Below are 52,275 nucleotides of genomic sequence, written 5' to 3'. Positions count from 1 at the left end.
GGCCGCGCCCACGCTGTCGCGCCGCGCGCGCCGGCGAGGCGCACGGTCGCGGCGGGGAGCGCGCATGCTGCGAGGAGCCCACGGCATCGCTTCGACTGCGTTCAAAATAGCGCCTCGGCGGGAGGCATCCAAGACACAGTTGCGCGCCGGACCGACTGCGAATTGCACCCTCACATGCGCGCACGCACGGGGGACAAGGAGTACAGACGGGCGCGCACGCGGCGACGCGGGCGCGCGCGGCATGTGCAGCGTGCGATGACTGGAGGCACGGGGGAGGGAAACGCGAACGGATCGCGGTGCGACATCGGCGCGCAGGGTGCCGGTCGGCGGCAAACGGACGGTGATGCGGGTGGGCCTGCCGCGCGCGCATCGCAGCCGATGCGTGCGTGGTGGCCGAACGAGAGGTCCAGTTGCACGGTACGGGCCGGACATGGCGCCAACCGTGGCGAACCGCGATCAGTCGGACAGTTTCATCGCGAGCCGCTGGCGGGCGATCTGCTTCACGTCCGTCGACAGTGCCGCATTCGGCAGACCATTGGCCCAGACGGAGAACGAATCCTCGATCAGGTTGCGCGTGTCGGGCGGCAACTCGGCCAGCATCAGCGACACGACGGTAAACAGCACGGCGGTGTCGCTGGCCTCGCTGCCCGCGTTCGCATCGACCGTTTTCTTCAGGCTGTCGACCGACGCTTGCAGTGCCTGCAATGCATCATTCGTATCGCTCATGACATTCTCCATGCAAGATGGGTTCGATCGGCGACGAACATGCGGCCGGTCGCGCGCGACGCCCGGGCGGGCATCGCGCGCAGGCAACCTGGATCAGGCCGCGGTGCTGGCCTGCGGCGCCACGGCCACCGATGCTTCGCTCGTCAGCATCAGGAACGTGAAGGTTTCGCGCAGGTACAGGCGGACGGCCTTGTCGCTATGGCTCGTGTAGCCGATCGATACGTCTTCCCCGAGGTGCAACTCGTAATCGCCGCCGCGCATCGACAGCACGCAGCCGCCGCTGAGCGCCGGCGCCCAGATGATCTCGCCGCTGACGATCCGCTTGATGTGGCCGAGAACCGGATACCCCTGGTCGCGCGCCTCGCTGAGCGCGGTATACGCGTCCGAGCCGAGCACCACCGAGTACGGGCCGTCGACGCCCGCGAGCCGCAGCGCTTCGAGCGCGTCGCTGATCGCGTCCGGGTACGCGCTGACGTCCGCCGGCAGCGTGAGCTTGCGGTTCGACGTGCCTTCGCGGATGCCGACGATGCTGGCGGCCGGGTAGCCGTCGAAAATCGCGTTGTCCTCGGCGAACGCGAGCCGCTGCGCGGCGTCCTTCGCCGGTTGCCAGTCGGCGTCGCGCGCGCCGCGCTCGACGCTGTCGATCGCATCGCGGCTCAGTTCGAACGGCACCGTCAGCTCGACGATCGTGCGGACTTCGCGCAGCCGCGCGTTCACCTGCTCGCGCGGCGCGGCGACCTCCACCAGGTGCCCGGTGCCGACGGCCGACAGCTCGGGGCCCGCGGGGCCGTCGACGTCGACGACGCGGCGGCCGGCCACCGAGCGTTTGAAGGTGCGCGCCACTTCCTCCTCGATTTGTTCCCAGGCGGACGACGAGATCGGGGCGAGTTCGCGGTGCAGGTTATTCATAGGCTTGGGTTCCTTTCAGCGAGCCGATTTTCAGCGAGCCGTCGCGCTGCGGCGCGGACGACGAGGATTCCGGTTGCGCGGCGTCGGCGGCCGGCGCCGCGCGATCGGCGAGCGCTTCGAGCAGGTCGGCCGACGGCACGAAGAACAGCGAGCCGGTGACCGCGCGGCTGTAGTCGAGCAGGCGGTCGTAGTTGCCGGGCGGGCGGCCGACGAACATATTCTCGAGCATCTGCTCGATCGGCGCCGGCGAGCGCGCATAGCCGATGAAATAGGTGCCGAATTCACCGGCGCCCGGACGCCCGAACGGCATGTTGTCGCGCAGGATCTTCACTTCCTGGCCGTTCTCGTCGAGCGTGGTCAGCGAGCTGTGCGACGACGACGGCTTCACGTCCGGCGCGAGCTCGATGTCGGACAGCTTGGTGCGGCCGATGATGCGCTCCTGCGTCTCGACCGCGAGCGCGTTCCAGCCGGCCATGTCGTGCAGGTACTTCTGCACGATCACGTAGCTGCCGCCCGCGAATTCGGCATCTTCATCGCCGATCACCGTGAAGTCGACCGCTTCGCGGCCTTCGGGGTTCTCGGTGCCGTCGACAAAGCCGATCATCGCGCGCTGGTCGAAATTGCGGAAGCCGTGCACCTCGTCGACGACCGTGACGGCGCTGCCGAGCGCGCCGAGCAGTTGCGTCGCGAGTTCGACGCACAGGTCCATCGCTTCGGCGCGGATGTGCAGCAGGATGTCGCCCGGCGTCGCGACCGCGACGCGCTGCCCGGCGCCGAATTCGCGGAACGGATGCAGCGACGCGGGGCGCGGGTCGCCGAACAGCGTATCCCACGCGTCGGCGCCGAAGCCGCACACGCAGGTCAGGTTGCCGCCGGGCACGCGCTTGCCGACCGAGCGCACGAGCGCGGCGATGTCGCCGCACCATGAACGGATCGTGTCGGCGCGATCGGCGCCGGGATTGATCGTTGCCACGAGGAAGATCGCGCTGCGCGTGATCGGGCTGTGAACGGCCTGGGAGAGCGGGGGAGGTGTCTGCATCGCGGCCTGCCGGTCAGTCATGTCGGGGCGGACGGGCCGCGGCTGCCGCGGCGCGCGAAGGCGAACGGTTGGACTGTGTCATGCGACTGTTCTCTTTGTGACATGCGGATGAAGGACGTTGCGCGGGCATCGCGCAACGGGCCGCAGCGGCGGCGGCCGGCCGCCCGGCGCGTGACTTGCCCGCACCGCGCAACGTCGTCGAGCATGCAATCTAGCAGCTTCGGCGGGTCTTTGGAACACGTATCGTCAATCTGTCATTCGAATGGGTCAAACGGGGCCGGAATTTGCGCGGCGGCCGCGCAGCTGTACTCCTGGCATGCGCGGCGCTGTGCTCTTGAGCGTGCGTGCAGCGTGCAGTAGATTAGGTTCCGCTGCGCCGCCGACGAGGAGCGTCACCATGAACCTGCTGGAAGCGATGCGTGTTTATGTCGCGGTGGTCGAGCATGGCGGCCTGTCCGGCACCGCTCACGCATCATCACACCGACCGTCAACTTGAATACGTCCACCGTTTCCTGTTCTCCGTCCGAGCGCATCCGTCGCCGCTTCGGCCATTTCCTTCACGCGGCCGAGCTGGCCGGGCTGATCGTGATCGGGCTCGCGACCGCGTTCGCGATGACGCAGGAAGCCTGGAAGGTCGTGCTCGCGGGCGAGGTGTCGCTGACCGACCTGCTGCTCATGTTCCTGTATCTGGAAGTGCTCGCGATGAACGTGCGCTACCTGCGGCTCGGCCGGTTGCCCGTGCGGTTTCCGCTGTTCATTGCGATGACGTCGCTCGCGCGCGACCTGATCCTGCGCGGCGCGACCGACAGCCCCGAGCGGATGCTGATGACGACGTTCGGGATCGTGCTGCTCGCGGTGGGCGTGCTGATCCTGAGCTTCGGCCAGCATCGTTTTCCGGCCGACGTCGACGATGTCGAGGAGGATGCGCATGTGGGGGGCCGGTGACGCGCGAACGATATGCACCATGTTTCTACAGCAGGGGCTGGATGAGCACGCATTCCGTCGCAACGAAGCAGGCGATCGATTTGCAGCACGCGTCGTCGGACGCGTATCGGCAGGCGCGCGACGCGCGTGACGCCGATCCGGCGCGCACACGTGCGCCGTCCGTCGTCGCGATGCAGCAGGCGGCCGCGCATGCGTATGTCGAGGCAGCCCGCGCACGTGTCGAAGCCACAGGCATCTGAATGAACACCGGGTTGCCGGCGCGCCGCGCGATGTGTGCCGGCAGCATATGCGCATCCACACGAGAGAGGTGTCGAATGACCAAGCAACTGATCGTCGCCGTGTTCGGCAGCGTCGACACGGCCCGTCAGGCCGCGAACGATTTCGAGGCGCTGTCCGAGAAGAATGAAGGATTCCACATCGAGAACGGCGTCGTCGTCGAAAAGGACGCGGCCGGCAAGCTCGCGGTGCTCGCCGCCGAATCGCGGCCGTTCAAGGGCGGCGTGATCGGCGCGATCGCGGGCGGCCTGCTCGGGATCCTCGCCGGGCCGCTCGGCGTGGTCACGGGCATGGCGGCCGGCGCGGGTGCCGGCATCCTCGCGGACGCGGCCGGCAACGCGCTGCTCGACGGCACGTTCGTCGAGACGGTGGCCGCGCGGCTCGTGCCCGGCAGCGTCGCGATCATTCTCGAGGCGAAGGAAGCCACGCCGTTCTCGGTCGACAACGTCGTGACGGGATTCGGCGGCAAGGTCTTCCGCCAGGCGCTCGGCTGAGCGCCGCCTTCCAACCGCTTCGGGAGAACAGCATGCGCATCGATCAATCGTACCGGCGCTTCGACATCGCGGCGACGCTGTCGCCGCTGCCCGGCAACCGCGCGATCGCGACTGTCGACGTGACGACCGAGGATCCGGCCCGCATCGCCGATCTCGGCACCGGCTACTTCCTGCAGATCCGCAAGTGGGTCGAGTCGAACGACGTCGAGCAGCTGACGGTGGTGTTCGACGAGTGCAAGGTCGCGATCGACCACTACGCGGACAACGTCGACGACGCGTGAGTCCACGCGGGCCCGCGCATCGCCGAGCCGTGCGCGCGTCGGTGATGGGAGAACCTCCGGTGACGGAATGAAGACGGAACGGCACGCGAATTGCGCGGGCCGCGCGGAACTACGATTACACGGCGGCTGCGTGTTGCGCCGCAACGTCGATGACGTTCCACGCCGGTCATGGATCGCGTACAAGCTACAGTCGGTGTTTGCGTGCGCCGCGGGGCGTTTGTACCTGTTCTTTTCATGAAGGACGCCGATAATGGGATCGTTACCTGACTCTGCGGGAGCGATGTCATGTCCGGAAGCGATTCCTCGTCTTCACACCCTGATCTCGCGCTGGGCATCGCGCTCGACGACATCGCCGACGGCGCGATGATCGAGGGCCATGTCGGCGACGCAGCGGTGCTGCTCGTGCGCCGCGCCGACGAACTGTTTGCCGTGGGCGCGCAATGCACGCACTACGGCGCGCCGCTGGCCGACGGCCTGCTGGTCGGCGACACGATCCGCTGCCCGTGGCACCACGCGGCGTTCTGCCTGCGTACCGGCGCGCGGCTGCGCGCGCCGGCGCTCGACGGGCTGCCGTGCTGGCGCGTCGAACGCCGCGACGGTCGCGCAATCGTGCTCGATGCGCGGCCGGCCGCCGCGCCGCCGGCGCTGAATGCGGCCGGGTTGCCCGCATCGGTGGTGATCGTCGGCGGCGGCGCCGCTGCGATCGCGGCCGCCGTGACGCTGCGGCAGGAAGGTTATCCGCATCCCGTCACGCTGCTGAGCGCCGACCGCGATCCGCCGTACGACCGGCCGAATTTGTCGAAGGACTATCTCGCGGGCACGGCCGACGCCGACTGGCTGCCGCTGCGCGCGCCGTCGTTCTATACCGACCATCGAATCGACGTGCGGTGCGGCACGCGGGTCGCGCGGATCGATCCCGCGCAGCATGCGGTCGAGCTGGCCGACGGCGGCCGCGTCGGATACGGCGCGCTGCTGCTTGCAACGGGCGCCGAACCGAACCGGCTGACCGTGCCCGGTGCGGATCTGCCGCACGTGTGTGTGCTTCGCTCGCGCGCCGACGGCGACGCGCTGATCGGCAAGCTGAAAACGGCGCGCCGTTGCGTCGTGGTCGGCGCGAGCTTCATCGGGCTCGAAGCGGCCGCTGCGTTGCGCACGCGCGGGCTCGACGTGCATGTCGTCGCGCCCGATGCGCAACCGATGGCGCACGTGCTCGGCGAAGCGCTCGGCGACGCGATCAAGGCGCTGCACGAATCGCATGGTGTCGTGTTCCATCTCGGCACGACGCTCGCTCAAATCGCACCGGACAGCGTGACGCTGTCGACCGGCGACGTGCTGCCGGCCGATGTCGTGGTGGTCGGCATCGGCGTTCATCCGAACGTTGCGCTCGCGCAGGACGCGGGGCTTGCGGTCGAGCGCGGCGTGACGGTCGACCGCTTCCTGCAGACGAGCGCGCCCGGCGTCTACGCGGCCGGCGACATCGCACGCTGGCCCGATCCGCTGACGGGCGAGCACATTCGCGTCGAGCACTGGGTCGTCGCCGAGCGGCAGGGCAGCGTCGCGGCGCGCAACATGCTCGGGCAGCAGCAGCCGTTCGACGCGGTGCCGTTCTTCTGGAGCCAGCATTACGACATGACGGTCAACTATGTCGGGCATGCGGAGCAATGGGATCGCGTCGAGATCGACGGCGACCTCGGCGCGCACGACTGCTCGATCGCATACTGGCGCGGCGACACGCGGCTCGCGATCGTGACGATCGGCCGCGATCTCGACAGCCTGAAGGCGGAAGCGGCATTGGAGCGGCAGATTGCAGCCGTGTGACAGCGGCCCGGCCAGCTCGGGTGCCGGCAGGTCGACGGGCGCGCCGTCGCGGAAGATCCGCACCTGCGCGACCCGCGCGCCGTTTGCGTTGCGCGTCGCTTCGACGCGAATCTCGTGATCCGCGAAGGTGTCGGTTGCGTGCATCGGTCGGGGCCCTCCGTCGGTCGTGAACGCGGATCCGGCGGTGCTGCGTCGTACGACACGCAGTCGTGCGTTCGCGCGTGACGGCCGTCACGCAGCGCCTGATGGGAATGATTCTCGCGGCGATCGCGATGCAGATGATCGTCGCGAGCCTGAAGGCCGCGTCCGCGCTGCCGCATTGAAGGCGACGCCCGACTCGACGCAAACCCGCCGCTGTTTGACCTGACGCTAGCGCCGTTGCGCGGGCGCGCGCCTTGCTCGATCAGTTCGACGGTCACGTTCGCCGTCCCGCTTTCGACAACGAGGGCCGCACATGAAAGCCGTCATGTTTCTCGGCATCGGCGACATTCGCATCGATACGGTGCCCGACCCGGATATCGCCGATATGGCCGATGCGGTCGCGCGCGAACCGGGCCGGATGAAGGTGCAGCTCGAACCCTGACGTATGTGAACCGGAACGAGGAGCGATGCGATGGACGATCGATACGACAACTGCATGGCCGCGTGCGACGCGTGTGCGCATGCGTGCGATGCGTGTTTGGCCGCGTGCCTCGCGGAACCCGACGGGCACGCGCTGGCGGCCTGCATCGCGCTCGATATCGAATGCGCGCAGCTGTGCCGCTTCGCGTCGGGCGCGATGGCGCGCCGCAGTGTGCTCGTGCCGAGCGTGTGCGCACTGTGTGCGCAGGCGTGCGACCTGTGCGCGACCGAATGCCTGCTGCATGCGCACGATCATTGCCGCAACTGCGCGCTCGCGTGCGAAACGTGCGCGGCGATGTGCCGCGCGATGGCATGAGCATGCGCCGCCGCGCTCACTGATTCGGTGCGCCCGGCGGCGGGGCTGCGCTCGCGCTGGTGGTGGCGATGGTGGCGGCGCCTGCGTCACCGGGGTTCGGCGCCGCAGCGCCGTTCACCGCGCTGCGCTCGTGCTCGGGCAGCAGCGCGAGACGGTTGTACAGCGTCTTGAGGCTGATGCCGAGCGCTTTCGCGGTGCGCGGCTTGTCGCCGTTGAAATGCCGCAGCGACGCGGCGATGAAGCGCTGCTGCGTGTGCGCGAGCGTCGTGCCGATATGCAGCGTCATCGCGTTGTGGCGCACTTCCTCGTGCGGCGGCTGGCGGCGCGGCAGTTGCAGGTCGATCTGCTCGTCCGCGAGGATGAACGCACGCTCGAGCGCATTGCGCAGTTCGCGCACGTTGCCGGGCCACGTATACGCGCGCAGCGCCTTCATCGCCTGCATCGACAGGCGCTTTCTCGTGCGGTGCCGCGCGTTCAGCCGCTCGACGATCTGCAGTGCAATATCGCCGACATCGTCCTCGCGCTGCCTGAGCGGGGGCACATGCAGCGCGATCATCGCGATTCGGTAGAACAGGTCTTCGCGCAGGCGCCCGCTGCGCACGGCCTCGACGGGATCGTGATGCGTGGCCGCGACGATCCGCACGTCGAGCGGAATCGATTCGTGGCCGCCGACGCGCACGATCGTGTTCGATTCGAGCGTGCGTAGCAGCTTGACCTGCAGCTCGCCCGGCATTTCCGCGATCTCGTCGAGGAACAGCGTGCCGCCGCACGCGGCCTCGAACATGCCCACATGCTGCGCGACCGCGCCGGTGAAGCTGCCTTTTTCGTGACCGAACAGATGCGATTCCGCGATGTCGGGCGCGATCGCCCCGCAGTTGACGGGGACGAACGGCCCGCGCCGCCGCGGGCTCAGGTCGTGCAGGAGACGCGCGACGATATCCTTGCCGGCGCCGCTTTCCCCGACGATCAGCACGCTGGCGTGCGTGGTCGCGACGCGCGACACCTTCAGTAAAAGGGCCTGGATCGTACGCGAGCGACCGAAGAGTCGCTCGCTGTCATCGCCGGTTTTCGCCATGGCGCGATATCGAATCAGGAAGATTTGACCGAATATTGTCGAGGTCTGATGAAAAAACGACGTGGCATGCGTCGTTTTCCTGTACGGAGCTTACCTTTTATACAAACGGCGCGACATTGAATCTGGCAATGCGAGCCGCCGCGGCAGATAGATTTATTCGATGAGCGACGAATGCGCGACCGGGGTCTTCTATACTTCGAAGCAGCGTTTTTCATTGCAGGACGGCCGGTCCGCTCATTGGTATGCAGTGCGGAAGGTGTTGCCGTGTGCCGGCCGCGCGTGCTGCGCCGCACATCCGTCGCGGTTCCGGCCAGTGCCCGCGCCGGGCCGCCTCACAAGGAGCCTCGATGCCCTATGTCCTGATCGTCGAAGACGATGCCGATACGCGCACGATGCTCGCGACACTCGCACGCACGCAGCAGCTCGCATGCGATACGGCCGCGACGCTCGAAGAAGCGCGCACGCTCGTCACGACGCATACCCCCGATCTCGTGCTGTGCGATCTCGTGCTGCCGGACGGCAACGGCATGGATCTGTTCGACGCATTGCCGAAACGCTCGCACTGCGAAATGGTGTTGACCACCGGCCACGCGAGCCTCGAAACCGCGATCGACGCATTGCGACGCGGCGCGACCGACTATCTCGTGAAGCCGCTGAACATGCAGCGGCTGAACAGCATCTTTGCGCGCGTGCCGCGCACGACCGCGCTGCACGAAGAGATTGCCGAGCTGCGCTCGGAGCTGAAGCGCCTCGGGCGTTTCGGCCGCATGCTCGGCAGCTCGCCCGCGATGCAGGCCGTCTACGATGCGATCGGCCGCGTCGCGCGCACCGAGGCTTCGGTGCTGCTGACGGGCGAATCGGGCACCGGCAAGGAACTGGCCGCGCAGACGGTGCACGACCTGAGCCTGCGCCGCCGCGGCCCGTTTCTCGCGGTGAACTGCGGCGCGATCGCCGCGAACCTGGTCGAGAGCGAGATGTTCGGCCACGACCGCGGCAGCTTCACCGGCGCCGAGCGCCAGCACAAGGGCTTCTTCGAACGCGCGGACGGCGGCACGCTGTTTCTTGACGAGATCACCGAGATGCCGGTCGAATCGCAGGTCAAGCTGCTGCGCGTGCTGGAGACGGGGCGGCTTACGCGGCTCGGCTCGACGCGCGAGATCGACGTCGACGTGCGCATCGTCGCCGCGACGAACCGCGATCCGGAGGCCGCGATGGCGGACGGCAAGCTGCGGCCCGACCTGTTTCACCGGATCAACGTGTTTCCGATTCCATTGCCGCCGCTGCGCGAGCGCGGCGACGACATCCCGATGCTCGCCGACGCGTTCCTGCAGCATTTCAACGAAGAGAGCGGCCGGCATCTGCGCTTCGCGCCGGCCGCGCGCGAAGCGCTGAAGACCCACGAATGGCCCGGCAACGTGCGCGAACTGCGCAACTTCGTGCAGCGCGCGAGCATTTTCAGCGATGCGGACGTGATCGAGACGCTGCCGCCGCCGATCATGGAAGAGCTGTCGAACATGGTCGATTCGCACGAGGATCGCGTGACCGTGCCGTTCGGCACGCCGCTCGAGGAAGTCGACCGGCGGCTGATCCTCGGCACGATCGCGCAATGCGGCGGCGTGAAGGCGCAAGCGGCCGAAGTGCTCGACGTCAGCCTGAAGACGATCTACAACCGGCTCGCGCAACTGGAAGACGAAGCGGACAAGCCGGATTCCTGATGCCGCCGCGATCGCGCTCGTGCACCCGTTCCCGCGTGGCGTCACGCATCGTCGTCGCGCGGCAGGAGCGTATCCGATGATCGACTTTTCGCGCATGCGCGCCGGGAATTACGCAACGGCCGTGATGCTGGTCGCGATCGCGACCGTGCTGCAGGCGCTCGCGATCCGCTTCGGCGGCGTGAACCTGCCGTTCGTCCTCTACTACCCGCTGCTCGCGGGCGCCGCGTGGGCCACCTCGTTCCTGTTCGGGATGGTGGCGACCGTGATTAGCGGCATGCTCGTGTGGACGCTGTTCCTGTCCGATCCGGCTGCCTATACGGAGCCGCTGCCCGAGCGGCTCGTCCGGCTCGGGACGCTCGTGCTGATCGGTGCGCTCGTCTGCGCGATTGCGTCGATGCTGCGGCACGCGCGACTCACGAACGAATACGCGCGCCGGCGCGAAGCGGCCAGGCATCGGCGGCTCGAAACCGTGTTGCAGGCGCTGCCGCATGGTGTGATCGCAACCGATACGAACGGACGGCTCACGTACATGAACGCGGCCGCGGCTGCACTCGTCGGCTGCGCACCAGCCGATGCGACGGGCCGCGCCGCGCGCGACGTGCTGCGGGTGTTCGATCGCGCCGGCCGCCGCGTGCCGGCGACGCCGCTCGATCGCGCGCTCGGCGGCGCGGGCGTCGTGTCCGACCAGCACTGGCTGCATGCGGACGGTCGCGAGCCGGTGCCGATCGTCGAGGTCGCGTCGCCGATCGCCGATGTCGACGGCAACATCGACGGCGCGGTGCTGCTGTTGCGCGATGCCGGCGCGGATCGTTCGCGCGTCGACGCGTCGCGGCTGCAGCGCGCGGTGGTCGACGCATCGCCGGACGCGATCGTCGGCGTCGATGCCGGCGGCCGCATCGTCAGCTGGAACCCGGCCGCGCAGCGCCTGTTCGGCTATGACGAAGGCGACGCGCTCGGGCGCGCGTTCGAATCGCTGGTCGCGATGCGCTGGCTGAAACGCAGGCCGTTCGCCGAATCGTTCGACGATATGCGCGAAGCGGTTGGGCCGATCGACCTGCTGTGCGTGCGACGCGATGGCCGGCGCTTTCGTGCGACGGCGGCGGCGGGCCCGGTGAGCGGCGACGCGCGTGCGTGCGTCGCGCTGTCGCTGACATTGCGCGAAACCGGCGCGCAGCGCCTGCGCGACCTGCGCACGCTGCGCTCGCTGCAGCGCGCGCGCCATGCGCGCGACCAGGCCGATACGTCGAACCGCCTGAAGGACGAGCTGCTTGCGACGGTATCGCACGAATTGCGCACGCCGCTGAACGTGATCTACGGCTGGGTCGAGGTGCTGCGCAACGCGGGCGACGACGCGCTGCAGCAGCAGGCGATCGACGCGATCGACCGCAGCGCTCGCTCGCTCACGCGGATGGTCGGCGACATCCTCGACGCATCGTCGCTCGCGACCGGCAAGCTGCAGCTCGACGCGATGCCGGTGGATGTCGTGCGGCTGTTCTCCGACTCGGTCGGCGCGTTCCAGACGGCCGCGTCGTCGGCCGGTATCGTGCTCGAGTTCGAATGCACGGCGGCCACCTGCATCGTGTCGGGCGATGCCGAGCGGCTGCGGCAGATGCTGTCGAATCTCGTGTCGAACGCGCTCAAGTTCACGCCGAGCGGCGGCGCCGTGACGGTCGCGCTGGCGCGCGTCGATACGCGCGTGGTGCTGACCGTGTCCGACACCGGGCAGGGTATCGCGGCGGAGTTCGCGCCGTTCGTGTTCGACATGTTCCGCCGTGCGGACGATTCGCCCGCGTCGTCGCGGCGCGGCCTCGGGCTCGGCCTGTCGATCGTGCGGCATATCGTCGAACTGCACGGCGGCAGCGTGGCCGTCGAGAGCGCGGGCCGCAATCGCGGCGCGACGTTTACGGTGACGCTGCCGGCCGGCTGGCAGCCGATGGGCGCGATGGCCTGGGGGATCGCGCAGGCGGATGGCCGTCACGAGCCGCTCGTGCTGGATGCGCAGCGCATCCTGATCGTCGACGACGATGCAACGACGCGCGCGAGCCTGACCGCCGCGCTGACCACGTTCGGCGCGACTGTCGCGATCGCATCGTCGGGCCGGGAAGCGCTCGCGGTGGCCGCCGACATGCGGCCGACCGTCGTGCTGTCCGATCTCGCGATGCCGGACGGCGACGGATTCTGGCTGCTCGATGCGTTGCGGCGCAGCGCGATGAACGGCGGCGGCGGGCTGTCCGACCTGCGCGTGCTGGCCGTGACCGCGCACGCGGGCCTCGCCGACGAACGCCGCGCGCTCGAAGCCGGGTTCGAAGGTTATCTGTGCAAGCCCGTCGACGTGCGCGAACTGGCGCGCAAGATTGCGCAGGTAACGAAGCGCACCGGCTGACGCCGCGCATGCGTAGCGCGCCGTCGTGCCGGGGTTCCGCGGGTATCTCCTTTCCCGCGCCGGTGCGCGTTCGCCGATCGATGCGATTCCCTCATGATGTCGCCCGATGCGGGCAGTCGCGTCGACGCGCGCCCGTTACCCACCCGTTAAGTGCCCGTTACCCGCCCGTTACCCATCGCCCGGCAATCGTCATGCCCGGCAGATGCGCGCCGAAAAAATTACAACGCATTGGATGAAAGCACCTCCACCAGGCGCCACGCGCGTGCATGCGGCGCCGGCGCCGCGGCACGCGCCTTGCGCGGGTGACACGTGCCCGCCGGCCATGCCGGCCCGACGAAAGGAGGTCACGATGAAGATATTCCCGCTGCAAGCCCGGTCACCGCGATCGGGTCGTCATCCCGCAAAGCGCATCGGCATGGCCGTCGCGATCGCCGCGGCCACGGCCTGCGCAATGGTCGCGCCGAACGTGCTCGCCGCCGGCGACGACAGCGCCGCGTCGTCGTCGTCGCATTCGACGACCGGCATGAAGATCCGCGACGCGACGATCACGACCAAGGTGAAGGCCGAACTCATCGGCACGAGCGGCCTGACGGCCGGCGACATCCATGTGAAGACGCGGCGCGGCATCGTGACGCTCACCGGCAGCGTGCCCGACGAGCAGCAGCGTACGCAGGCCGTCGGCGTCGTGAAGCAGCTCGACGGCGTGCGGAGCGTGCGCGATCAGCTGACCATCCGGCCCAAGTGACGTCGGCGCCGTAACAGGAGTCCAGTCATGAACTGCATGCTCAAACCGGTCGGCGAGCAGACGATCGTGATTACCGGCGCGACGAGCGGCATCGGCCTCGTCACCGCGCGCAAGGCGGCACGGCGCGGCGCGAAGCTCGTGCTGTTCGCACGCAACCAGGAGGCGCTGAACACGTTGTGCGATGAAATCCGCCAGCACGGCGGCCTCGCGGTGCCGGTCGCCGGCGACGTCGGCAACATCGAGGATCTGCAGCGCGCGGCCGCGGCCGCAGTCGATACATATGGTGGTTTCGATACGTGGATCAACAACGCGGGCGTGTCGATCTTCGGCACGGCGGCCGCCGTGCCGCTCGAGGATCAGCGGCGGCTGTTCGATACCAACTACTGGGGCGTCGTGCACGGGTCGCTCGTCGCGGCCGACCATTTCCGGCGCAAGAGCGATTTCCACGGCGGCGCGATCATCAACATGGGCAGCGAGGCGTCCGACGCGCCGGTGCCGCTGCAAAGCGCCTACGTCGCGTCGAAGCACGCGGTGAAGGGCTTCACCGATTCGCTGCGGCTCGAGATGGAAGCGGACCACCTGCCCGTATCCGTCACGCTGATCAAGCCGGCCGCGATCGATACGATGTTCGTGATCCACGCGAAGAACTACATGAACGTCGAAGCGAAGCTGCCGCCGCCGATCTACGACCCCACTCTCGTCGCCGACGCGATCCTGATCGCGGCCGCGCACGCGCGCCGCACGCTGTTCGTCGGCGGCGCCGCGAAATTCGCGTCGGCGAGCGCATACCACGCGCCGCACCTGTTCGATCGCGTCGCGGCCACGCTGTTCTCGCGCGGCCAGCGCACGGTGCGGCCCGCGCGGCCGCGCGACGACAACGCGCTGTACGAGTCGCGTCACGCGCTGCACGAGCGCGAAGGCATGGACGGGCCGGTGCTGCGCGGTTGCGCGTACAACACGGTGGTGCAGCGGCCGAAGGTCGCGGGTGCGGTCGCGCTGGGCGCGGCGCTCGTGGTCGCCGCGCTCGCGCGTTCGCGACGCGCTTCCACGTGAGCCAAGCCCGGCATTTTTCCGAAGGAGGCTTCGATGACATCCCGATTGCACACGGGCCACGAACTCAGCCGCTCGCGTTCGCACGAAGGCGAGCGCGCGGTGCAGGACCGCGACAAGGGCGGCCACCAGACCGGGCACGGCAAGGCGCCGGGCCCGGTCGACATCCGGAAGACGCTGAAGGGGCTCGACTATCCGGCGAGCAAGGCGGACGTCGTCCAGTGCGCGGAGCGCGCGCATGCGGACCGCGGCGTGATCGACCTGCTCACGCGCATTCCCGATCGCGAATACGGCACGCCGGCGTCCGTGTCGAAGGAACTCGGGCGGCTGATGTAAGCGCCGCCATGTCGCGCCGCCCACGCGGCGCACCGTCACGAGGAGCACGAACATGGCGATGATCGTCGCAGGCCGCTTCACGACGTTCGACGAAGCGGAAGGCGGGGCGCGCTACCTGTACGAACGCGCGTTCGGTCCCGACGACGTGTCGATCTTCTTCCTGAACCCGGGCGGCCAGCATGCGCGCTTTCCGATCGGCGGCGACGTATATGCCGACTCGGCGGCTAAGCCGGGCGGCCGCGGCGCGATGATCGGCGCGATGCGCGGGTTGCTGATCGGTGTCGTCGCGGGGCTGGCCGCTTACGCACTCGGCGTGCGCGAGTGGTTCGTGCCGGCCGCCGGCGCGCTGGCCGGCGCGTATCTCGGCGCGCTCGGCGGCGCGCTCGGCCGGATGCGCGGCGAGCGCGTCGAAGGCAAGGGCGCGCTCGCGCACAGCGACACCGGCGTGATCCTGGCCGCGCGCGTGACGCCCGATACCGCGAACACGGCGGAGGACGTGCTGCGCGCGACCGGCGCGATGTCGATCGAGCGCGTCGAAGGCGACTGGCAGGACGGCGAATGGCACGACTTCGATCCGGTGCGCCGGCCGGACGCCGCCGCGTCGGGGAGCAGGACGAACTGATCGGCTGCAACGCGCCGCTCGCGTCCGGTCGTGCGAGGGCACGCGAGGGCGGGACGGGCCGGACATCGCGCCCGAACGGCGGTTCGATCGGCGGCGGCTGGCGGTTGTCCGTCCCGGCCGCCCCAAGCAAGGAGAAGACGGATGAAGCACTTCAACTGGACGATCGCAGCACTCGCCGCGCTCGCGCTCGCTGTCCCGGGCCTCGTGCATGCGCAGATGCCGGGCGGGCCGCCCGCGTCGAATTCGCGCGCGCCGGGCGGCGTGATCGACCCGTCGTCGGGCGCGGGCGATGCGCGGATCGCGAAGGCGCCGCAGGGCGGCGACGCGGAATTCATCGACAAGGCCGCGATCGCCGGCAAGGCCGAGGTGCAGGCGAGCCAGCTTGCGCTGAAGCAGGCGCAGTCGCCGGACGTGCGCGCGTTCGCGCAGCGCATGGTGGCCGATCACGGCAAGGCGAACGCGCGGCTGAACGAGATTGCCGCGCGCAAGGGCATGAAACCGCAGGCCGATCAGATCGCGGACCCGGACGTCGAGGCGCTGCGCGGCAAGAGCGGCCACGATTTCGACGTCGCGTACGTCGCGGCGGCCGGCCCCGATGCGCACCGCAAGGCCGTCGCGCTGTTCGAAGGCGAGGCGCGAGACGGCGGGGACGCCGAACTGCGCGCGTTTGCGAGCGCCGCGCTGCCGACGCTCAGGCATCACCTGAGCCTGGCGCAGGCGCTCGAGCGCAAGGTGGGCGCGCAATGACGCGTGCCCGTTCAACCCCGGGCCGCATGTGCGGCCCGTATCCTGGAGACGTTCATGGCACACCGGCAACAGAAGCACGAAGGCATCCGCGAACTGCTTTGTCAGGCGTATGAAACCGAGCTTGGCGGCGCGAAGATCTACGAGGCTGCGCTGCAGTGCGCGACCGACGAGGATTTGCACAAGGAATGGGAGAAGTACCACCGCGAGACGCTCCATCATCAGGAGGTGCTGCGCAAGGTGTTCGATACGCTCGGCATGGATCCCGACGCGCAGTCGCCCGGGCGCAGCGCGGTGGCGGCCACCGGGAAGTCGCTCGTCCACGTGATCGAGCAGGCGCGCAAGCAGGCCGATCCGGCCGTCGCGCAGATCGTCGCGGCCGAATGCGTGGTGCTCGCCGAGACCAAGGACCACCTGAACTGGGAGCTGATCGGCTATGCGGCCGACCAGTTGTCGGGCGATGCCGCGAAGGTGCTGAAGGGCGCGCACGACGAGGTCGAGGCCGACGAGGATCACCACCTGTACCACACGCGCGGCTGGGCACGCGAGATGTGGATCGAGTCGATGGGCTTCAAGGCCGTGCTGCCGCCGCCGGAGGAGGTGAAGAAGGTCGAATCGGCGGCCGATGCGGCGCGTGCCGAACGCTCGCGCGGCAAGATGATGTAACGGGAGCGGCAGCCGGGCAGCGGCGGATTGCCGGCGGACCGGCTGCCATCACGTGCCATCACGTTGTGGGCGCAACGATTAGCCGGAGCCGGATCACGTCGGCATGCCGACGACCATCCACGGCATGTTGAAGCCGAACTGGCTGCCCGCCGGTGCGTAGACGGCGACGTTGCTCGGGTCGGCGTCGGATGCGCCCGCGAGCAGGCCCGGGCCGAGCCGCCGGTACCACGGCTTCGCGGCCGCAGGCCGCGGCGCGGGCCGCTCATCCGGCGTCTCCCGATGCGCCCGGCCGGCCGCCGTTGCTGCCGTCGTTGCCATTTTGGTCGCCGTGGCCTTGGCCGTCGCCGTGGCCGCGCGCGAGGCGCGACGCGGTACGCAACGCATCGACGAGCGTCAGGTATGCGTGTTCGCGAGAGTCGGCGCCGCGCGTACGCAGCACATACGACGGATGGCAGGTTGCGACGACAAGCCGACCTTCGGCGGTCCGCACCGGCGCGCGCGTGGGCTCGAGCGTCGCGTCGTTGTCCTGCAGCACCGCGCGCAGCGCGGTACCGCCGAGCGCGACGATCACGCGCGGGCGCACCGCGTCGAGCTCGCGTTCGAGCCAGTAGCGGCACGCGGCGACCTCGCGTTGCGCGGGCGTCTTGTGCAGGCGCCGCTTGCCGCGCGGCTCCCATTTGAAGTGCTTGACCGCATTCGTCAGGTAGACGTGCGCGCGCTCGATTCCGGCCTCGTCGAGCGCGCGGTCGAGCATGCGGCCGGCCGCGCCGACGAACGGCAAACCCTTGCGGTCCTCCTGATCGCCCGGCTGCTCGCCGACCAGCATGATCGTAGCGTCGACGGGCCCGGCGCCCGGAACCGGTTGCGTCGCGTGTTCCCACAGCGCGCAGCGTCGGCACGCGTCGAGCGTCGCCGGCGCGTCGTCTCCGCGGGCGGCGAGGGCCGGACGAGCGGCTGCCTGGCGCGTCATGCGGCGCCTCTTGCGCGGGCTCGCGCGCCGCATGCGGCTGCCTGCGCGAACCGGCGCGCCGGCCTGCACGCGGCAAGCGACGCGCTCGCGTGGCCTGGCTGGAAAATCGACATCCCGCGCATCGATGGCTCCCGTATCGACGATACGGAACATGGAGCAACCGGCATGCCGCATGCAGTCGACATGGGCGCGCAGCTTACGGCCTGCCTGCATCCGCTGACGGGGAGAGACGCGATGCAACCCATCCCCGGCGACGATCCGGCCGCCGTCGACGTGCCGCACCATACGAGCGCGACGGCGATCGCCGCCGGGCATTGCGCGCGTTCTCCGTCGTGATCGATGCGCTGCGGCACAGCGCGTAGCGGGCGCAGGAGCCGGGCATCTCCGGGCTGGGTGAGCTTGCCTGAATCATGCACAATACCCGGCATCTGAAATGCGGAGGCGTGGCCCGTGGGAATCAACTTCGATTTGACCGACTTGCAGGCGTTTCGCGCGGTGGTGGAGCTGGGAAGCTTCCGAAAGGCCGCCGACGCGATCAGCATTTCGCAGCCCGCGCTGAGTCGCCGGATCGACAAACTCGAGGAAGCGCTCGGCGTGCGGTTGTTCGAGCGCACCACCCGCAGCGTCACGCTGACCACCGTCGGGCGCGTGTTCGCGCCGAGCGCCGAGCAACTGCTGGACGATCTCGACGTCGCGCTGCTCGGCATCCGTGACGTTTCGTCGAGCCGCCTCGGTCATGTGACGATTGCATGCGTGCCGTCGGTGGCCTACTACTTCCTGCCGAACGTGATCGCGAGCTATCATCGCCGCTTTCCGCGCATCAGGGTCAAGCTGCTGGATGCGAGCGCGAACGAGGTGCTGGGCGCGGTCATCAGCGGCGAGGCCGATTTCGGCGTGAGTTTCATGGGCAGCCAGGAGCCGGAGATCGAGTTCAAGCTGCTGCTGCAGGAACGGTTTGTTGCCGCGTGCCGGCGCGACCATCCGCTCGCGCGCAAGAAGCGCGTGACCTGGAACGAGCTTTACGAGTACGAGTATGTGTCGGTGGACAAGACTTCCGGCAACCGCCTGCTGCTCGACCAGGCATTGACGACCGTCGCGCCGCGGGCGCCGAGCGTGTGCGAGACGCGCCACGTGACGACCCTGCTCGGGTTGATCGAAGCCGGGCTCGGCGTCGCCGCGGTACCGTCGATGGCGATGCCCGGACACGACCATCCCGTGCTCACGAGCGTGCCCCTCGTCGAACCGGTGGTCAAGCGCCGGGTGGGCATCGTGAAACGGCGCGGCCGCGCGCTGACGCCGGCCGCGGAGGAGTTTCACCGGGCGATCGTCGATGCGAAACGCGCCGGCGCCGCAAGCAGCGATGCATCGAAGTGACGAAGATCAAGAACACAAACAGGACATCGGGGAACACCGCATCGTGAGGCTGGCAAGACCGCTCCGTTCGCTCTACGTGCAGGTTCTGCTGGCGATGGTGCTCGGCGTGAGCGTCGGCCACTTCTGGCCGTCGGCGGGCTCGCTGCTCAAGCCGCTCAGCGATGCATTCGTCGGCCTCGTGCGGATGATGATCGCGCCGATCGTGTTTTGCACGATCGTCTCCGGCATCACGTCGCTGGCGAACGGCAAGGCCATCGGGCGCACGATCGTGCGCGCGCTGGTGCTGTTCTATCTGCTGACCGCCGCCGCACTCGCATTCGGGCTCGTCACCGCGTTCGTGCTGCGGCCCGGCGCCGGCATGCATGTCGACGTGCGCCATCTCGATTCGAGCATCCTCGCGCAATATGTACGGCATGCGCAACCGCACGGGCTCGTCGAGTTCGCGTTGAGCGTGATCCCCGATACGATGCTCGGCGCGTTCCAGAAGGGCGAGGTGCTGCCGGTGCTGCTGCTGTCGCTGCTGTTCGGCTTTTCGCTGAATGCGTATCCGCAGGCCGGTCGGCCCGTGCTGGCGCTGATCGACGGCGTCGCGCAGATCGTCTTTCGCGTGCTCGCGATGATCATGCGGCTCGCTCCGCTCGGCGCATTCGGCGCGATGGCGTTCACGGTGGGCCGCTTCGGCATCGGCTCGGTCGGCTCGCTCGCGAGGCTGATGGCGTCGTTCTACGTGGCCTGCGTGCTGTTCGTCGCGCTGGTGCTTGCGCCGCTCGCACGACTGCACGGTTTCGCGTTGTGGCGGCTGTTGCGCTACCTGCGCGAGGAATTGCTCATCGTCCTCGCGACCTCGTCCACGGAGCCGGTGTTGCCGCGGCTGATCGTCAAGCTGGAGTCGCTGGGGTGCGACAAGGGCGTCGTGGGCCTCGTGCTGCCGGCCGGCTACTCGTTCAACCTGGACGGCACGGCGATCTACCTGACGCTCGCGGCATTGTTCATCGCGCAGGCGTGCGACGTGCCGCTTTCCGCGCCGCAAATCGCGGCGATGCTCGCCGTCATGCTGCTTACGTCGAAGGGGGCGGCCGGCGTGTCCGGCAGCGGGCTCGTCGCGCTCGTCGCGACGCTCGCCGTGATGCCCGACCTGCCGGTTGCCGGGGTCGCGCTGCTGGTCGGCATCGATCGCTTCATGTCCGAGGCGCGCGCGCTGACGAGCGTGATCAGCAATGCGTGCGCGGTGATCTTCGTTTCGTCGTGGGAAGGGGAGTGCGATCGTGAGCGGCTCGCGCGGATGCTGAGCGCGGCCGAGCCGGCGAACCTGAACTGCGCCGATGATGCCGCGGACAACGCCGGGCGCGACGGGAAGGCTGTCTGACGCACGCCTTCCCGTGGTTCGTGCTTACTGTGCGGAGACGGAATCCAGTCCGGTCGACTTCACTTCCGGCTGCACGTCGGGCGACGCGAGATAGTCGAGGAGTGCCTTCGCTTCCGTTGGATGTTGCGCGCCGACGGGGATGCCGGCGGCGAAGCGTGTGACCGACTGCAGCGATTCGGGAATCTTGCCGACGAAGGTCGCGCCATGGACGGGCAGCAGTTCGCTCACCTGCTGGAAGCCGATTTCGTAGTCGCCGTTCGCGACCACGGACGCGACCGGGATCCGCGGGACCATCTTCGCCTTCGCTTTCACCTGATCCTCGATGCCGAGCTTCCTGAACAACTCCCGCTCGATATAGACGCCGCTCGCGCTATCCGAGTAGGCGATCGACTTTGCGTGCAGCAGCGCCTGCTTCAGGCCTTCGGTCGAGCTGATGTCGGGTTTCGCCGCGCCTTCGCGCACGACCATGCCGATGCGGGAATCGGCCAGCTCGACGCGCGATCCGGGGATCACCTTGCCTTGCTTGATCAGATCGTCGAGCGCGTAGCCGACCATGATCACCGCGTCGGCAGGCTCGCCGCGCGCGAGCCGGTTCGGAATCGCCTCGGGCGATTTGCCCATCGACGGGCCGAGCGCGGTGTCGAGCGTGTTGCCCGTGCGGGACGCGAACTGCGGGCCAAGGAGCTTGTAGGCCGCGGTGAAGCCGCCCGAACTCATCACGTGCAGCTCGGCGGCTTGTACGTTCGCGGCGACTGCGGAGGTGGCGACGAGCGCGGTCGCGCACAGTTTCAGGAGCAGGTTTTTCATGGTTGTGGTCGTGCGGAGTCGGGGCAGGTTGCTCGGCATGGGGCGTCAGTGCGCGGGTGTCAGCGTCGGCGTCCGGCGGCGATAGAGCGCGAACGTCGCAAGCAGCGCGCACACCGCGGCGAGGCTCATCCAGTAGCCCGGCGCAGCCTTGTCGCCGGTCATGTGAATCAGCGCCGTCGAGATGGCGGGCGTGAAGCCGCCGAATACGGCCGTCGCGAGGCTGTAGGCGAGCGAGAAGCCTGCCACGCGCACCTCCACCGGCATCACTTCCGTCAGCGCGACGATCATCGCGCCGTTATAGATCCCGTACATGAACGACAGCCACAGGAGCACGAGCAGCATGTTGACGAACGACGGCGCATGAGCGAGCAGCGACAGCGCAGGATAGGCGGTCGCGATCGCGAGCACCGTCATGCCGACGAGCAGCGGCCGGCGGCCTATCCTGTCCGACAGCGCACCGCCGATCGGAAGCCAGACGAAATTCGACACGCCGACGCACAGCGTCACGAGCAGGCTGTCCGCGGTGCTCAGGTGCAGAACCGTCTTGCCGAAGGTCGGCGCGTAGACCGTGATCAAGTAGAAGCTCGTGGTCGTCATCGCAACCAGCATCATGCCTGCGAGTACCACGCCCCAGTTCTGGACCAGCGTACCGAACACTTCCTTCATGCCGGGACGATGCCGGCGCGCCTTGAATTCCTGCGTTTCCTCCAGATTGCGACGCAGCATGAAAATGAACGGCACGATCGTACAGCCGACGAAGAACGGGACGCGCCATCCCCATGCGGCGATGGCCGATGCGCTGAGCCATTGATTGAGCGCGAAGCCGAGGCCCGCCGCGACGACGATCGCGACCTGCTGGCTGGCGGACTGCCAGCTCGTATAGAAGCCCTTGCGGCCGGGCGTGGCCATCTCGGCAAGATAGACCGACACGCCGCCCAGCTCGGCACCCGCCGAAAAGCCCTGCAGCAGTCGCCCGATCAGCACGAGCGCGGGTGCGAGCAGGCCGATCGTCGCGTAACCCGGTACGAACGCGATCAGGATGGTGCCGCTTGCCATGATGGCCAGCGTGACGATGAGACCCTTGCGGCGGCCGACGTCGTCGATGTACGCGCCCAGCACGATCGCGCCCAGCGGCCGCATCAGGAAGCCGGCGCCGAACACGGCGAACGTCATCATCAGCGAAGCGAACTCGCTCGCGGCGGGAAAGAACACGGCGGCGATCTGCGTCGCATAGAAGCCGAACAGGAAGAAGTCGAACTGCTCGAGGAAGTTGCCGGCCGTGACGCGGAATACCGCGGCGGCCTTCGAACGTCCGGTCGGAAGGCTGGGCGAGGGGTGCATCGGGGTGTCTCCAGAAAAATCCTGACAATGCGCGGAAGGCGATCGATTGTCGTTTTGGCAATGTTCGCCCGGAGACGGAGAAACGATAAGTGCGATTTTTGGATGAATTGATGTCGTATGGTTATCAATAAGGGCGGCCGGCAGACGAAAAAAAAGCCCCGCATGCGCGGGGCGTGTCGGCCGGTCGCGAACGCTCAATGAGGGTCGCGTGTGCGCGGATTGTTCAGTTCCTCGGTCGGATCGGTCAGCCCGAGTTCGTCGCCGGGGCTCCAGTACGGCGTACTGCCGTAGTACTCGTGCAGCGGCTCGGCCCATTGCGGATCGGCCATTGCCGGCCAGTGGTCCTTGTCGAAGCCGGGAGCGTTCTTGATCCGCTCCGACGACACCGACAGCAGGAAGCACTTGCGCTCGGTGTCGAGCGTCAGCGCGCTCCACGGGATCGCGAGCAGCTTGTCGCCGATGCCGAGCAGGCCGCCGCTCGACAGCACCGCGTACGCGATGCGGCCCGAGCGCACGTCGAGCATGATGTCCTTGATCTTGCCGACGTCGTCGCCGTCGGTCGTATAGACCTTGTCGCCTTCCAGCGTGTTGGCCGCCATGACGTCGGGGCCGGGGCCGGCCGCCGTTGCGGCGCCCTTGCCGATGATGCGGGTCTGACCTTGATTGGAAGTCTGCATGGTGTTTCCTCCAGGCTGCGTGGTGCGCGATCGTGCCCGGGCGGGCCGCGGGTCGCGCGGGTGGTCGGGACGGGGCGAAGCAAAGGCTCGACCCGTCACGTTTGCCTCGGCTGCGACACGCCTTCGAGCGTGTTCGCGACGTCGTCATGCGTCGGGCCGGCCGAGCGCGTCGCGATGTCCGCGAGCGACAGCATGCCGACCAGCCGCTTGTCGTGATCGACGACGGGCAGGCGGCGCAACTGCGCGTCTGCCATGTAGTGCTGGATCTCTTCCAGCGAATCGTCGTCGAAGCACCATTCGATCGGGCCCGACGCGACTTCGTGAATCCGCGTCTCCGGCGGCTTGCCGGCCGAGATCGCGCGCACCGCGAGATCGCGGTCCGTCACCATCCCGATCAGCCGGTTGTTGTCGCACACGGGCAGCGCGCCGATGTCGTAGCGCTCCATCAGTTGCGCGGCATGGCGGATCGAGTCGGTCGGCGCGATGCACACGACGTCCTGCGACATGATTTCGTTGACGCGATGCATGAAAGTCCTCCTTGCGGGTTGGGTGTGGGCAATGCTTCGGCTCATTCAGCAAACCGCATGCCGTGCGGCGCACGCGGCCTGTCGTTCGTCGCCGTCATCTGTCGCGGCGTTCGCGCTTGTCCTGCCACGGCCCTTCGTCGTGCGTGCCGGGCGGCGTGTCGGGCTCGATGCGCGTGATGCCGCCGGTCGCGGGCGGGTCGCTCGCCGGAAACGTGTCCTCGAGCTGCTTGTCGATATGGCGTTCCGAATGGCGCGTGTGCGTGCGGTCCTCAGGCTTCAGCGGCTGCGATGGGGAGGGGCGCTGCTTGCGCTCCGGCGCGTCGTGGCCGGACCGGGTCGAATCCTTCATGGCGAAGCTCCGTATCGGTGACGATGACGCCGATTTCCCGCAACGGCCGTTCCCGGATCGCACGCGGCACGCGATTTGCCACGTCGGCGGCGAAGACGACCATGGCAGCAACGCGCGGCGCACCCGGTGCCTGCGGTGCGCGCATCAAGCGGAGACACGACGATGATTCCGAAACGACGACCAGGCGTACGCTACGAGATCAACGTATGCGGCGGCGGATTCGATTCGGTGAAGAGCCATTTCGATACGTGGAAACACGAACCGCTGATCTACCGGCCCGAGCGCCGGATGTTCGAGGGCAAGGCCGACGTGCGGCCGCTCGGCGACGAGACGTTCGGCTCGACCGAGCCGGCGCGCTTCGCGCTGCAGCGCGCATGCGAGCCGGCCGACCCGTATGCGCTGGCGGCGCGTGTGCGGGACGACGGCCGCGAGCTGTGGCTCGTGATGGCCGCGTACGACGCGTAGCGGCGCGCTTGCAAGAATTGCAGCGAACGGTGTAGCGAATGCACGGCGCGCGCCGCGAGCGCGCGCGTATGCGCAGCAGCGCCGGCGTGCGGGTGCCGCGAACGGACGGCACGCGGATTGCGGACCTTGGCCACATCCGTCAGACAACGCAACGAAGCGCCCCTATGGAGTGCAGATGAGTCACGACCGCGATCAGTGGCTGCACCGGCCTGACCCGCCGATGCCCGACGTGGAGCCGGACCCGGAGCCGCCCGATCCCGACGACGTGCCGCCCGACATGCCGGAACCGTACCGCGAACCAGAAGGCGATCCGCCCGGGCATGCGCCGCCGGAACGCGAACCGCCTTTGCGCGATCCGCCCGTGCGTGCACCGCCGGCGGGCGCGGCGCCGCGAACGCGAATGGAGGGCATGCAATGAGCGTCCGTATCAGACCCGGCATGCTGCGCGACATCGCCGAGACGCTCGGCCGCCATTTCGAGGCGCGCGCGATGCCGTTCCATGTCGAGGAGCAGCCGGCCGGCGCATTGCATATCGGTTTTCGCGTCGACGGCCATCCGGCGTCGCTGACCGTGACCTTCGATGCCGACGCGTTCGCCGCGCTCGCACAGGCGGATATCGAGCGGCAACGCGGCACGCTCACGCGCGTCGCGGCCGAATTCGACGTGATGATGGCGCGCCGCGCACCCACCGCGTATGCGGGGGATTTTCATTTCAACCGGCTCTGAGCCGTCGATCCGACGGAGGATTTCGATGAACACGATCCAGACGATACGCGCGGGTGCATGCGCGTTCGCCACCGCGTGCGCGTTGGGCGCATGCACGCAACCGACGACCTACGGCACGCGCGCGGCGCCGCCCGCACCGCCCGACGGCCATGCGACGCCGCCGAGCGCGACGATGCCGGATGCCAATACGCGCTACGAGACGCGTCCGTCGCCGGGCAACACGATGCCGCAGGGCGCGACCGGCGGCGATCCGGCCGACGTCCCGCCGCCGGGCCCGAACGGCGTGCAGGGTGACCAGCGGCTGCCGGGCACGCCGCCGCCGATGCAGTACTGACGCGTCGCGTGTGCCGCACGGCATGCGCGACGAGCATCGCGCCGCGCGAAATGCCGCATTCGTGATGCGGTGAAGGAACGTGACGGCGAAGATGAAACCCGCAGCGTGCTGCGAGCGGATCGTGCAGCAGCAGCGCGACATGGCCGCGTGGCTGCTGCGCCACCTGCCGGCTCTGACGGCGGTATTTCCCGATCGCACGGCCGTCGATCCCATCGATGCGAAGCGCGACGATGCGGGCGACCGAGCGCACTTCCTGCCGCGCGAAATGCGTGCCCCAAACTTGCCGCCGGCTTGTAAAAAAGCGGCCCCGTCAGGTTGTGTGATGGGGCACGAACCCGCGAAAGCCCCGGCACGGCGCGCGTGGACGGATTGGCACGAAAGCTGCGTAAACCCTGTCGACGAAATACCGCGAACCGAACCGTCAGGAGGCTTTCGATGTCCGTCTCGCTTGCGCTGCAGATGCGGCAGCATCTCGCACTTACACCGAGGCTTCAGCAGTCGCTGCGGCTGCTGCAGTTGTCCTCGCTCGAGTTTCAACAGGAATTGCGGCAGGCGCTCGACATGAATCCGTTTCTCGAAGACGGCCAGGGCGACGGCGAAGAGGAAGTCCCCGCCGGAACGCCCGAGCAGGCGGCCGAAGGCGCCGCGCCCGAAGCGTCGCCCGAACCCGACGACGTGCGCCCGCCGGACGGCGAGGTGTCGTATACGGCCGCGCCCGCGCCGCGCGGTACGGGCCGCCAGGGCGACGACGCCGACGGCCTGTCGCCCGGCGAATGGATGGCCGCCGAGCCGTCGCTGCATCAGCAACTGCACGATATGCTGCGGCTCTACCCGCTGAACAAACGCGACCGCGAAGCCGCGCGCATCGTGATCGATGCGCTCGACGACGACGGCTACCTGCGCCAGGAGCTGTCCGACTTGCTGGTCGCGGCCGATCCGGCGCTGCTGCTGTCGCAACAGGATCTCGCGGTCGCGCTGCGGCTCGTGCAGATGCTCGACCGCCCGGGCATCGCCGCGCGCTCGCTGTCCGAATGCCTGGTGCTGCAGCTCGACGCGATCCCGGCAGGCACGCCGGCGCTCGCGGAAGCGAAGGCGATCGCGCGCGAGCATCTCGAACGGCTCGCGCGTCGCGAAACGGCCGAGATCCAGCGGCGCATCGGCTGCAACCCGCAGACGCTGCAGGCGGCGTGCGCGCTCGTGCGCGGGCTCGATCCGCGCCCCGGCAATCACTATGGCAGCACGCGCGGCGACTACGTGGTGCCCGACGTGATCGTGCGCCAGGTGCGCGACGAATGGATCGTGACGATCAACCCGGCCGTGCTGCCGCGCGCGCGCCTGCACGAGCGTTATGCGACGCTGTTCGCGCAGTCGAGCGGCGAGCGCGATTCGCCGCTCGGCCAGCAGTTGCAGGAAGCGCGCTGGCTGATCCGCAACGTGCAGAAGCGTTTCGAGACGATCCAGCGCGTCGGCGAATGCATCGTCGCGCGGCAGCGCGATTTCTTCCGCTATGGCGAGATCGCGATGAAGCCGCTCGTGCTGCGCGATATCGCGGATGAGCTCGAGCTGCACGAATCGACCGTGTCGCGCGCGACGGGCAACAAGTACATGGCCACGCCGCACGGCACGTTCGAATTCAAGCACTTCTTCCCGCGCAAGCTCGAGGCGGCGGGCAAGGGCGTGTGCTCGGCATCGGCCGCCAAGGTGCTGATCCGCGACATGATCGCGGCCGAGCGTCAAACCGATCCGCTGTCCGACGTCACGCTCGCGCAGAACCTCGCGGGGCGCGGCATCCTTCTTGCGCGCCGCACGGTGACGAAGTATCGCCAGGCAATGAAGATCCCGCCGGCCGACCTGCGGCGCCGCGACGCCGCATGACGACCCGGGCGACCCAACCGCGCGCGTGCCGTCCGTTGCACCGACATTGCGTCGTATCGCGCGCGCCAACGAGAGGAGCGCAACCATGCCAGCAAAATCCCAGGCCCAGCAGCGTGCTGCCGGGGCCGCGCTGTCGGCCAAGCGCGGCGACACGAAGATGAAGGACCTCAAGCCGCCGGCGAAGTCGATGGCCAAGTCGATGAGCGAGAAGGAACTCGAGAAAATGGCTGCCACGCCGGTTCGCGGCAAACCCAGGCACAAGCACGATGCGTGATCGACGACGTGTGTTCGCGACCGCTGTCATCCAGGAGGGCTCCATGCTTCGATACGCCATCATTTTCTTCATCATCGCGATCGTCGCGGCCGTGTTCGGCTTCGGCGGCATCGCGGCCGGCGCGGCCGAGATCGCGAAGATCCTGTTCTACATCTTCGTCGTGATCTTCCTGGTCACGCTGCTGCTTGGCGTCGTGCGACGATGATCGGCGCGCCCGACCGCTCGCAGCGCGTCGCGGAACTCGAGCACGCGCTCGCGAACGGCTTCCCGTCGGAGTCGACCGTCGTCGTGCATGCGGACGACGCATCCGGGCGGTTGACGATCCAGGTGTCGTGGGTGCGCGTGCCGGCCGACGAAAGCGCGCGCGAATGGCGTTGCACGGTCGACCTGCGGTTCGATCCGCACGTGGTCGAGCGTTATGCGTGGCTCGACGAGGACGACCGGCTGCGCGTGCGCACGTATCTGTGCGACGGCGCGCGACGCGCGGTGGACGAACGCAAGCCGCGCGTCGAGGACGACGCGATCGAATGCAACGTGGCGCTCGATATTACGGATACCGAACTCGACGCGGCATTGCGCGCGCCATGACACCGAGGCCGGCCGCCGCAGGCGCGCTCGCGCGCGCCGCAGCGGCTGCGCGCGTGGCGGCCGCCCATCGAATTCGACGAGGACGCCCCGATGACGAATCCCCCACCAGCCGGCAAGGCGCAGCAGGCCGCGCAGCGATACGTGTGCAGGGCGTTCAGGCACCTGAAGCCGATCTCGGCCGTCGGTGCCGAACGCCTATTGCCGGGCGCCGCATATCAGCCGGACCCGGCGCAACGCGTGGGCATCGGGCAGGCGATCGATCCCGACGCGATAATGCATACGTTCCCGGACATCGGCCGCCCTCGGATCCGGACGCGCCGGCAGCAGGCGGCCGATCTGCCCGCATAGCGCCGCCATCATGGACGTCGTCGTCGCGCTGTTCGGACAGGGCCGGATGCTCGGTCCCGGCCAGATGGCGTTGCGTGCGATCGTCGTGTTCGTGGTCGCGCTGGTGCTGATTCGCATCGCCGGGCGGCGCGCGTTCGGGCAGCGTTCGCCGTTCGACTACGTGGTCGGCATTCTGCTCGGCGCGATCCTGAGCCGCGCGGTGGTCGGCGCGTCTCCGTTCGTCGCGACCGTCGCGGCGTCGCTCGCGATCGCGCTGCTGCATCGTGCGATCGGCTGGGCATGCGTGCGCTCGCGCCGGCTCGAGCGGTTGCTGGTAGGCGCCGAGCGCGAGGTGTATCGCAACGGCCGCTTCGACGACGCACAGATGCGTGCCGCGCTGCTTACGCCGACCGACGTGCGCGAAAGCGTCCGGCAGGCGACCGGCGCGACCGACCTGTCCGACGTCGACGCGGCGATCCTGGAGCGCAACGGACACCTGAGCATCGTGCGGCGCAGCCGCGGCCGCCGGCCGTAGCATCGGCCGCGGACGAAGGCGTCCGACGCAACGACGCCGCAAGGAGGACACCCAATGGCACGCATGATCTGGAAAGGCGCGATCAGCTTCGGGCTCGTTCACGTGCCCGTGCAGCTGTTCCCGGCGACGCGCACCGTGAAGCCGTCGTTCCGGCTGCTCGACAAGCGTTCGATGGACCCGGTCGGCTATCGGCAGATCAACAAGCGCACCGGCAAGGAGGTCGCGCGCGAGGACATCGTGCGCGGCTACGAGTACGAGAAGGAGCGTTATGTCGTGCTGACCGACGACGAGATTCGCGCGGCGAACCCCGAATCGACGCAGACCGTCGACATCGTCACGTTCGTCGACGCGGACGCCGTGTCGTTCCTGTATCTCGACACGCCGTACTACCTGGTGCCGGACCGCAAGGGCGAGAAGGTCTATGCGCTGCTGCGCGACGCGCTGAAGGACAGCGGCAAGATCGGCATCGCGCATGTCGTGATGCACGATCGCCAGCATCTCGGCGCGCTGATCCCGGTCGGGCCGCTGCTTGCGCTCGATACGCTGCGCTGGCAGGAGGAACTGCGCCCGCTCGACGAGCTGCCGGTGCCGGCCGGCGACGCGAAGCGCGCGGGCGTCAGCGCGCGAGAGCTCTCGATGGCGAAGAAGCTGATCGACGACATGGCGGGCACGTGGACGCCCGACGAGTATCGCGACACGTTCCGCGACGACATCCTCGAACTGGTCGAGCGCAAGGTGCGCGCCGGCAGCGTCGAGGAGATCGAGGACCGGCCGGCGCAAACGGCGCGCACGGCGGCCAACGTCGTCGACCTGACCGAGCTGTTGAAGCGCAGCCTGAAAGGCGGTGGCAGCGCGCGTGCTGCGCGCGAGGACGACGACACCGGCGCGTCCGCGCCGCGCACCGCGAGCGGGCGACGCAAGCCGGCCGCGAACGCTGCCGCGCGGGGCGCCGCGAAAGCACCCGCGAAACGGCCGGCCGCGAAGCAGGGCGCGACGGGCGCGCATGCGGCAAAGAAAACCGCCGCGCGCCGGAAGCACGCCGCATGACACCGCGCGACACGAGGTGACGCGATGGCCGGCAAGCTCGATCCCTATCGTCGAAAACGCCGCTTCGACGCGACGCCGGAGCCGGAAGGCGCGCGCGGGAAGCGTCGCGCAAAGCCGGGCGCCGAATCGAAGCAGACCAAGCAGTCGAAGCAGGCGCGCACGGCTGTCCGGGCGCGCCATCCGTTGCGTTTCGTGATCCAGGAACATCACGCGACGCGGCTCCATTACGACTTCCGTCTCGAACTCGACGGCACGCTCAAATCATGGGCCGTGCCGAAGGGGCCGAGCGTCGATCCGTCGGTGAAGCGTCTGGCCGTGCAGGTCGAGGACCATCCGCTCGAATATGCGTCGTTCGAGGGCGAGATTCCGGCCGGACATTACGGCGCGGGCACGGTCGTCGTGTGGGACGAAGGGACGTGGACGCCCGACGGCGGCGTCGCGCAGGCGCGCGACGGCTATCGCGCGGGCAAGCTGACGTTCCGGCTCGATGGCGAAAAGCTGCACGGCGGCTGGGCGCTCGTGCGCAGCGGGCGGCAGCAGGGCCGTCAGCCGCAATGGCTGCTGATCAAGGAGCGCGACGACGACGCACGCGATGCGGACGAATTCGATGTCGTTGCGCAGCAGCCGGGCAGCGTGCATGACCGCGGTGCGCGAGCCGCACGCGCGGCGCCCGCCGATGCATCACCGCCTGCACGCACGTCGCGACGCAGCCGCGACGATGCGCCCCGTACACGCGGCACGCCGCGCGACCGCAAGGATCGCAAGCCGCCAGCCGACGCCGACCTGTCGCACGTCGAAGGTGCTGTCCGCGCGCCGCTGCCCGAGCGCGTCGCGCCGCAGCTCGCGACGCTGGTCGATGCTCCGCCCGCGCAAGGCGACTGGCGCTACGAAGTGAAGTTCGACGGCTACCGGATTCTCGCGCGCGTGTCGGGCCGCGGTGCGCGGCGGCATGTTGCGCTGATGACGCGCGAGGGCCGCGACTGGACCGCGAAGCTGCGTGCGCAGCGCGATGCGCTTGCGGCGCTCGAGATCGAAAACGCGTGGTTCGACGGCGAGGCCGTCGTGCTCGGCGACAGCGGCCTGCCCGATTTCCAGGCGCTGCAGAACGCGCTCGGCGCGGGCCGTTCCGACGCGATCACGCTGTTCGTATTCGATCTGCCCTATCTGAATGGCAAGGATTTGCGCGATGCGCCGCTCGCTGCGCGCCGCGCGTTGCTCGAACCGCTGCTGGCGGGCAGCGACGCCGCGCGGCTGCGCTATTCGCCGGATCTCGGCGGCGACGTCGCGTCGCTGATCGCGAGCGCGTGCGACACCGGCCTCGAAGGGTTGATCGGCAAGCGCGCCGATTCACGCTATCGCGCCGGCCGCTCGGCCGCGTGGATCAAGCTCAAATGCCGGCGGCGGCAGGAGTTCGTGATCGGCGGCTACACGGAGCCGTCGGGCAGCCGGCACGGCTTCGGCGCGTTGCTGCTCGGCGTGTACGAGCCCGAATCGGGCGGCAAGCGGCGGCGCGGCACGCCGCCGTTGCGCTATGTCGGCCGGGTCGGCACCGGATTCGATGCGCGCATGCTCGACCGGCTCGCCGCGATGCTGCGCAGGCACGAACGCGATACGACGCCGTTCGACCCGCCGCCGCGCGAACGGTCGCGCACGCGCGTGCACTGGATCGCCCCGACGCTCGTCGCCGAATGCGAATTCGCGGAATGGACAGGCGACGGCATCGTGCGGCAGGCGGCGTTCGTCGCGCTGCGGGAAGACAAGCCGGCGGCGCGGATCGTCCGCGAGATGCCGCGCCACACCGAAACGGAGACGACGATGGACGAACGCGATGCAGCGCACGACAAGCACGACAAGCACGAACGCGCACGGCACACGGATACCGGGAGCGGCCACAAGCGTCGCGCGAAATCGCACGCGCCGTCCGGCGACGCGCGCGGCGAATCCGGCGCCGACCACGTCGGCCGCGTGCGCATCACGCATCCCGATCGCGTGCTGGATCCGCAGCACGGCACGCGCAAGATCGACCTCGCGCATTACTGGCAATGGGTCGCGCCGTGGCTGCTGCCCGACCTGAAGGGCCGGCCCGTGTCGCTCGTGCGCGCGCCGGGCGACATCACGGGCGAGCTGTTCTTCCAGAAACATGCGGAGCGCCTCGAGATTCCGTTCGTCACGCAGCACGAAGGGCTCGATCCCGGCCACGGGCCGCTGCTGTCGATCGACAGCGTCGACGCGCTGCTCGGTGCCGCGCAGATGGGCACGGTCGAGCTGCATACGTGGAATGCGCACGCATCCAATATCGAGCGGCCGGACCGCATCGTGTTCGACCTCGATCCCGATCCGGCGCTGCCGTGGCGCGCGATGATCGACGCCGCGCAACTCGTGCGCGGGCTGCTCGACGAGCTGGGGCTCGCGTCGTTCTGCAAGACGAGCGGCGGCAAGGGGCTGCATGTCGTCGTGCCGATCGCGCGGTACGCGGGATGGGACGACGTGAAAGACTTCGCGCGCGCGGTTGCGCAGCACGTGGCGGGCGCGCTGCCCGAGCGCTTCACCGCGACGATGGGGCCGCGCCATCGGCGCGGCAAGATTTTCGTCGACTATCTGCGCAACGGCCGCGGCGCGAGCACGATCGCCGCGTATTCGGCGCGCGCGCGGCCGGGCATGGGCGTGTCGGTGCCGCTCGGCTGGGACGAGGTGCCCGATACGACGGGCGGCGCGCAGTGGACGATCGACACGCTGCATGCGCGTCTCGACGGGCTGAAGCGCGATCCGTGGGAAGGCTATGCGGATGCGCGCCAGCGGATCACCGCGAAGATGCGAGCGCGGCTCGGCGCATCGTGAGCGCCGCGAGCAGCGGCACGTGACGATCATCGCGGTGCTGCACGGCAGGTGGCGCAGCACGGACGCCGCGATGCCCATGGCCATCGGCGCCGCGCCGACGATCAGGTGTCACAGCGTTTCGTGCATGCGCGCGATCGGGGCGATGCGGCGGTGGCCGGCCGCCGTCACGGCTTGCGGCCGAAGGCTTCGCGCAGTTTCCGCTTCGCGCGTTCGAGCGTCGCGCGGCGCGTTTTCGGCAGGTTGCGGCCCGCGCGGTTCACGTAGAAGTTCAGCATCGACATCGCCGACTGGAACGGCGAAGACTTGCGGCGGCGGCTCTGTTCGGCCGAGCGCTTCAGCGACGCGGCGATCGCGCCCGGATCGTCGGACTTGAAGATGTCGGGCTCGATGTCGAGCACATCGCTTTTTTGCGTGACTTCGGCGGACCAGCGGTGTTGCGGATCGGCGCTGCGGGCCCGGCCAGGGCGGCGCGTCGGGCGCTTGCCGTGCGCGCGGGAAGCGGAAGCGGAAGCGGAAGGCATCGCGGGCTCCGTATGGCATCGCAGGGACGTACGGGCAACGGCGCCGCAATTCGCGTGCCGCGGGGCGACCTGCCGCCGGAGGCATGGCCCTTGCTGCAAGGTCCGGGCAGGCGTGCCATTCCGCCCTCTTCGTTCAGCACGAACACCTCGTGACATCCGCATTACATCCGCATTCGAACCGAATGGCCGGCGCCGTTTGAAGCAAGCGCGCGCGGCCACCACGCAGGAGGACACCATGCGATCGAACTCCCGGATCAGTCTGGAAGACGATGCGACGGACGCCGACACGGTCGACGCCGGCGATTTCGATACGACGGTCCGTCTCGACGTCGAGGCAGGCACGGTCACGTTTCATGCGGCGTGGTCGATGGAGGCTGATGCGCCACCCGACACGGGGCGGCATTCGGTCGTGCTGGTGCTCGACTGCGACACGATGGAACGCTACGCGGGCCTCGACGACGGCGCCCGGATGCGCGTGCACGCAATGCTGCACGAGGCCGTGCGGGACATGCTCGACCGGCTCCCCGACAACGACGACGACGATCTGACACTGACGGTCGAACTGACCGACGCGATGCTCGATGCGGCGATCCGCCTGCAGTAATCGTGCCGGATCGGGTTACACGCCGTTGAAATCTTTTCAGCCCGTGCGCGGCGGCGCGGCATGGGCCGGTTTCGGCCAGTCTCTTCTGTCGCCGTCGTCCGGCCGCATGCGGCACGGCAATTGCTCCATGACCGGGACGGCATAAAGGGTGCAGCGGCATCCACGGAGGTTTCCATGAGCGGCAGACTGGACCATTGCAAGGTAGCGATCCTGGCGGTCGATGGCTTCGAGGAGGCCGAGCTTGTCGAACCGCAACGTGCGCTGGCGGCCGAAGGCGCGCAGGTCGACGTGATTTCGCAGAAACGCGGCGAAATCCAGGGGTTCAGGCACGTCGACAAGGGCGCGCGCGTGAAGGTCGACCGCACGTTCGACGACGCGCGCGAGGGCGACTACGACGCGGTCGTGCTGCCCGGCGGTGTCGTCAACGGCGACGCGATCCGGATGATCCCGGCCGCGCGCGAGTTCGTGACGGCGGCCGTCGGCGCCGGCAAGCCGATCGCCGCGATCTGCCACGGCGGCTGGCTGCTCGTGTCGTCCGGGCTCGTGGAAGGGCGCACGATGACGAGCTGGCCGAGCCTGCAGGACGACATCCGCCATGCGGGCGGCAAGTGGGTCGACGAGGAAGTCGTGCGCGACGGCAACCTGATCACGAGCCGCAAGCCCGCCGACCTGCCGGCATTCAGCGGCGCGCTGGTCGAAAGTCTCGCGTCGCGGAGCGCGTAATCCGATGCCGGCCGATTCCCCCCGCCGCGTGACGCTGGCCGATGCGCCGCCCGAATTCGACGGCGCGGCGCTGCAACTGTGCTTCACCGTCGACGTCGACGGTCAGCCGGAGCACTGCGCGATCACGGTCGAGGCACTCGAGGATCATTTCGGCGCGCCCTCGGCGCTGGAAGCCGACCTGCGCGACGCGTTCGAGCGCGGCCGCGCGCGTATCGAGGCTGCCTGCGCGGATGTGCTGGCGGACGGCAAGGGCGGCGTGGTACTGCACAGCGGCTATTTCCGCGCGCACGGCCGTGCGGCGGCGGGCAGCGTGAGGGCCGGCATGTCCCGTTCGCGGCGTTCCTGATCGAGGCGCCGTAGCCGACGCGTTTGACCCGCGTTTGCGTCCGGCCCACTCGCATCCGGCATTACACATCGTTGAAAACTTTGCACGGGCGGCCGGACGCCGCGCGGTGCCATATCGCGCCGCGCGCCTACGGCTCGGACGAGCACCGCTTCGCGCGCATTGGCATGGTCCGTGCACGCATCGACGATCGCCGGCGCGCGTGTCGCGCCGCATGCCGATGCGACGCCGTCGTCGCATCGCGTGAAGCCGTCAACGGGGAACGAGCATGCTGACCGCCCATGAATTTGCCGCGCTGTTCCTGGTGTATCGCGCACCGGAACAGATCCAGATCGATCGCGAGGACGTCGCCGCGCTGGTCGAACAGAACCTGATCGTGATGCAGGGCGACGACGCGTCGGGCGGGCGCCGGCCCGCGTTGACGGCCGACGGCCTGTCGGTGCTGCGGTGCGTGCAGCGGCACGACGGGTACGAGCCCGACGGCACCGATGCGTGACGTGTGACGATGACGCGCGGGCGCGCTGCTCACCGCGCGATCGCGACGGACGCGTTCACCTGCACGACGGGCGTGTCACCGTCGAACGGCGGCGCGTACAGGAAGCGCTCGATCACGCCGGCCTCGAACAGCAGGCAGTACGTCGATCCGCCGAACTGGAAGCGGCCGATCTCGTCGCCCTTGCCGACGCGCTGGCCCGGCACGACCTCGATCACGCACGACGACACGTCGCCCATCCCGACGAATACCGCGGCCACGGTGCCGATGCCCGGGTCGTCGCTCTCGATCGCGACGATCGCGCGCGCGGCGACCGCCGTCATGTAGCCCTGCGAGTCGTTGAGCCCGGCCGGGTCCGGGCCTTCGGCTTCGGCGACCGAGTAGTAGGTGCCGTCGATCCGGTATGCATGCGTGACGGTGCCGCGCACCGGCGCATGCCAGCGATGGTAGTTGTACGCGCTGAGATAGGCCTGGTAGAGATCGCCGCCGACGAAGCGCTCGGCGAGCGGCCGCCCCGCGCGCGTGAAGATGTCGTGCAGCGAATACGGCTGCGCCTTGATCCAGAAGGTGTCGCGCATCTTCACGTTCGTTTCGATGTGGTACGGCGCGGCCTCGCATGCGCTGACGATCACGTGCGGATCGTCCGGCGCGTCGACGGGCCGCGCGCCTTCCCGAAAGCGTCGCGTGAAGAAGTCGTTCCACGAATCGAAGCCGAGGTGCGGTTGATCGTCGCGATAGCGGAATTGCGACAGCCCGATGCGCTTGCTCGCTTCGTCGCAGAACCAGCCGTCGGGCGCCGACGTATCGAGATGCTCGCGCGAATGCGGGCCGCCGAGGAAGTCGCACCAGACGTTCAGTACCCGTTTCAGGTGCGCGTTGACGGTTGCGTCCCGAAACACGGCGTGGCCCGACGGCATGCACATCGGCCAGTCGAGGAACGCGTTCAGCGGGCACACGATCAGGCTCGATTCGCTGAACGGCGGCGTGTAGGTCATCAGGTGGTCGATCACGGTCATCAGTTCGCCGATCGACGTGTAGCCGAGCCGGCGGCCGGATTCGACCGCCTCGTCGATCGCGCGGACGAGGCCCATGCGCAGCACGGCGCAGTCGTCGAACAGCCGCGCGAGCGCCTGCACGGCCGGCGTGCGCAATCGTTCGCCGGCATGCGCGCGCGCGTCGGCCGCGATTTTTTCGCGGAACGCGGCCATGTGCGCTTCCTCGCAGGTCAGCCATTCGCCGAGCCGGCGGCGCGCGGCGGGCGGCGTGTGGGGTTCGGTCGGCATCGTCGGCTCCTGCGGCTGGATTCGGTATGAACACGTAGCAAGACGCTTGCCCGGAGGCGGCATCGAAATTGCGGCGGTCTTTTCACCGGTTGTTCAGTTTTTCAGTGACGCAGGAGAGAAACGATGAATGCAGGTTCGAATGTGCGGCAGACGAAAGGCACGGCATCGGCCGACGAGCGCCGGGGCGGCGGGCAGCGCACCGTGACGCCGACGCGCACGCGGGTTCGTGCGGCGAAGCACGGCGAGACGCGACGGTCGAGGGAGCGCGATGCGAAAGGGACCGTGACCGCGGGCCATGGCGACAACGCGGGCGCGCCGCTGTGGGAGGACGACGGCGGGACGCTGCCGCCGGACGAGTGGTCGTGAGGTCGGGCGTTTACTGTCCCGCCTGTCGCTCTGGCCGGTAACGATCGACTAGTGCGCCATCGCTCGATTCCCCGTCGCGAAAGGCCAGGGATACTGTGACATCACGGTTCGCGATCAGCCATGCGGCACCGATTGGATCGTCGGGTATCCGCGGACCGGTTTGCATCAATTCGATCATGACCGGGCGATTGAGGGATTCCGATCCGTTGGGTGAGCCGCGACGAGTACGGCAACAGGCAGCGCAGCCAGACAGCGATCGAGCCTGATCAAGCCATCCGGCGCGTCGATTCCGTCCCGCGCATTCAGCCAGTCCGCCCAGGGCCCTTTGGCGCCCTGCGGCAACACGACCGCCGTATCGCCCCATAACGCGGGCTCCACGCTCGGCAACCCGGGCCTGTCGCCGAGCAGCCGGCACGCAAGCCGCGTTGCAACGATCACCACGGTCGCCGCATCGCCGCACCGCGCGAACGCAACCGCGTGACGCCCGAGCCTGCCGCGCACGCGCAGCGGCACATACGCACCGTCGGCGAACGTCGCCGGCCACCGCGCGCGCAGCGCGAGCATCCGTTCGATCAGCGCCCGTTTCACGCGCGCGTCCGGCCAGGTCGGCAGGTACGACGCGACCTGCCCGTCGACGCGCTCGGCCGCCAGCGCCGCGAACGGCACGTCGCGCCGGTTGTCCGGATCGACGAGCGAGTGATCCCATCGCTCGGTACCTTGATAGAGATCGGGCACGCCGGGGGACGCGATCCGCAGTGCCGTCTGCGTCAGGCTGTTGACGATGCCGGCCGGCGCGATCCGCGCCACGAACGCATGCAGCCGGTGCGCGAAATCGCCAGCGCCGCGCGGCGCCAGGATCGCGCGGACGAACGCTTCGCAAGCGCTTTCGTAGTCCGTTTCGGGCGCGAGCCAGTCCGTATGCCGCTTCGCTTCGCGCAGCGCCTTCGTCTGCCAGCGCACCACGCGTTCGGCAAGCGCCGCGAGCCCCGCGTCGTCGTCGGGCATCAGCGACGGCGGCCAGCAGCCGACCAGCGTCTGGTACAGCATCGCCTCGGCGGCCGGTCCCGGCGCCCACGCCAGGTCGCGATGGGCGCCGCCGCGCCGGGGCAGGTTGAGCGCCGACCAGTCGAGCGATACCGCGCGCCAGGCGTCGGGCATCTCGCTGAGCACCGCGAGCCGCGCGCGCGCGTCCTCGCCGCGCTTGTGGTCGTGCGTGGCTGTCGCGATGAGCGTATGCGGCACGATTCGGGCGCGGCGCCGGTTGCGCGCATGGAACGCGCCGCGCGACAGGCTGAAGTCGCTTGCGTCGGCGCCGACCTCGTTGCGCGACAGCAGCCGGCCGTAGCGATAGCAGGCCGTATCCTCGACACCCTTCGCGGCCAGCGGCGCGGTGAGCTGCGCGAACGCGACGCGGGCCGCATGCAGCGCGGCGGCGCCTGCGCGCGGCACGCGCACGACCGGTAACCCGAGCCACGCGGCGACCCGGTCGAGCGCGTAGCGGTCGGCCGGATCGACGGCCGCGCATGCCCGTTCATGCGCCTGCGCGAGCACCCGGCGGTCGGTGTCGGCGGGCGCGTCTTCCTGTGCCGGATACATCCGGTACACGGGCAGCCGCACCGCGAGTTCGCCCAGCACGCGCTGGATCGCGACCAGACTGACGTCGCGCGTCGCGGGCGACGCGCGCGCAATGCCGTGCAGCGCCCGCGCGACGCGCGCATGCTCGGCGGCGAGCTGGCGCATCAGCACGCGCCGCTTGCCGTCGAGCGCCTCCTGCGCGAACGTGCGCGATGAACCGGACACGGCCGCCCAGTGGGCGGCCAGCGGCGCGGCGCCGGCCGGGTCGTGCAGCAGCGCGCCGACGTCGTTCATGAAGTCGTAGCCGGTCGTGCCGTCGACGCCCCAGTCGTCGCGCAGCGCTTCGCCGGGCGCCAGGATTTTTTCGACGACGACGTACGGTCGCTCGTCGCGCAGCGCCGCGAGCCGCGCATGCAGCCGCCGGCAGTACGCGCGCGGATCGGCGAGCCCGTCGACGTGATCGACGCGCACGCCGTCGATATATCCGGCCGCGTAGAGGCGCAACGGCAGCGCATGAACGGCGTCGAACACCGCATCGTCGTCGATGCGGATGCCCGCGAGCGTCGCGATGTCGAAGAAGCGCCGCCAGTTCAGTTCGTCCGCGGCCGTGCGCCACCACGCGAGCCGGTAGTGCTGGCGTTCGAGCAGCCGGTGCAGCCACGCGCGCGAGCGTGCGCTGCGCGGATCGGCGCCGCGCAGCACGGCGTCGAACGCATGCGGGCCGTGCGCGGCCGCGTAATCGCGCAACGCCGCATGCGCGGCGGCCAGCCGGGCGCTGCCGTGCGCCGGCGCGGCGCCGAAGCGTTCGGCGAGCGTGTTCAGGTCCGAGCGGTTCGCGATGCGCAGGATGTCCGCATAAGTGGCGGCGGCCACGGGCAGCTGCCGCCCCGGGCACGCAACGAAGAAGCGGCCGGTCGACGGATCGGCGCCGAGCGCGATGTCGCCGGCCGTGAGCGCGTCGCCGTACGGCGTGCCGAGGCAGGGCAGCAGCACCTTGCCGTCGAGCGCCGCGTCGGGCGGATGCCAGTCGATGTCGAAGCAGCATGCGTACGGGCTCGCCGGCCCCCATTCGAGCACGTCGTTCCACCAGCCGTTCGACGAGCCGCCGACGCCCATGTGGTTCGGCACGATGTCGACGATCACGCCGATGCCGCGCGCGCGCAGCGCGCGGACGAGCCGGACCAGGCCGGCTTCGCCGCCGAGTTCGGCGCTGACCGAGCCGTAGTCGACGGTGTCGTAGCCATGCAGCGAGCCGGGCTCGGCCGTCGTGACCGGCGACAGGTACAGGTGGCTCACGCCGACGCGCGCGAAGTAGTCGGCGTGCGTGGCCGCATCGTCGAACGTGAAACCCGCATGCAGCTGCAGCCGCAGCGTCGCGCGCGGCGTCATGCGTCGCGCTCCCGCGAACGGCGCGCGTGCACGACGGCCGCGATGCGCTTGCGCACGTCGGCGTCGAACAGCGTGTCGACGGTGCGCGGCAGGCGCCGCAGCCAGTTCGGATGGCCGCATGGCGGCCCCGGCAGGTTCGGCTGCTCATCCAGCCCGAGCAGATCCTCGAGCGGCAGGATCGCGAGCGGCGACGGGCTGAGCGCGACATACGCGAGTATTGCGCTCACGGGCGGCGCGCCGGCCGGCGGGACAGCGCTGTTGGCGGGCGCGCAACCCGCGTGCTGCAATGCGTGCCACAGCGCCGCGCGTTCGGTTGCGCGTTCCGCCTGGGCGGCGATCAGGTCGGGATCGGACGCGGGCGGGGGTGTGGCGGGCGCGGCGCGGTCTGTTTCCGTGCGGGGCACGGTGTCATGCCCGACGTCGGCGCCTTGCACGATTTCGTTCGGGTCTTGCGCACTCGCATCGCTCTGCGTGCTGTCGGCCGCGCCGTCTTGCTGCTTCCCGCTGTCGGCCGCCACCCGCCGCCACCCCAGATCGACCCCGCGCCACCAGCCGGCCACGGTCGGCAAGTCGTGCGTCGACGTCGTCGCGATCGCATCGCGATCCCACGCGGACGGCGGCCGGAACGCGCGGTTCGCATCGCGCTCGAACCACAGCACGCGCATCCCCGCGATCCCCTGTGCACCGAGCCGTTCGCGCAAACCGCCCGGCACCGTGCCGAGATCCTCGCCGATCGCGATCGCGCGATGGCGTGCCGCCTCGAGCGCGACGAGCCGCACGAGATCGTCGATCGGATAGCGCAGGTAGGCGCCGTCGCGCGGCGTGCCGCCGTCCGGCACGATCCACATCCGCGCGAAGCCGAGCACGTGGTCGATGCGGATGCCGCCGGCATGCGCGAACGCCGCGCGCAACAACTCGATGAACGGGACGAAACGGTCGGCGCGCAGCGCGGCGGGCGTCCACGTCGTGACGCCCCACGCCTGGCCGGTCGCATTGAACAGGTCGGGCGGCGCGCCGAGCGACACGCCGCGCAGCAGCGTCGTGCCGTGCGCCCACGCGTCGCTGCCCGCGCGGTCGGAGCCGACCGCGAGATCGGCGATCAGCCCGGTCGCCATGCCCGCGCCGCGCGCCGCATATTGCGCGTCGCCGAGCGCGCGCGATGCGCACCATTGCAGGAACGTGTGGAACGCGATCGTGTCGGCATGCGCGTGCGCGAATGCATCGACTTCGGCCGATGACGGCATGCGCCACGGCGCCGGCCATTGCCGCCAGTCCGCGCCGATCTCGTGTTCGATGCAGAACGCCTGCAGCGCGTCGAAGCGCGCATGCGCGTCGAGCGCCGCGCCGCCGGCCGCGCGAAAGCGCTGGTACGCGTCGCGCGATGGCGCGCCGTTGGCACGCCATGCATCGAAGCATGCGCGCAGGCGGCGCAGCTTCGGCGGCAGCACGCGTGGCCAGTCGATCAGCGGCGCATCGATTGCATCGTCGCGCGCGTGAAGCGCAGCCTCGGCGCCCGGCACCGCGTCGCAGTCGAGATACGCGACGTTGTGCCAGCGCCGCGACGACGGCGAATACGGGCTGTCGTGCGCGGGCAGTGCGGGATAGCCGGCGTGCGTCGGGCTGATCGCCACCGCCTGCGTGCCGTGCCGCGCCGCGTGCGCGGCGAGCCGCGCGAGCGCGGTGTAGTCGCCCGCGCCGTCGTCGCCGGTACGCCGCAGGCTGTAGAGCTGGGCTGCGACGCCCCAGCGGCGGCCTGCGTCGGGAGCGCGCGCGAACGCGTCGAACGGGCGCGCGCGCAGCGGCGCGATCGCGAGCCCGATGCGCTGCTCGCCGATGTCGAGCGCGTGATAGCCGGGCATCGCGAGCGGCGGCAGCGTGCCGTGCTCGCCCGCACCGGCCACGCGCCCGTCGACGTAGCCGCCCGTTTCGAGCGCGATCCGGAAGTGTGCGCCCGGCAGTGCGATCGTATGCGGGAGCGTCAGCGGCAGGCCGGCATCGCCGGTGACGATGCGCGGCGGCGCCGCGTTCGCATCGGCGAGCGCCGCTGCGCTGTCGACGCGCTGGAGCGCCGTGCCGCACGGCCAGCCGAGCGCGTCGACGAGCGCGGCGAGCGCATCGTCGCCTACCCGCCGCGCGACGCCGCCCGCATCGGTCCAGTCGGTTTCCAGTCCGGCCGAACGGGCGAGTGCCGCGATCGATACGTCGGTCGTCATGATCGGCCTCGCCCGTTCGTGCGGCGACTCAGCGCATCGTGGTTGACCGCGCCGTCGCGCCACGCGATGCACGAACGTGGCGGCAGGCGCAGGTCCCGCAGCCGGTCGCGCGCGCGCGGCGGCGTCTCGAACACGATCTTGCCGAGCGGCAGCGCGGGCAGCACCGCGTCGTGCGAGCCGAGGTTCAGTGCGATCGTCAGCGTGCTGCCGTTGCCGAGACGCCAGCGTGCGGCGAGCGCCTGCAGTTCGCCGTCGCCCGCGAGCAGGTCGACGCCGAGCGCGCGCGCGCCGGCCAAGTGCGGCGTCACGAGCGCCGCGCGCACGGTCAGCGCGCTGCGGTAGAAGTGCCGCCATGCATCGGCATCGGGCCATGCGTCGTCGGCCGGGTGTTTCGACAACGAGCGCACGAACGTCGCGATGTCGTTCGGATCGGGAATCGCGTCGCGATGCGCGGGATCGGCGAACGCGGGAAACGCCGCGAATTCGCGGCGCCGGCCTTCGCGCACGGCGTCGGCGAGTGCGCCGCGATAGTCGGTGAAGAACTGGAATGGCTGCGTGCTGCCTTCCTCTTCGCCCATGAACAGCAGCGGAATCTGCGGCATGAGCAGCATCAACGCGGTGGCCGCGCGCAGCGCGTCGTCGTTCGCGAGCGTGCGCAACCGTTCGCCGAACGCGCGGTTGCCGATCTGGTCGTGGTTCTGCAGGAATGCGACGAACGCGGTCGGCGGCAGGTGCGCGCTCGGCTCGCCGCGCGCGGCGCCGCCATGCAGCGGCGACGGCTCGCCCTGGTACGCGAACCCTTCGCCGAGCGTGCGCGCGAAATGGCGCAGCGGCGCATCGGCGTACGCGCGGTAATAGCCGTCGCGCTCGCCGGTCAGCAGCACGTGCGCGCTGTTGTGGAAATCGTCGTTCCACTGCGCGTCGAAGCCGCCGGGCCCGAGCAGGCTCGCCGCGTTGCGTTCGTTTTCGAGCACCAGATGCACCTGGCGTGCGTCGCCCGCATGCGCGCGCACGCGGCGCGCGAGCTCGCGCAGCCACGCATCGTCGTCGATCGCATGCGCGGCGTCGATGCGCAGCCCGTCGAAGCGGTATTCGTCGAGCCAGTAGAGCGCGTTGTCGATGAAGAACGCGCTCGTCTGCGCACGCGCGAAGTCGATCGCGGGCCCCCACGCCGTTTGCCGGTCCGCGCGGAAGAACGCGGGTGCGTAGCGCGGTAGCAGGTTGCCGTCGGGGCCGAAGTGGTTGTAGACGACGTCCAGGAACATCTGCAGCCCGAGCCCGTGCGCGGCGTCGACGAGCGACTTCAGTTCCTCGGGCCGCCCGTACGACGCATCGGGCGCGAACGGCAGCACGCCGTCGTAACCCCAGTTGCGCGTGCCCGGGAACGCATTGACGGGCATCAGCTCGATCGCCGTCACGCCGAGCGCGGCGATGGCCGGCAGGCGCCGCTCGACGCTCGCGTAGCCGCCGCATGCACCGACGTGCAGTTCGTACAGCACCGTCTCGTGCCACGGGCGGCCGCGCCATGCGTCGTGACGCCAGCGATACGCGGCCGGATCGACGACCTGGCTCGGGCCGTGCACGTCGTACGGCTGGAAACGCGATGCGGGATCGGGCACGGCGAGATCGCCGTCGAGCACGTAGCGATACAGCGCGCCGGGGCCGCACGGCGCGACTGCGTCGAACCAGCCGTCGCCGGCGGCCGTCATCGCGACGGATGGCCCGCCGTGCAGATCGACGGCCGCGGTGCGGCTCGCGGGCGCCCACAGCCGGAAGCGCGTACGGCCCGCGTCGATGCAGGTCGCGCCGAACGACGACGCGAACGCATGCGTGCCGGGCGGATGAGCGGAACGTGACGTCATGGCGGTCCTCACGAAGGCGGGTCGGGCGGCACGGCCGCGACGGCGACCGCGACCGCATGCGCGGCGACGTCGAGGCCGTCGGCCGGCCACGCGCGCGGGCCGGCATCCGGCGTGGCCGTGTCGACCAGCACGCGGTAGGCGAGCACAGGGGCGGGCGGCGCAAACGTGATCGTTTCGGACGACGCGTTCAGCATCACGAGCAGCGACTCGGTGCGCCCGGTGCGGCCCGCGCCGACGCGCCGCATCGTCAGCGCGCGGCGCTCGCGGTCGTGCCACGCGGGCACGGTCAGCACGTCGCCGCGTTCGTCGAACCAGTCGATCTCGGCCATGCCCGGCGCGCCGTCGTGATCGCCCGACGGATAGCGCGGCGCCGACATCAGCGGGTACATGCGCCGCAGCGCGGCGAGCCGCGACACGAAGCGCATCAGCTTCACGGCTTCGTCGCTGCGCGCCAGATCCCAGTCGAGCCACGACAGTTCGTTATCCTGGCAGTAAGCGTTGTTGTTGCCGTGCTGGGTGCGGCCGAACTCGTCGCCGGCGACGAGCATCGGCGTGCCGAGCGCGGTGAACAGCGTCGCGAGCATCGAGCGCGCGACGCGCGCGCGCACGTCGCGGATCGCCGCGTCGTCGCTCGGCCCTTCTGCGCCCCAGTTCGCGCTGCAGTTGTCGTCGCGGCCGTCGCGGTTGTCCTCGCCGTTCGCGTCGTTGTGCTTGTCCGCATACGACACGAGATCGGCGAGCGTGAAACCGTCGTGCGCGGTGACGAAATTGACCGATGCCCACGTATGGCGCCGCTGGTGGTTGAACAGGTCGGCCGATCCCGCGAGCCGCGCGGCGAGTTCCGGCCGCTGGCCCGCGTCGCCGCGCCAGAAGCGCCGCACGGTGTCGCGAAAACGGTCGTTCCATTCGGCGAAGCCCGGCGGGTGACGGCCGAGCTGGTAGCCGCCGGGGCCGAGATCCCACGGCTCGGTGATCAGCTTGCGTTGCGCGAGCACCGGGTCCTGCCGCAGCGCGTCGAAAAATCCCGCGCCGGGATCGAAGCCGTGATCCTCGCGGCCGAGCGTCACGCCGAGATCGAAGCGGAAGCCGTCGACGTTGAACGCGGTGGCCCAGTAGCGCAGCGAATCCATCACCATCTGCACGACGCGCGGGTGCGACAGGTTCAGCGTGTTGCCGCAGCCCGTCTCGTCGACATGAAAGCGATGGTCGCCCGGCACGAGCCGGTAGTAGCTCGCGTTGTCGAGGCCGCGCCACGACAGCGTCGGGCCGAGCTCGTTGCCTTCGCAAGTATGGTTGTAGACGACGTCGAGCACGACCTCGATGCCGGCCGCATGCAGCTGGCGGATCGCGATGCGCATCTCGTCGAGCCGCCGCGTCGCGAGATACGCGGGTTCCGGCGCGAAGAACGCGGCCGTGTCGTAGCCCCAGTAGTTGCGCAGCCCGCGTTTCACGAGTTCGCGCTGCTGCAGGAACGCGTGGACGGGCAGCAGCTCGACCGTCGTCACGCCGATCGACAGCAGGTGATCGATGAACGCCGGATGCGCCAACGCCGAGAACGTGCCGCGCTCGGGCGCGCGCAGCCCGGCGCGGCGCATCGACACGCCGCGCACGTGCGTCTCGTAGATCACCGTGCTGCGCCACGGCACGCGCGGGCGCCGGTCGTTGCTCCAGTCGAACGCCTCGTCGACCACCACGCATTTCGGCATCGCGGGCGCCGAGTCGCGCCGGTCCATCGACAAGTCCGCGCGGCTCGAATGCACGCGATAGCCGAACAGCGCGTCCGACCAGCGGAAGTGGCCGACCAGCTTGCGCGCGTACGGATCGAGCAGCAGCTTGGTCGGATTGAAGCGATGGCCGTGCTGCGGCTGGTACGGGCCGTCCGCGCGCAATCCGTACACGGTGCCCGGATGCGCGTTGGGCAGGTAGCCGTGCCACACCTCGTCGGTGCATTCGGGCAGGTCGAGGCGCGCGAGTTCCCTGCGGCCGGTCGGATCGAACACGCATAGCTGGATGCGCTGCGCGTGCGCGGAAAACACCGCGAAGTTGGTCCCGAGGCCGTCCCAGGTCGCGCCGAGCGGATAGCGGCGGCCGGATTCGAGGCGAGCGGGCAGGGCACTCGGCATGGGGCGGAACTCTCCGTGTCGAAGGGGTGGGGAATCAGGCGGGGCTCAGCCACAGCGTCGCGAGCGGCGGCAGGCGCAGCGTCGCCGACCACGCCTCGCCGTGCGCGGGCACGGCCTCGGCCCATACGGCGCCGTCGTTGCCGGAATTGGTGCCGCCGTACGATGCGGCATCGGTGTTCATCCGTTCGCGCCATTGGCCGGGCGCCGGCAGCCCGACGCGGTAGCCGGTGCGCGGCACCGGCGTGAAGTTGCAGACCGCGACCACCAGGTGCCCCGCATCGTCGCGGCGTACGAACGCGCACACGCTGTTGTCGCGGTCGTCGCCGATCAGCCAGGCGAAGCCGGCTGCGTAGCAGTCGAGCGCATGCAGCGCGGGTTCGGCCGCATACGCGCGGTTCAGGTCGCGCACGAGCCGCTGCACGCCGCGATGCGCGGGCGCGTCGAGCAGATCCCAGTGCGGCGTCGAGTCGTGCGCGAATTCGGCCCATTGCGCGAACTCGCTGCCCATGAACAGCAGCTTCTTGCCGGGATGCGCCCACATGAAGCCGAAGTACGCGCGCAGCGTCGCGAGCCGCTGCCACGCGTCGCCGGGCATCTTCGCGACGAGCGAGCCCTTGCCGTGCACGACCTCGTCGTGCGACAGCGGCAGCACGAAGCGCTCGGAGAACGCGTAGATGAGCCCGAACGTCATCCGGTCGTGGTGATAGCGGCGGTGGATCGGGTCCTCGCGCAGATACGCGAGCGTGTCGTGCATCCACCCCATGTTCCACTTGAAGTCGAAGCCGAGCCCGCCATTGACGGTCGGTGCCGTGACGCCGGGCCACGCGGTCGATTCCTCCGCGACGGTGACGACGCCGGGCGGCGCGGCCGCACCGTGCAGCGTGTCGTTCAGCATGCGCAGGAATGCGACCGATTCGAGGTTCTCGCGCCCGCCGTACATGTTCGGCACCCATTCGCCTTCGTTGCGCGAATAGTCGCGGTACAGCATCGACGCGACCGCATCGACGCGGATGCCGTCGACGTGATACCGGCGTGCCCACGCGAGCGCCGACGCGACGAGGAACGCGCCGACCTCGGTGCGCCCGACGTTGAACACGCACGTGTGCCAGTCGGGATGCAGCCCTTCGCGCGGGTCGGCATGCTCGTACAGCGCGGTGCCGTCGAACTGCGCGAGGCCGTGCGGATCGTCGGGGAAATGCGCGGGCACCCAGTCGACGATCACGCCGATGCCGGCCGCATGCGCGCGGTCGACGAACCGCGCGAAGCCGTCGACCGGCCCGAAGCGCGCGGACGGCGCGAACTGCGCGAGCGGCTGATAGCCCCACGAGCCGCCGAACGGGTATTCGGCGATCGGCATGAACTCGACGTGCGTGAAGCCCATCCCGTGCACGTACGGAATCAGCCGCTCGGCAAGCTCGTCCCACGTCGCGCTGCGGTCCATCTCCTCGGGCACGCGCTGCCACGATTCCGGATGCACCTCGTAGATCGACCACGGCGCGCGGTAGCGGTCGGCGCGCGGCCGCGCGTGCATCCAGCCGTCGTCGTGCCACGCGAACGCGTCGAGCGCCGCGACATCGGCGACGACGGACGCCGTGCGCGGCGGCGCTTCCGTCGCGCGGGCGCACGGATCGGCCTTGTGCGGCAGCACGCGGCCGTCGGCCGCGCGCAGCTCGTACTTGTAGCGCTCGCCCGCGCCGATGCCCGGCACGAACAGCTCCCATACGCCCGACGGCCGCCGCAGCCGCATCGGATGGCGGCGGCCGTCCCATCCGTTGAAATCGCCGACCACCGACACGCGCTGCGCGTTCGGCGCCCATACCGCGAAGCGCACGCCATCGGTGTCGTCGATGCGCGCGGGCGTCGCGCCCAGGCAGTCGAGCACGGCGGCCGGATCGCCGGCCGCGAAGCGCGCGAGCGCGTCGTCGTCGAGCAGCGTGCCGAACGCATACGCGTCGTCGGTCACCTGCCGCGCGTTCGACCAGTCGATCGCGAGCAGGTAATGGGGAACCCCGCCGTCGTGCGCGATCGTGCCGGCGAAGCAGCCGGCGCGGTCGACGCACGCGAGCGCGCCGAGTTCGTCGCCGTCCGGCGACAGCGCGCGCACGCGCTCGGCGCCGGGCAGCAGCGCGCGCACGACGATCCGGTCGGCCTGCCCGTGCGGGCCGAGACACGCGAACGGATCGGGATGGCGGCCGGCGAGCAGCGCGTCGATGTCGGCCTGTTCGAACAGCGTGTCGGTCATCGCGTTCCTCCGGGTTCGGGCGCGCTGCCGTCGTCGAGCAGGCGCTCGACGAGCGCCGCGAGCCCGCCGACCGGCGCGCTCAGCCAGTCGGGCCGGTTCGCGGCCTCGTAGCACAGCTCGTACGACGCCTTGTCGATCAGGAACAGCGCGAGCAGGCGATCGGCATAACGCGGGTCGACGAAGCGTACGGGCGCGAGCGCGGCGGCCGCGCGATAGCATTCGACGAAACGGTCGGCGGCGGCCTGCCCGAACCGGTCGAACAGCGCGCGCTTGCGGCCGGCCGCCTGCGGCGGCGCTTTTTCGATCGCGAATTGCGCGGTCGCGCTCACATACGACAGCGAGCGCAGGAAGCCGGCCACGTCGCGCAGCGGATGCGATTTCGCGCGGCGCCGTTCGAGCGGGCGCGCCGGTTCGCCTTCGAAGTCGATCAGCAGCGCATCGCCCTGCACGTCGAGCACCTGTCCGAGGTGGAAATCGCCGTGAATCCGCGTGCATTGCGCGTCGAGCGTGCGCGGCACGAGTTCCCCGAGCGCGCGCACGGCGGCGTCGCGCGACGCGAGCAGCGCATCGGCCGATGCGCGCATCGCGGGATCGAGCGCATCGAGCGCATCGAGCCGCGTGCGCAGCACGTCGAGCGCGCGTTCGAACGACGCGATCGCGTCCACGCACCAGCCGTCGACGTGATCGGGTGTCGCGCGTTCCGGCGCGAACGCGGGATCGTCGGACGGCTGCGCGAGCGCGACGTGCAACTGGCCGAGCCGCGTGCCGACGATGCCCGCGAACGCCGCATAGCCGACCAGCGCCTCGGGTTCCTCGTCCTGTTCGGCCGCTTCGTCTTCGTCGGCGGCCGGCAGCGCGAGCTCGTCGACCGCGCGCCGCAGGAAGTCGAACGAACGCGTCCATGCGTCGCCCTGGTTGTCGACGTAGCGCTGCAGGATCGCGACCGTGTGCGGCGTGCCGTCCGGATCGACGTGCACGACCTCGCCCGCGAGCGTCGCGGTGTTCGCATAGCCGATGCGCGTCAGGTGCCGGCTCATTTCCGCTTCCGGATGCACGCCGTGCGCGACCTTGCGCACCAGCTTCAACACGATCGCGTCGCCGATCACGAGCGAGCTGTTGCTCTGCTCGGCCGCGAGCCAGCGCACTTCGGCGTCGTCGCCGGGATCGAGCGCGGCGAGCGCGCTCTCCGGCAGGAACGCGAGCCGGCCGCCGTCGGAGGTCGGCACCGTCGCGCCGTCGCGCAGCATGCGCAGCATCCCGCGCGCGAACGACGGCAGTGCGAACGCATCGGTCAGGTAGCCGACCGTATGGCCGCGCCGCACGCGCGCGAGCGCGAGCTGCGCGAACAGCGGCTGGGACGTCTCGCCGCCCCAGGCCGTCGCGAGCGGCACGATATAGCGCTCGACGCCGCCGTCGCTGGCGCTGACCCACGCCTCCGCATACTGGAACGCTTCGCCCGGCACCGGCGTGACGACGTTCAGCCATGCATCGCCGATCGCGCGATCCTTCGACGCGAACCAGCGCCGCCGCGCGAGCCACGACGCGAGCGCATCGTGCGCGAGCGCGTGCAGCTGCCCGACGTCCGGCCGCGCGTCGCCGCGCCGCATCACGAGCGTCACGTATTCGGGCAGCGGCTCCGCATGCGGCTGCCGCCACGACGGCTCGCGGCCGTGCCCGGACAGCTCGAACCACAGGAACCCGTACGGCGGAAAGGTGAGGAGATACGGGAGCTGGCCGATCGGCGGAAACGGCGAATCCGACGTCATCTCGATCGGCACGCGGCCCGCGAATTCCGACAGGTCGAGCTCGACCGCCTGCGACGCGCGCGACAGGTTCGCGACGCACAGCACCGGATCGCTGCCGTCCAGCTCGCGCAGGTACGCGAGCACCTTGCGGTTCTCCGGGCGCAGGAAACGGATCGTGCCGCGCCCGAACGCCTGCGTCGCACGGCGCGTCGACAGGATGCGGCGCGTCCAGTTCAGCAGCGAATGCGGGTCGCGCGTCTGCGCCTCGACGTTGATCGCGTCATAGCCGTACAGCGAGCCCATCACCGGCGGCAGCACCAGCAGTTCGGGGTCGGCGCGCGAGAAGCCGCCGTTGCGGTCCGACGACCACTGCATCGGCGTGCGCACGCCGTCGCGGTCGCCGAGGTGGATGTTGTCGCCCATGCCGAGCTCGTCGCCGTAGTAGATCACGGGCGTGCCGGGCATCGACAGCAGCAGCGAGTTGATCAACTCGATGCGGCGCCGGTCGCGCTCCATCAGCGGCGCGAGCCGGCGCCGGATGCCGAGGTTCAACCGCGCACGCCGGTCGCTCGCATAGGTCTGCCACAGCAGGTCGCGCTCCGAATCGGTCACCATCTCGAGCGTCAGCTCGTCGTGGTTGCGCAGGAACACGGCCCACTGGTTGCTCGGCGCGAGCGCGGGCGTCTGCCGCATGATGTCGACGATCGGGAAGCGGTCCTCGCTCGCGATCGACATGTAGATGCGCGGCATCAACGGGAAGTGGAACGCCATGTGGCATTCGTTCTCGTCGCCGAAATATTCCTGCACGTCTTCCGGCCACTGGTTCGCTTCCGCGAGCAGCATCCGGTTCGGGTACTCGGCGTCGATCGTCGCGCGGATCCGTTTCAGGATCGCGTGCGTTTCCGGCAGGTTCTCGTTGTTCGTGCCTTCGCGCTCGACGAGATAGGGCACCGCGTCGAGCCGCAGCCCGTCGATGCCGAGATCGAGCCAGAAGCGCATCACCTGGATCACCTCGCGCACGACGGCCGGGTTGTCGAAGTTCAGGTCCGGCTGGTGCGAATAGAAGCGGTGCCAGTAGTACTGGCCGGCGATCGGGTCGTGAGTCCAGTTCGATGTTTCGGTATCGAGGAAGATGATCCGGGTGCCCGCGTATTTCGTGTCGGTGTCGGACCACACGTAATAGTCGCGGTACATCGAGCCCGGCTTCGCGCGCCGCGCGCGCTGGAACCACGGATGCTGGTCCGACGTGTGGTTGATCACCAGCTCGGTGATCACGCGGATGCCGCGCGCATGCGCTTCGCGGATGAAGCGCCGCACGTCGGCGAGCGTGCCGTAGTCGGGATGCACGTCGCGGTAGTCGGCGATGTCGTAGCCGTCGTCGCGGCGCGGCGACGGGTAGAACGGCAGCAGCCAGATCGTGTCGACGCCGAGTTCGGCGATATAGTCGAGCTTCGCGATCAGGCCGGGGAAATCGCCGATGCCGTCGTTGTTCGAGTCGTAGAACGACTTCACGTGCACCTGGTAGATGATCGCGTCCTTGTACCACAGCGGATCGTCCGCACAGAGCGCGGGCGCGCGGCGGCGCGCGCGGCGCCGGCGCGGCGTGCCGGCC

General features: G+C 69.5%; 53 protein-coding genes and 1 pseudogene. 35 read left to right on the top strand and 19 right to left on the bottom strand.

Annotated elements, in window-relative coordinates; genetic code table 11:
- Nucleotides 1–456 precede the first annotated feature (456 nt).
- From ACNQQL_RS29940 to ACNQQL_RS29930, 3 genes are all read right to left on the bottom strand, one after another.
- Nucleotides 457–726 carry a hypothetical protein gene (locus tag ACNQQL_RS29940; RefSeq protein ID WP_175961783.1) on the bottom strand — a complete coding sequence of 90 codons (270 nt, stop codon included), beginning with the start codon at nt 724–726 and terminating at the stop codon, nt 457–459.
- A gap of 93 nt (nt 727–819) precedes the next feature.
- Nucleotides 820–1,635, bottom strand: a complete 816-nt coding sequence (locus ACNQQL_RS29935; RefSeq protein WP_347067733.1) for a family 1 encapsulin nanocompartment shell protein — start codon at nt 1,633–1,635, stop codon at nt 820–822.
- Nucleotides 1,628–2,695 (bottom strand): Dyp-type peroxidase, encoded by a 1,068-nt coding sequence (locus tag ACNQQL_RS29930; RefSeq protein ID WP_347067731.1) that lies wholly within the window; start codon nt 2,693–2,695, stop codon nt 1,628–1,630. The genes ACNQQL_RS29935 and ACNQQL_RS29930 overlap by 8 nt, the downstream gene beginning before the upstream one ends.
- A gap of 471 nt (nt 2,696–3,166) precedes the next feature.
- Between ACNQQL_RS29930 and ACNQQL_RS29925 the strand changes: the two genes are divergently transcribed.
- The 7 genes from ACNQQL_RS29925 (at nt 3,167) to ACNQQL_RS29895 (ending at nt 7,425) form a co-directional block, all read left to right on the top strand.
- On the top strand, nt 3,167–3,619 hold the full coding sequence (locus tag ACNQQL_RS29925; protein ID WP_347067729.1) for a phosphate-starvation-inducible PsiE family protein: 453 nt from the start codon (nt 3,167–3,169) through the stop codon (nt 3,617–3,619).
- Nucleotides 3,620–3,660: 41 nt separating this feature from the next.
- Nucleotides 3,661–3,858 carry a hypothetical protein gene (locus ACNQQL_RS29920; RefSeq protein ID WP_347067727.1) on the top strand — a complete coding sequence of 66 codons (198 nt, stop codon included), beginning with the start codon at nt 3,661–3,663 and terminating at the stop codon, nt 3,856–3,858.
- A gap of 75 nt (nt 3,859–3,933) precedes the next feature.
- Entirely contained in the window at nt 3,934–4,389 is a 456-nt protein-coding gene (locus ACNQQL_RS29915; protein ID WP_347067725.1) for a DUF1269 domain-containing protein, read from the top strand.
- A 32-nt stretch (nt 4,390–4,421) separates the two neighbouring features.
- Complete coding sequence (locus ACNQQL_RS29910; protein ID WP_174418547.1) at nt 4,422–4,670, top strand: hypothetical protein; 249 nt, start codon at nt 4,422–4,424, stop codon at nt 4,668–4,670.
- Between the two features lie 285 nt (nt 4,671–4,955).
- Nucleotides 4,956–6,488: an FAD-dependent oxidoreductase gene (locus ACNQQL_RS29905; RefSeq protein ID WP_347067722.1), complete on the top strand. Its 1,533-nt coding sequence runs from the start codon at nt 4,956–4,958 to the stop codon at nt 6,486–6,488.
- 454 nt (nt 6,489–6,942) lie between these two features.
- Entirely contained in the window at nt 6,943–7,071 is a 129-nt protein-coding gene (locus ACNQQL_RS29900) for a hypothetical protein (RefSeq protein WP_347067735.1), read from the top strand.
- Between the two features lie 30 nt (nt 7,072–7,101).
- A complete protein-coding gene (locus ACNQQL_RS29895) occupies nt 7,102–7,425 on the top strand; it encodes a four-helix bundle copper-binding protein (protein ID WP_204420779.1) in 324 nt (107 codons plus the stop codon).
- A 16-nt stretch (nt 7,426–7,441) separates the two neighbouring features.
- Here the strand turns inward: ACNQQL_RS29895 and ACNQQL_RS29890 are convergent, their stop codons facing one another.
- Nucleotides 7,442–8,500: a sigma-54 dependent transcriptional regulator gene (locus ACNQQL_RS29890; protein ID WP_347067720.1), complete on the bottom strand. Its 1,059-nt coding sequence runs from the start codon at nt 8,498–8,500 to the stop codon at nt 7,442–7,444.
- 347 nt (nt 8,501–8,847) lie between these two features.
- On the opposite strand from ACNQQL_RS29890, the gene ACNQQL_RS29885 reads away from it, so the two are divergent.
- The 8 genes from ACNQQL_RS29885 to ACNQQL_RS29850 all read left to right on the top strand — a co-directional run bounded on the left by ACNQQL_RS29885 (nt 8,848) and on the right by ACNQQL_RS29850 (nt 16,761).
- Nucleotides 8,848–10,215, top strand: a complete 1,368-nt coding sequence (locus ACNQQL_RS29885; protein WP_072437832.1) for a sigma-54-dependent transcriptional regulator — start codon at nt 8,848–8,850, stop codon at nt 10,213–10,215.
- Nucleotides 10,216–10,291: 76 nt separating this feature from the next.
- Nucleotides 10,292–12,598: an ATP-binding protein gene (locus ACNQQL_RS29880; RefSeq protein WP_347067718.1), complete on the top strand. Its 2,307-nt coding sequence runs from the start codon at nt 10,292–10,294 to the stop codon at nt 12,596–12,598.
- Nucleotides 12,599–12,947: 349 nt separating this feature from the next.
- Nucleotides 12,948–13,343: a BON domain-containing protein gene (locus ACNQQL_RS29875; RefSeq protein ID WP_347067716.1), complete on the top strand. Its 396-nt coding sequence runs from the start codon at nt 12,948–12,950 to the stop codon at nt 13,341–13,343.
- A gap of 27 nt (nt 13,344–13,370) precedes the next feature.
- Nucleotides 13,371–14,396 carry an SDR family oxidoreductase gene (locus ACNQQL_RS29870; RefSeq protein WP_347067714.1) on the top strand — a complete coding sequence of 342 codons (1,026 nt, stop codon included), beginning with the start codon at nt 13,371–13,373 and terminating at the stop codon, nt 14,394–14,396.
- A gap of 33 nt (nt 14,397–14,429) precedes the next feature.
- Nucleotides 14,430–14,729, top strand: a complete 300-nt coding sequence (locus ACNQQL_RS29865) for a DUF2795 domain-containing protein (RefSeq protein ID WP_072437837.1) — start codon at nt 14,430–14,432, stop codon at nt 14,727–14,729.
- A gap of 52 nt (nt 14,730–14,781) precedes the next feature.
- Nucleotides 14,782–15,351, top strand: a complete 570-nt coding sequence (locus ACNQQL_RS29860; protein ID WP_347067712.1) for a hypothetical protein — start codon at nt 14,782–14,784, stop codon at nt 15,349–15,351.
- 141 nt (nt 15,352–15,492) lie between these two features.
- On the top strand, nt 15,493–16,098 hold the full coding sequence (locus tag ACNQQL_RS29855) for a DUF4142 domain-containing protein (protein WP_347067710.1): 606 nt from the start codon (nt 15,493–15,495) through the stop codon (nt 16,096–16,098).
- A 54-nt stretch (nt 16,099–16,152) separates the two neighbouring features.
- Nucleotides 16,153–16,761, top strand: coding sequence for a DUF892 family protein (locus ACNQQL_RS29850; RefSeq protein ID WP_072437840.1), 609 nt, complete (start codon nt 16,153–16,155; stop codon nt 16,759–16,761).
- Between the two features lie 108 nt (nt 16,762–16,869).
- Here the strand turns inward: ACNQQL_RS29850 and ACNQQL_RS29845 are convergent.
- Together ACNQQL_RS29845 and ACNQQL_RS29840 are read right to left on the bottom strand one after the other, a co-directional pair.
- A pseudogene (locus tag ACNQQL_RS29845) lies at nt 16,870–17,079 on the bottom strand (hypothetical protein); the annotation flags it as partial.
- On the bottom strand, nt 17,024–17,731 hold the full coding sequence (locus tag ACNQQL_RS29840; RefSeq protein WP_416392783.1) for a UdgX family uracil-DNA binding protein: 708 nt from the start codon (nt 17,729–17,731) through the stop codon (nt 17,024–17,026). The pseudogene ACNQQL_RS29845 and the gene ACNQQL_RS29840, both read right to left, overlap by 56 nt.
- Nucleotides 17,732–17,896: 165 nt before the next feature.
- Here ACNQQL_RS29840 and ACNQQL_RS29835 point away from each other — a divergent pair, with 165 nt between their 5' ends.
- The 3 genes from ACNQQL_RS29835 to dctA all read left to right on the top strand — a co-directional run bounded on the left by ACNQQL_RS29835 (nt 17,897) and on the right by dctA (nt 20,471).
- Nucleotides 17,897–18,067, top strand: coding sequence for a hypothetical protein (locus ACNQQL_RS29835; protein WP_347067705.1), 171 nt, complete (start codon nt 17,897–17,899; stop codon nt 18,065–18,067).
- Nucleotides 18,068–18,181: 114 nt separating this feature from the next.
- Nucleotides 18,182–19,105: a LysR family transcriptional regulator gene (locus tag ACNQQL_RS29830; RefSeq protein ID WP_310133821.1), complete on the top strand. Its 924-nt coding sequence runs from the start codon at nt 18,182–18,184 to the stop codon at nt 19,103–19,105.
- Nucleotides 19,106–19,148: 43 nt separating this feature from the next.
- Nucleotides 19,149–20,471, top strand: a complete 1,323-nt coding sequence (gene dctA / locus ACNQQL_RS29825) for a C4-dicarboxylate transporter DctA (protein WP_204420771.1) — start codon at nt 19,149–19,151, stop codon at nt 20,469–20,471.
- Nucleotides 20,472–20,495: 24 nt separating this feature from the next.
- Here the strand turns inward: dctA and ACNQQL_RS29820 are convergent, their stop codons facing one another.
- The 5 genes from ACNQQL_RS29820 to ACNQQL_RS29800 form a co-directional block, all read right to left on the bottom strand.
- Complete coding sequence (locus tag ACNQQL_RS29820) at nt 20,496–21,278, bottom strand: substrate-binding domain-containing protein (protein WP_347067703.1); 783 nt, start codon at nt 21,276–21,278, stop codon at nt 20,496–20,498.
- A 45-nt stretch (nt 21,279–21,323) separates the two neighbouring features.
- Nucleotides 21,324–22,619 (bottom strand): MFS transporter, encoded by a 1,296-nt coding sequence (locus ACNQQL_RS29815; protein ID WP_034184471.1) that lies wholly within the window; start codon nt 22,617–22,619, stop codon nt 21,324–21,326.
- A gap of 194 nt (nt 22,620–22,813) precedes the next feature.
- Complete coding sequence (locus tag ACNQQL_RS29810; protein WP_072437843.1) at nt 22,814–23,296, bottom strand: PRC-barrel domain-containing protein; 483 nt, start codon at nt 23,294–23,296, stop codon at nt 22,814–22,816.
- Between the two features lie 95 nt (nt 23,297–23,391).
- Nucleotides 23,392–23,823, bottom strand: a complete 432-nt coding sequence (locus ACNQQL_RS29805) for a CBS domain-containing protein (RefSeq protein WP_034184469.1) — start codon at nt 23,821–23,823, stop codon at nt 23,392–23,394.
- A gap of 94 nt (nt 23,824–23,917) precedes the next feature.
- Nucleotides 23,918–24,172, bottom strand: coding sequence for a hypothetical protein (locus tag ACNQQL_RS29800; RefSeq protein WP_072437845.1), 255 nt, complete (start codon nt 24,170–24,172; stop codon nt 23,918–23,920).
- 162 nt (nt 24,173–24,334) lie between these two features.
- On the opposite strand from ACNQQL_RS29800, the gene ACNQQL_RS29795 reads away from it, so the two are divergent.
- The 12 genes from ACNQQL_RS29795 to ligD all read left to right on the top strand — a co-directional run bounded on the left by ACNQQL_RS29795 (nt 24,335) and on the right by ligD (nt 33,181).
- Complete coding sequence (locus ACNQQL_RS29795) at nt 24,335–24,637, top strand: hypothetical protein (protein WP_034184667.1); 303 nt, start codon at nt 24,335–24,337, stop codon at nt 24,635–24,637.
- 175 nt (nt 24,638–24,812) lie between these two features.
- Nucleotides 24,813–25,055: a hypothetical protein gene (locus ACNQQL_RS29790; protein WP_347067699.1), complete on the top strand. Its 243-nt coding sequence runs from the start codon at nt 24,813–24,815 to the stop codon at nt 25,053–25,055.
- The gene (locus tag ACNQQL_RS29785) at nt 25,052–25,363 is read left to right on the top strand and encodes a hypothetical protein (protein ID WP_347067697.1); all 312 of its coding nucleotides are present in this window, start codon (nt 25,052–25,054) and stop codon (nt 25,361–25,363) included. Before ACNQQL_RS29790 ends, ACNQQL_RS29785 begins: the two co-directional genes overlap by 4 nt.
- A gap of 25 nt (nt 25,364–25,388) precedes the next feature.
- On the top strand, nt 25,389–25,697 hold the full coding sequence (locus ACNQQL_RS29780; protein ID WP_347067695.1) for a hypothetical protein: 309 nt from the start codon (nt 25,389–25,391) through the stop codon (nt 25,695–25,697).
- Nucleotides 25,698–26,132: 435 nt separating this feature from the next.
- The gene (locus tag ACNQQL_RS29775; RefSeq protein WP_347067693.1) at nt 26,133–27,572 is read left to right on the top strand and encodes an RNA polymerase factor sigma-54; all 1,440 of its coding nucleotides are present in this window, start codon (nt 26,133–26,135) and stop codon (nt 27,570–27,572) included.
- A gap of 85 nt (nt 27,573–27,657) precedes the next feature.
- Nucleotides 27,658–27,846 (top strand): DUF3008 family protein, encoded by a 189-nt coding sequence (locus ACNQQL_RS29770; RefSeq protein WP_347067691.1) that lies wholly within the window; start codon nt 27,658–27,660, stop codon nt 27,844–27,846.
- Nucleotides 27,847–27,889: 43 nt separating this feature from the next.
- A complete protein-coding gene (locus ACNQQL_RS29765) occupies nt 27,890–28,051 on the top strand; it encodes a DUF1328 family protein (RefSeq protein WP_027792525.1) in 162 nt (53 codons plus the stop codon).
- On the top strand, nt 28,048–28,434 hold the full coding sequence (locus tag ACNQQL_RS29760) for a DUF3022 domain-containing protein (protein ID WP_347067689.1): 387 nt from the start codon (nt 28,048–28,050) through the stop codon (nt 28,432–28,434). Before ACNQQL_RS29765 ends, ACNQQL_RS29760 begins: the two co-directional genes overlap by 4 nt.
- Before the next feature lie 90 nt (nt 28,435–28,524).
- Entirely contained in the window at nt 28,525–28,782 is a 258-nt protein-coding gene (locus tag ACNQQL_RS29755; protein WP_347067687.1) for a hypothetical protein, read from the top strand.
- Nucleotides 28,783–28,792: 10 nt separating this feature from the next.
- The gene (locus ACNQQL_RS29750) at nt 28,793–29,296 is read left to right on the top strand and encodes a DUF421 domain-containing protein (RefSeq protein ID WP_347067685.1); all 504 of its coding nucleotides are present in this window, start codon (nt 28,793–28,795) and stop codon (nt 29,294–29,296) included.
- A 54-nt stretch (nt 29,297–29,350) separates the two neighbouring features.
- Entirely contained in the window at nt 29,351–30,343 is a 993-nt protein-coding gene (locus tag ACNQQL_RS29745) for a Ku protein (protein WP_347067683.1), read from the top strand.
- Nucleotides 30,344–30,367: 24 nt separating this feature from the next.
- Nucleotides 30,368–33,181, top strand: a complete 2,814-nt coding sequence (gene ligD, locus ACNQQL_RS29740) for a DNA ligase D (RefSeq protein ID WP_347067681.1) — start codon at nt 30,368–30,370, stop codon at nt 33,179–33,181.
- A gap of 164 nt (nt 33,182–33,345) precedes the next feature.
- Here the strand turns inward: ligD and ACNQQL_RS29735 are convergent, their stop codons facing one another.
- Nucleotides 33,346–33,702 (bottom strand): DUF3175 domain-containing protein, encoded by a 357-nt coding sequence (locus ACNQQL_RS29735; RefSeq protein WP_072437857.1) that lies wholly within the window; start codon nt 33,700–33,702, stop codon nt 33,346–33,348.
- Nucleotides 33,703–33,937: 235 nt separating this feature from the next.
- Here ACNQQL_RS29735 and ACNQQL_RS29730 point away from each other — a divergent pair, with 235 nt between their 5' ends.
- The 4 genes from ACNQQL_RS29730 to ACNQQL_RS29715 all read left to right on the top strand — a co-directional run bounded on the left by ACNQQL_RS29730 (nt 33,938) and on the right by ACNQQL_RS29715 (nt 35,868).
- Nucleotides 33,938–34,306: a hypothetical protein gene (locus ACNQQL_RS29730; protein WP_204420763.1), complete on the top strand. Its 369-nt coding sequence runs from the start codon at nt 33,938–33,940 to the stop codon at nt 34,304–34,306.
- A 174-nt stretch (nt 34,307–34,480) separates the two neighbouring features.
- Entirely contained in the window at nt 34,481–35,029 is a 549-nt protein-coding gene (locus tag ACNQQL_RS29725) for a type 1 glutamine amidotransferase domain-containing protein (RefSeq protein ID WP_034184452.1), read from the top strand.
- A 4-nt stretch (nt 35,030–35,033) separates the two neighbouring features.
- Entirely contained in the window at nt 35,034–35,375 is a 342-nt protein-coding gene (locus ACNQQL_RS29720) for a DUF1488 domain-containing protein (RefSeq protein ID WP_347067677.1), read from the top strand.
- A gap of 265 nt (nt 35,376–35,640) precedes the next feature.
- Complete coding sequence (locus tag ACNQQL_RS29715) at nt 35,641–35,868, top strand: hypothetical protein (protein WP_347067675.1); 228 nt, start codon at nt 35,641–35,643, stop codon at nt 35,866–35,868.
- 29 nt (nt 35,869–35,897) lie between these two features.
- Here the strand turns inward: ACNQQL_RS29715 and ACNQQL_RS29710 are convergent, their stop codons facing one another.
- A complete protein-coding gene (locus tag ACNQQL_RS29710) occupies nt 35,898–37,148 on the bottom strand; it encodes a phosphatidylserine decarboxylase family protein (RefSeq protein ID WP_347067673.1) in 1,251 nt (416 codons plus the stop codon).
- 123 nt (nt 37,149–37,271) lie between these two features.
- Here ACNQQL_RS29710 and ACNQQL_RS29705 point away from each other — a divergent pair, with 123 nt between their 5' ends.
- Nucleotides 37,272–37,514 carry a hypothetical protein gene (locus ACNQQL_RS29705; RefSeq protein ID WP_072437861.1) on the top strand — a complete coding sequence of 81 codons (243 nt, stop codon included), beginning with the start codon at nt 37,272–37,274 and terminating at the stop codon, nt 37,512–37,514.
- 174 nt (nt 37,515–37,688) lie between these two features.
- Here the strand turns inward: ACNQQL_RS29705 and treY are convergent, their stop codons facing one another.
- The 6 genes from treY to treS all read right to left on the bottom strand — a co-directional run.
- Nucleotides 37,689–40,478, bottom strand: a complete 2,790-nt coding sequence (gene treY, locus ACNQQL_RS29700) for a malto-oligosyltrehalose synthase (RefSeq protein WP_347067671.1) — start codon at nt 40,476–40,478, stop codon at nt 37,689–37,691.
- The gene (gene malQ, locus ACNQQL_RS29695; RefSeq protein ID WP_347067669.1) at nt 40,475–42,691 is read right to left on the bottom strand and encodes a 4-alpha-glucanotransferase; all 2,217 of its coding nucleotides are present in this window, start codon (nt 42,689–42,691) and stop codon (nt 40,475–40,477) included. Before malQ ends, treY begins: the two co-directional genes overlap by 4 nt.
- Nucleotides 42,688–44,553: a malto-oligosyltrehalose trehalohydrolase gene (gene treZ, locus ACNQQL_RS29690; RefSeq protein ID WP_347067667.1), complete on the bottom strand. Its 1,866-nt coding sequence runs from the start codon at nt 44,551–44,553 to the stop codon at nt 42,688–42,690. Before treZ ends, malQ begins: the two co-directional genes overlap by 4 nt.
- An 8-nt stretch (nt 44,554–44,561) precedes the next feature.
- Nucleotides 44,562–46,676 (bottom strand): glycogen debranching protein GlgX, encoded by a 2,115-nt coding sequence (gene glgX / locus ACNQQL_RS29685; RefSeq protein ID WP_204420756.1) that lies wholly within the window; start codon nt 46,674–46,676, stop codon nt 44,562–44,564.
- Nucleotides 46,677–46,710: 34 nt separating this feature from the next.
- Nucleotides 46,711–48,918: a 1,4-alpha-glucan branching protein GlgB gene (gene glgB / locus ACNQQL_RS29680; protein ID WP_347067664.1), complete on the bottom strand. Its 2,208-nt coding sequence runs from the start codon at nt 48,916–48,918 to the stop codon at nt 46,711–46,713.
- The coding region (treS, locus tag ACNQQL_RS29675) for a maltose alpha-D-glucosyltransferase (protein ID WP_347067663.1) at nt 48,915–52,275 on the bottom strand (3,361 nt) is incomplete at its 5' end. The genes glgB and treS, both read right to left, overlap by 4 nt.

Origin of the sequence: Burkholderia sp. LFS061 (assembly GCF_047978125.1) — a bacterium.
In the GTDB taxonomy this organism is placed as follows: domain Bacteria; phylum Pseudomonadota; class Gammaproteobacteria; order Burkholderiales; family Burkholderiaceae; genus Burkholderia; species Burkholderia pyrrocinia_C.
This window is presented reverse-complemented; position numbering and strand designations above follow the sequence as displayed.

Bases quoted from the DNA above. Each gene is read 5' to 3' on its own strand.
- ACNQQL_RS29745 (WP_347067683.1), top strand. From the start codon at position 29,351: ATGGCACGCATGATCTGGAAAGGCGCGATCAGCTTCGGGCTCGTTCAC.
- ACNQQL_RS29805 (WP_034184469.1), bottom strand. From the start codon at position 23,823: ATGCATCGCGTCAACGAAATCATGTCGCAGGACGTCGTGTGCATCGCG.
- ACNQQL_RS29855 (WP_347067710.1), top strand. From the start codon at position 15,493: ATGAAGCACTTCAACTGGACGATCGCAGCACTCGCCGCGCTCGCGCTC.
- ACNQQL_RS29880 (WP_347067718.1), top strand. From the start codon at position 10,292: ATGATCGACTTTTCGCGCATGCGCGCCGGGAATTACGCAACGGCCGTG.
- ACNQQL_RS29780 (WP_347067695.1), top strand. From the start codon at position 25,389: ATGAACACGATCCAGACGATACGCGCGGGTGCATGCGCGTTCGCCACC.
- ACNQQL_RS29785 (WP_347067697.1), top strand. From the start codon at position 25,052: ATGAGCGTCCGTATCAGACCCGGCATGCTGCGCGACATCGCCGAGACG.
- ACNQQL_RS29750 (WP_347067685.1), top strand. From the start codon at position 28,793: ATGGACGTCGTCGTCGCGCTGTTCGGACAGGGCCGGATGCTCGGTCCC.
- ACNQQL_RS29900 (WP_347067735.1), top strand. From the start codon at position 6,943: ATGAAAGCCGTCATGTTTCTCGGCATCGGCGACATTCGCATCGATACG.
- ACNQQL_RS29890 (WP_347067720.1), bottom strand. From the start codon at position 8,500: ATGGCGAAAACCGGCGATGACAGCGAGCGACTCTTCGGTCGCTCGCGT.
- ACNQQL_RS29760 (WP_347067689.1), top strand. From the start codon at position 28,048: ATGATCGGCGCGCCCGACCGCTCGCAGCGCGTCGCGGAACTCGAGCAC.
- ligD (WP_347067681.1), top strand. From the start codon at position 30,368: ATGGCCGGCAAGCTCGATCCCTATCGTCGAAAACGCCGCTTCGACGCG.
- ACNQQL_RS29940 (WP_175961783.1), bottom strand. From the start codon at position 726: ATGAGCGATACGAATGATGCATTGCAGGCACTGCAAGCGTCGGTCGAC.
- ACNQQL_RS29875 (WP_347067716.1), top strand. From the start codon at position 12,948: ATGAAGATATTCCCGCTGCAAGCCCGGTCACCGCGATCGGGTCGTCAT.
- glgX (WP_204420756.1), bottom strand. From the start codon at position 46,676: ATGCCGAGTGCCCTGCCCGCTCGCCTCGAATCCGGCCGCCGCTATCCG.
- ACNQQL_RS29800 (WP_072437845.1), bottom strand. From the start codon at position 24,172: ATGAAGGATTCGACCCGGTCCGGCCACGACGCGCCGGAGCGCAAGCAG.
- ACNQQL_RS29920 (WP_347067727.1), top strand. From the start codon at position 3,661: ATGAGCACGCATTCCGTCGCAACGAAGCAGGCGATCGATTTGCAGCAC.
- ACNQQL_RS29885 (WP_072437832.1), top strand. From the start codon at position 8,848: ATGCCCTATGTCCTGATCGTCGAAGACGATGCCGATACGCGCACGATG.
- ACNQQL_RS29725 (WP_034184452.1), top strand. From the start codon at position 34,481: ATGAGCGGCAGACTGGACCATTGCAAGGTAGCGATCCTGGCGGTCGAT.
- ACNQQL_RS29895 (WP_204420779.1), top strand. From the start codon at position 7,102: ATGGACGATCGATACGACAACTGCATGGCCGCGTGCGACGCGTGTGCG.
- malQ (WP_347067669.1), bottom strand. From the start codon at position 42,691: ATGACGACCGACGTATCGATCGCGGCACTCGCCCGTTCGGCCGGACTG.
- ACNQQL_RS29765 (WP_027792525.1), top strand. From the start codon at position 27,890: ATGCTTCGATACGCCATCATTTTCTTCATCATCGCGATCGTCGCGGCC.
- ACNQQL_RS29795 (WP_034184667.1), top strand. From the start codon at position 24,335: ATGATTCCGAAACGACGACCAGGCGTACGCTACGAGATCAACGTATGC.
- ACNQQL_RS29810 (WP_072437843.1), bottom strand. From the start codon at position 23,296: ATGCAGACTTCCAATCAAGGTCAGACCCGCATCATCGGCAAGGGCGCC.
- ACNQQL_RS29770 (WP_347067691.1), top strand. From the start codon at position 27,658: ATGCCAGCAAAATCCCAGGCCCAGCAGCGTGCTGCCGGGGCCGCGCTG.
- ACNQQL_RS29930 (WP_347067731.1), bottom strand. From the start codon at position 2,695: ATGACTGACCGGCAGGCCGCGATGCAGACACCTCCCCCGCTCTCCCAG.
- ACNQQL_RS29720 (WP_347067677.1), top strand. From the start codon at position 35,034: ATGCCGGCCGATTCCCCCCGCCGCGTGACGCTGGCCGATGCGCCGCCC.
- ACNQQL_RS29915 (WP_347067725.1), top strand. From the start codon at position 3,934: ATGACCAAGCAACTGATCGTCGCCGTGTTCGGCAGCGTCGACACGGCC.
- ACNQQL_RS29705 (WP_072437861.1), top strand. From the start codon at position 37,272: ATGAATGCAGGTTCGAATGTGCGGCAGACGAAAGGCACGGCATCGGCC.
- ACNQQL_RS29835 (WP_347067705.1), top strand. From the start codon at position 17,897: ATGCCGCATGCAGTCGACATGGGCGCGCAGCTTACGGCCTGCCTGCAT.
- ACNQQL_RS29710 (WP_347067673.1), bottom strand. From the start codon at position 37,148: ATGCCGACCGAACCCCACACGCCGCCCGCCGCGCGCCGCCGGCTCGGC.
- ACNQQL_RS29935 (WP_347067733.1), bottom strand. From the start codon at position 1,635: ATGAATAACCTGCACCGCGAACTCGCCCCGATCTCGTCGTCCGCCTGG.
- ACNQQL_RS29820 (WP_347067703.1), bottom strand. From the start codon at position 21,278: ATGAAAAACCTGCTCCTGAAACTGTGCGCGACCGCGCTCGTCGCCACC.
- ACNQQL_RS29905 (WP_347067722.1), top strand. From the start codon at position 4,956: ATGTCCGGAAGCGATTCCTCGTCTTCACACCCTGATCTCGCGCTGGGC.
- ACNQQL_RS29815 (WP_034184471.1), bottom strand. From the start codon at position 22,619: ATGCACCCCTCGCCCAGCCTTCCGACCGGACGTTCGAAGGCCGCCGCG.
- ACNQQL_RS29790 (WP_347067699.1), top strand. From the start codon at position 24,813: ATGAGTCACGACCGCGATCAGTGGCTGCACCGGCCTGACCCGCCGATG.
- ACNQQL_RS29840 (WP_416392783.1), bottom strand. From the start codon at position 17,731: ATGACGCGCCAGGCAGCCGCTCGTCCGGCCCTCGCCGCCCGCGGAGAC.
- ACNQQL_RS29775 (WP_347067693.1), top strand. From the start codon at position 26,133: ATGTCCGTCTCGCTTGCGCTGCAGATGCGGCAGCATCTCGCACTTACA.
- ACNQQL_RS29865 (WP_072437837.1), top strand. From the start codon at position 14,430: ATGACATCCCGATTGCACACGGGCCACGAACTCAGCCGCTCGCGTTCG.
- ACNQQL_RS29860 (WP_347067712.1), top strand. From the start codon at position 14,782: ATGGCGATGATCGTCGCAGGCCGCTTCACGACGTTCGACGAAGCGGAA.
- ACNQQL_RS29730 (WP_204420763.1), top strand. From the start codon at position 33,938: ATGCGATCGAACTCCCGGATCAGTCTGGAAGACGATGCGACGGACGCC.
- ACNQQL_RS29715 (WP_347067675.1), top strand. From the start codon at position 35,641: ATGCTGACCGCCCATGAATTTGCCGCGCTGTTCCTGGTGTATCGCGCA.
- ACNQQL_RS29870 (WP_347067714.1), top strand. From the start codon at position 13,371: ATGAACTGCATGCTCAAACCGGTCGGCGAGCAGACGATCGTGATTACC.
- treZ (WP_347067667.1), bottom strand. From the start codon at position 44,553: ATGACGTCACGTTCCGCTCATCCGCCCGGCACGCATGCGTTCGCGTCG.
- ACNQQL_RS29910 (WP_174418547.1), top strand. From the start codon at position 4,422: ATGCGCATCGATCAATCGTACCGGCGCTTCGACATCGCGGCGACGCTG.
- ACNQQL_RS29755 (WP_347067687.1), top strand. From the start codon at position 28,525: ATGACGAATCCCCCACCAGCCGGCAAGGCGCAGCAGGCCGCGCAGCGA.
- ACNQQL_RS29850 (WP_072437840.1), top strand. From the start codon at position 16,153: ATGGCACACCGGCAACAGAAGCACGAAGGCATCCGCGAACTGCTTTGT.
- glgB (WP_347067664.1), bottom strand. From the start codon at position 48,918: ATGACCGACACGCTGTTCGAACAGGCCGACATCGACGCGCTGCTCGCC.
- ACNQQL_RS29735 (WP_072437857.1), bottom strand. From the start codon at position 33,702: ATGCCTTCCGCTTCCGCTTCCGCTTCCCGCGCGCACGGCAAGCGCCCG.
- treY (WP_347067671.1), bottom strand. From the start codon at position 40,478: ATGACGCCGCGCGCGACGCTGCGGCTGCAGCTGCATGCGGGTTTCACG.